The 57,671-nt window shown below is 65.1% G+C and carries 53 protein-coding genes, 5 tRNA genes and 2 pseudogenes (2 of these 60 running past the window's edge); 23 read left to right on the top strand and 37 right to left on the bottom strand.

Translation table 11 applies throughout. The features are described 5' to 3' along the window. Nucleotides 1–244 carry the start of a TetR family transcriptional regulator gene (locus tag ACZI8W_RS04535; RefSeq protein ID WP_463367291.1) on the bottom strand. The gene continues 410 nt to the left of window position 1, outside the view, so 244 of the gene's 654 nt are visible here — the first part of the coding sequence; its start codon is at nt 242–244; the stop codon falls past the left edge of the window. A gap of 141 nt (nt 245–385) precedes the next feature. Here ACZI8W_RS04535 and ACZI8W_RS04530 point away from each other — a divergent pair, with 141 nt between their 5' ends. Continuing rightward, on the top strand, nt 386–1,237 hold the full coding sequence (locus tag ACZI8W_RS04530; RefSeq protein ID WP_463367535.1) for an LLM class F420-dependent oxidoreductase: 852 nt from the start codon (nt 386–388) through the stop codon (nt 1,235–1,237). A 27-nt stretch (nt 1,238–1,264) separates the two neighbouring features. Then, nucleotides 1,265–2,728, top strand: a complete 1,464-nt coding sequence (locus tag ACZI8W_RS04525) for an FAD-dependent oxidoreductase (protein WP_463367290.1) — start codon at nt 1,265–1,267, stop codon at nt 2,726–2,728. A 96-nt stretch (nt 2,729–2,824) separates the two neighbouring features. On the opposite strand, the gene ACZI8W_RS04520 is transcribed toward ACZI8W_RS04525, so the two are convergent. The 8 genes from ACZI8W_RS04520 to ACZI8W_RS04485 all read right to left on the bottom strand — a co-directional run bounded on the left by ACZI8W_RS04520 (nt 2,825) and on the right by ACZI8W_RS04485 (nt 10,082). Beyond that, on the bottom strand, nt 2,825–4,084 hold the full coding sequence (locus ACZI8W_RS04520) for a hypothetical protein (RefSeq protein ID WP_463367289.1): 1,260 nt from the start codon (nt 4,082–4,084) through the stop codon (nt 2,825–2,827). After that, nucleotides 4,078–4,629 (bottom strand): Cif family virulence factor, encoded by a 552-nt coding sequence (locus ACZI8W_RS04515; protein ID WP_463367288.1) that lies wholly within the window; start codon nt 4,627–4,629, stop codon nt 4,078–4,080. The genes ACZI8W_RS04520 and ACZI8W_RS04515 overlap by 7 nt, the downstream gene beginning before the upstream one ends. Nucleotides 4,630–4,643: 14 nt before the next feature. Then, nucleotides 4,644–4,838 (bottom strand): ferredoxin, encoded by a 195-nt coding sequence (locus ACZI8W_RS04510; protein ID WP_463367287.1) that lies wholly within the window; start codon nt 4,836–4,838, stop codon nt 4,644–4,646. Continuing rightward, nucleotides 4,835–6,217, bottom strand: coding sequence for a cytochrome P450 (locus ACZI8W_RS04505; protein WP_463367286.1), 1,383 nt, complete (start codon nt 6,215–6,217; stop codon nt 4,835–4,837). Before ACZI8W_RS04505 ends, ACZI8W_RS04510 begins: the two co-directional genes overlap by 4 nt. Beyond that, entirely contained in the window at nt 6,214–6,999 is a 786-nt protein-coding gene (locus ACZI8W_RS04500; protein WP_463367285.1) for an SDR family oxidoreductase, read from the bottom strand. Before ACZI8W_RS04500 ends, ACZI8W_RS04505 begins: the two co-directional genes overlap by 4 nt. Beyond that, nucleotides 6,992–8,218, bottom strand: a complete 1,227-nt coding sequence (locus ACZI8W_RS04495; RefSeq protein ID WP_463367284.1) for a cytochrome P450 — start codon at nt 8,216–8,218, stop codon at nt 6,992–6,994. Before ACZI8W_RS04495 ends, ACZI8W_RS04500 begins: the two co-directional genes overlap by 8 nt. A gap of 3 nt (nt 8,219–8,221) precedes the next feature. After that, nucleotides 8,222–8,782 (bottom strand): TetR/AcrR family transcriptional regulator, encoded by a 561-nt coding sequence (locus tag ACZI8W_RS04490; protein ID WP_463367534.1) that lies wholly within the window; start codon nt 8,780–8,782, stop codon nt 8,222–8,224. A gap of 76 nt (nt 8,783–8,858) precedes the next feature. Further along, a complete protein-coding gene (locus ACZI8W_RS04485; RefSeq protein WP_463367283.1) occupies nt 8,859–10,082 on the bottom strand; it encodes a cytochrome P450 in 1,224 nt (407 codons plus the stop codon). Between the two features lie 102 nt (nt 10,083–10,184). On the opposite strand from ACZI8W_RS04485, the gene ACZI8W_RS04480 reads away from it, so the two are divergent. From ACZI8W_RS04480 to ACZI8W_RS04455, 6 genes are all read left to right on the top strand, one after another. Further along, nucleotides 10,185–10,799 carry a TetR/AcrR family transcriptional regulator gene (locus ACZI8W_RS04480; protein WP_463367282.1) on the top strand — a complete coding sequence of 205 codons (615 nt, stop codon included), beginning with the start codon at nt 10,185–10,187 and terminating at the stop codon, nt 10,797–10,799. A 175-nt stretch (nt 10,800–10,974) separates the two neighbouring features. Beyond that, the gene (locus ACZI8W_RS04475) at nt 10,975–12,444 is read left to right on the top strand and encodes an aldehyde dehydrogenase (RefSeq protein ID WP_463367281.1); all 1,470 of its coding nucleotides are present in this window, start codon (nt 10,975–10,977) and stop codon (nt 12,442–12,444) included. 38 nt (nt 12,445–12,482) lie between these two features. Then, nucleotides 12,483–13,232: an SDR family oxidoreductase gene (locus ACZI8W_RS04470; RefSeq protein ID WP_463367280.1), complete on the top strand. Its 750-nt coding sequence runs from the start codon at nt 12,483–12,485 to the stop codon at nt 13,230–13,232. Then, nucleotides 13,229–14,116 carry an NAD(P)-dependent oxidoreductase gene (locus tag ACZI8W_RS04465; protein WP_463367279.1) on the top strand — a complete coding sequence of 296 codons (888 nt, stop codon included), beginning with the start codon at nt 13,229–13,231 and terminating at the stop codon, nt 14,114–14,116. Before ACZI8W_RS04470 ends, ACZI8W_RS04465 begins: the two co-directional genes overlap by 4 nt. Further along, complete coding sequence (locus ACZI8W_RS04460; protein ID WP_463367278.1) at nt 14,113–14,478, top strand: carboxymuconolactone decarboxylase family protein; 366 nt, start codon at nt 14,113–14,115, stop codon at nt 14,476–14,478. The genes ACZI8W_RS04465 and ACZI8W_RS04460 overlap by 4 nt, the downstream gene beginning before the upstream one ends. After that, a complete protein-coding gene (locus ACZI8W_RS04455) occupies nt 14,475–15,125 on the top strand; it encodes a class I SAM-dependent methyltransferase (protein ID WP_463367277.1) in 651 nt (216 codons plus the stop codon). The genes ACZI8W_RS04460 and ACZI8W_RS04455 overlap by 4 nt, the downstream gene beginning before the upstream one ends. A 6-nt stretch (nt 15,126–15,131) precedes the next feature. Here ACZI8W_RS04455 and ACZI8W_RS04450 read toward each other — a convergent pair whose 3' ends face one another. From ACZI8W_RS04450 to ACZI8W_RS04410, 9 genes are all read right to left on the bottom strand, one after another. Continuing rightward, nucleotides 15,132–16,718: an FMN-binding glutamate synthase family protein gene (locus ACZI8W_RS04450; RefSeq protein WP_463367276.1), complete on the bottom strand. Its 1,587-nt coding sequence runs from the start codon at nt 16,716–16,718 to the stop codon at nt 15,132–15,134. A 109-nt stretch (nt 16,719–16,827) separates the two neighbouring features. Beyond that, the gene (locus ACZI8W_RS04445) at nt 16,828–17,916 is read right to left on the bottom strand and encodes a prenyltransferase (RefSeq protein WP_463367275.1); all 1,089 of its coding nucleotides are present in this window, start codon (nt 17,914–17,916) and stop codon (nt 16,828–16,830) included. Continuing rightward, a complete protein-coding gene (locus ACZI8W_RS04440) occupies nt 17,903–18,634 on the bottom strand; it encodes a class I SAM-dependent methyltransferase (RefSeq protein WP_463367274.1) in 732 nt (243 codons plus the stop codon). The genes ACZI8W_RS04445 and ACZI8W_RS04440 overlap by 14 nt, the downstream gene beginning before the upstream one ends. Next, a complete protein-coding gene (locus ACZI8W_RS04435) occupies nt 18,634–19,866 on the bottom strand; it encodes a glycosyltransferase family 4 protein (protein WP_463367533.1) in 1,233 nt (410 codons plus the stop codon). The genes ACZI8W_RS04440 and ACZI8W_RS04435 overlap by 1 nt, the downstream gene beginning before the upstream one ends. Before the next feature lie 165 nt (nt 19,867–20,031). After that, nucleotides 20,032–20,105 (bottom strand) — tRNA-Asp (locus ACZI8W_RS04430). A 90-nt stretch (nt 20,106–20,195) separates the two neighbouring features. Next, nucleotides 20,196–20,269 (bottom strand) — tRNA-Phe (locus tag ACZI8W_RS04425). Between the two features lie 38 nt (nt 20,270–20,307). Beyond that, nucleotides 20,308–20,381: transfer RNA gene (locus ACZI8W_RS04420), tRNA-Asp, on the bottom strand. Nucleotides 20,382–20,435: 54 nt separating this feature from the next. After that, nucleotides 20,436–20,508 (bottom strand) — tRNA-Glu (locus ACZI8W_RS04415). A gap of 106 nt (nt 20,509–20,614) precedes the next feature. After that, nucleotides 20,615–21,259: a TetR family transcriptional regulator gene (locus ACZI8W_RS04410; protein ID WP_463367273.1), complete on the bottom strand. Its 645-nt coding sequence runs from the start codon at nt 21,257–21,259 to the stop codon at nt 20,615–20,617. A gap of 235 nt (nt 21,260–21,494) precedes the next feature. Here ACZI8W_RS04410 and ACZI8W_RS04405 point away from each other — a divergent pair. Then, nucleotides 21,495–21,570: transfer RNA gene (locus ACZI8W_RS04405), tRNA-Lys, on the top strand. Between the two features lie 197 nt (nt 21,571–21,767). Here the strand turns inward: ACZI8W_RS04405 and ACZI8W_RS04400 are convergent. The 3 genes and pseudogenes from ACZI8W_RS04400 to ACZI8W_RS04390 form a co-directional block, all read right to left on the bottom strand. Further along, nucleotides 21,768–22,178, bottom strand: a pseudogene (locus ACZI8W_RS04400) (tyrosine-type recombinase/integrase); the annotation flags it as partial. Nucleotides 22,179–22,197: 19 nt separating this feature from the next. After that, nucleotides 22,198–22,521, bottom strand: a pseudogene (locus tag ACZI8W_RS04395) (site-specific integrase); the annotation flags it as partial. 208 nt (nt 22,522–22,729) lie between these two features. After that, nucleotides 22,730–24,055: a Fic family protein gene (locus ACZI8W_RS04390; RefSeq protein ID WP_463367272.1), complete on the bottom strand. Its 1,326-nt coding sequence runs from the start codon at nt 24,053–24,055 to the stop codon at nt 22,730–22,732. A gap of 353 nt (nt 24,056–24,408) precedes the next feature. Here ACZI8W_RS04390 and ACZI8W_RS04385 point away from each other — a divergent pair, with 353 nt between their 5' ends. Then, complete coding sequence (locus ACZI8W_RS04385) at nt 24,409–25,308, top strand: replication protein (protein ID WP_463367271.1); 900 nt, start codon at nt 24,409–24,411, stop codon at nt 25,306–25,308. A gap of 244 nt (nt 25,309–25,552) precedes the next feature. Here ACZI8W_RS04385 and ACZI8W_RS04380 read toward each other — a convergent pair whose 3' ends face one another. Beyond that, complete coding sequence (locus tag ACZI8W_RS04380) at nt 25,553–26,188, bottom strand: hypothetical protein (RefSeq protein WP_463367270.1); 636 nt, start codon at nt 26,186–26,188, stop codon at nt 25,553–25,555. Nucleotides 26,189–26,316: 128 nt separating this feature from the next. Here ACZI8W_RS04380 and ACZI8W_RS04375 point away from each other — a divergent pair, with 128 nt between their 5' ends. From ACZI8W_RS04375 to phoU, 5 genes are all read left to right on the top strand, one after another. Continuing rightward, on the top strand, nt 26,317–26,775 hold the full coding sequence (locus ACZI8W_RS04375) for a hypothetical protein (RefSeq protein WP_463367269.1): 459 nt from the start codon (nt 26,317–26,319) through the stop codon (nt 26,773–26,775). Between the two features lie 267 nt (nt 26,776–27,042). Further along, nucleotides 27,043–27,996, top strand: coding sequence for an acyl-ACP desaturase (locus tag ACZI8W_RS04370; protein ID WP_463367268.1), 954 nt, complete (start codon nt 27,043–27,045; stop codon nt 27,994–27,996). 166 nt (nt 27,997–28,162) lie between these two features. Then, nucleotides 28,163–29,305, top strand: coding sequence for a tRNA dihydrouridine synthase DusB (dusB, locus tag ACZI8W_RS04365; RefSeq protein ID WP_463367267.1), 1,143 nt, complete (start codon nt 28,163–28,165; stop codon nt 29,303–29,305). Nucleotides 29,306–29,696: 391 nt separating this feature from the next. After that, nucleotides 29,697–31,688, top strand: coding sequence for an LCP family protein (locus ACZI8W_RS04360; RefSeq protein WP_463367266.1), 1,992 nt, complete (start codon nt 29,697–29,699; stop codon nt 31,686–31,688). 85 nt (nt 31,689–31,773) lie between these two features. Next, nucleotides 31,774–32,478: a phosphate signaling complex protein PhoU gene (gene phoU / locus ACZI8W_RS04355; protein ID WP_463367265.1), complete on the top strand. Its 705-nt coding sequence runs from the start codon at nt 31,774–31,776 to the stop codon at nt 32,476–32,478. Nucleotides 32,479–32,561: 83 nt separating this feature from the next. Here the strand turns inward: phoU and pstB are convergent, their stop codons facing one another. The 6 genes from pstB to ACZI8W_RS04325 form a co-directional block, all read right to left on the bottom strand. After that, the gene (gene pstB / locus ACZI8W_RS04350) at nt 32,562–33,338 is read right to left on the bottom strand and encodes a phosphate ABC transporter ATP-binding protein PstB (RefSeq protein ID WP_463367264.1); all 777 of its coding nucleotides are present in this window, start codon (nt 33,336–33,338) and stop codon (nt 32,562–32,564) included. Nucleotides 33,339–33,393: 55 nt separating this feature from the next. After that, nucleotides 33,394–34,302 (bottom strand): phosphate ABC transporter permease PstA, encoded by a 909-nt coding sequence (gene pstA / locus ACZI8W_RS04345; protein ID WP_463367263.1) that lies wholly within the window; start codon nt 34,300–34,302, stop codon nt 33,394–33,396. Between the two features lie 4 nt (nt 34,303–34,306). Further along, nucleotides 34,307–35,356 (bottom strand): phosphate ABC transporter permease subunit PstC, encoded by a 1,050-nt coding sequence (gene pstC / locus ACZI8W_RS04340; protein ID WP_463367262.1) that lies wholly within the window; start codon nt 35,354–35,356, stop codon nt 34,307–34,309. A gap of 61 nt (nt 35,357–35,417) precedes the next feature. Then, entirely contained in the window at nt 35,418–36,536 is a 1,119-nt protein-coding gene (gene pstS, locus ACZI8W_RS04335) for a phosphate ABC transporter substrate-binding protein PstS (RefSeq protein ID WP_463367261.1), read from the bottom strand. Between the two features lie 237 nt (nt 36,537–36,773). Next, nucleotides 36,774–37,706 (bottom strand): mycothiol synthase, encoded by a 933-nt coding sequence (gene mshD / locus ACZI8W_RS04330; RefSeq protein ID WP_463367260.1) that lies wholly within the window; start codon nt 37,704–37,706, stop codon nt 36,774–36,776. 16 nt (nt 37,707–37,722) lie between these two features. After that, nucleotides 37,723–38,445, bottom strand: a complete 723-nt coding sequence (locus ACZI8W_RS04325) for a winged helix-turn-helix domain-containing protein (protein WP_463367259.1) — start codon at nt 38,443–38,445, stop codon at nt 37,723–37,725. Nucleotides 38,446–38,654: 209 nt separating this feature from the next. On the opposite strand from ACZI8W_RS04325, the gene ACZI8W_RS04320 reads away from it, so the two are divergent. The 4 genes from ACZI8W_RS04320 (at nt 38,655) to ACZI8W_RS04305 (ending at nt 41,872) form a co-directional block, all read left to right on the top strand. Next, the gene (locus tag ACZI8W_RS04320) at nt 38,655–39,437 is read left to right on the top strand and encodes an LmeA family phospholipid-binding protein (protein WP_463367258.1); all 783 of its coding nucleotides are present in this window, start codon (nt 38,655–38,657) and stop codon (nt 39,435–39,437) included. A gap of 417 nt (nt 39,438–39,854) precedes the next feature. Continuing rightward, nucleotides 39,855–40,688, top strand: coding sequence for a sulfurtransferase (locus ACZI8W_RS04315; protein ID WP_463367257.1), 834 nt, complete (start codon nt 39,855–39,857; stop codon nt 40,686–40,688). A gap of 5 nt (nt 40,689–40,693) precedes the next feature. Then, nucleotides 40,694–40,999 (top strand): DUF1416 domain-containing protein, encoded by a 306-nt coding sequence (locus tag ACZI8W_RS04310; protein WP_463367256.1) that lies wholly within the window; start codon nt 40,694–40,696, stop codon nt 40,997–40,999. Nucleotides 41,000–41,218: 219 nt separating this feature from the next. After that, on the top strand, nt 41,219–41,872 hold the full coding sequence (locus ACZI8W_RS04305) for a heme-binding beta-barrel domain-containing protein (RefSeq protein WP_463367255.1): 654 nt from the start codon (nt 41,219–41,221) through the stop codon (nt 41,870–41,872). Here ACZI8W_RS04305 and ACZI8W_RS04300 read toward each other — a convergent pair. From ACZI8W_RS04300 to ACZI8W_RS04275, 6 genes are all read right to left on the bottom strand, one after another. Further along, the gene (locus ACZI8W_RS04300; RefSeq protein ID WP_463367254.1) at nt 41,860–43,653 is read right to left on the bottom strand and encodes a BCCT family transporter; all 1,794 of its coding nucleotides are present in this window, start codon (nt 43,651–43,653) and stop codon (nt 41,860–41,862) included. The genes ACZI8W_RS04305 and ACZI8W_RS04300 overlap by 13 nt on opposite strands. A 325-nt stretch (nt 43,654–43,978) precedes the next feature. Further along, nucleotides 43,979–45,676, bottom strand: a complete 1,698-nt coding sequence (cydC, locus tag ACZI8W_RS04295; protein ID WP_463367253.1) for a thiol reductant ABC exporter subunit CydC — start codon at nt 45,674–45,676, stop codon at nt 43,979–43,981. Continuing rightward, a complete protein-coding gene (cydD, locus tag ACZI8W_RS04290; RefSeq protein ID WP_463367252.1) occupies nt 45,673–47,403 on the bottom strand; it encodes a thiol reductant ABC exporter subunit CydD in 1,731 nt (576 codons plus the stop codon). The genes cydC and cydD overlap by 4 nt, the downstream gene beginning before the upstream one ends. Beyond that, nucleotides 47,400–48,437: a cytochrome d ubiquinol oxidase subunit II gene (cydB, locus tag ACZI8W_RS04285; protein ID WP_463367251.1), complete on the bottom strand. Its 1,038-nt coding sequence runs from the start codon at nt 48,435–48,437 to the stop codon at nt 47,400–47,402. The genes cydD and cydB overlap by 4 nt, the downstream gene beginning before the upstream one ends. 9 nt (nt 48,438–48,446) lie before the next feature. Continuing rightward, nucleotides 48,447–49,979, bottom strand: coding sequence for a cytochrome ubiquinol oxidase subunit I (locus ACZI8W_RS04280; protein WP_463367250.1), 1,533 nt, complete (start codon nt 49,977–49,979; stop codon nt 48,447–48,449). 227 nt (nt 49,980–50,206) lie between these two features. After that, on the bottom strand, nt 50,207–51,061 hold the full coding sequence (locus tag ACZI8W_RS04275; RefSeq protein ID WP_463367249.1) for an aminodeoxychorismate lyase: 855 nt from the start codon (nt 51,059–51,061) through the stop codon (nt 50,207–50,209). Between the two features lie 55 nt (nt 51,062–51,116). Here ACZI8W_RS04275 and ygfZ point away from each other — a divergent pair, with 55 nt between their 5' ends. From ygfZ to ACZI8W_RS04255, 4 genes are all read left to right on the top strand, one after another. Continuing rightward, a complete protein-coding gene (ygfZ, locus tag ACZI8W_RS04270) occupies nt 51,117–52,247 on the top strand; it encodes a CAF17-like 4Fe-4S cluster assembly/insertion protein YgfZ (protein ID WP_463367248.1) in 1,131 nt (376 codons plus the stop codon). Then, complete coding sequence (locus tag ACZI8W_RS04265; protein ID WP_463367247.1) at nt 52,244–52,915, top strand: MOSC domain-containing protein; 672 nt, start codon at nt 52,244–52,246, stop codon at nt 52,913–52,915. The genes ygfZ and ACZI8W_RS04265 overlap by 4 nt, the downstream gene beginning before the upstream one ends. Further along, nucleotides 52,912–53,868, top strand: coding sequence for an asparaginase (locus ACZI8W_RS04260; RefSeq protein ID WP_463367246.1), 957 nt, complete (start codon nt 52,912–52,914; stop codon nt 53,866–53,868). The genes ACZI8W_RS04265 and ACZI8W_RS04260 overlap by 4 nt, the downstream gene beginning before the upstream one ends. 194 nt (nt 53,869–54,062) lie before the next feature. Then, nucleotides 54,063–54,269: a DUF3073 domain-containing protein gene (locus ACZI8W_RS04255; RefSeq protein WP_054806550.1), complete on the top strand. Its 207-nt coding sequence runs from the start codon at nt 54,063–54,065 to the stop codon at nt 54,267–54,269. 201 nt (nt 54,270–54,470) lie between these two features. On the opposite strand, the gene purM is transcribed toward ACZI8W_RS04255, so the two are convergent. The 3 genes from purM to ACZI8W_RS04240 all read right to left on the bottom strand — a co-directional run. After that, entirely contained in the window at nt 54,471–55,544 is a 1,074-nt protein-coding gene (gene purM / locus ACZI8W_RS04250) for a phosphoribosylformylglycinamidine cyclo-ligase (protein WP_463367245.1), read from the bottom strand. Between the two features lie 155 nt (nt 55,545–55,699). Then, nucleotides 55,700–57,283, bottom strand: coding sequence for an amidophosphoribosyltransferase (gene purF / locus ACZI8W_RS04245; protein WP_463367244.1), 1,584 nt, complete (start codon nt 57,281–57,283; stop codon nt 55,700–55,702). Between the two features lie 94 nt (nt 57,284–57,377). Further along, nucleotides 57,378–57,671, bottom strand: partial view of a sterol carrier family protein gene (locus ACZI8W_RS04240; protein WP_463367243.1) — the 3' portion only. 93 nt of this gene lie beyond the right edge of the window; only the last 294 of its 387 coding nucleotides appear in the window; its start codon lies off the right edge, out of view; its stop codon occupies nt 57,378–57,380.

Raw genomic sequence — 57,671 nt, 5'->3', positions numbered from 1 at the left:
TCGCCACCACGAGCAACTGATTCTTCGACGGGAAGTACCGGTAGACCGTGCCGAGCGCCACACCCGACCGATCGGCAACGGCACGCATCTGCACGGCATCGTAGCCGCCCTCGGATGCGAGCTGTTTCGCCGAGTCGACGATCCTCAGATACCGCGCACGCTGCGCCGGTCTCAGCCCTGACCCTGGCGACTGCGCAGCAGGGCGCGTTCGTGCCTCGACTCCCGCGGTCGACTTTTCCGCCATCACGTCACCTTCCACTAGTGCATGTTCAGGATAGTGGAGTGCTCGCGCGGATCCGGAAATACTAGACACCTGTCCGGAAACCCTTCCATCCTAAGGTAGAACGCGTTACATTTTCTGCGTCATCCGATGAGAGGGGTCGCTGTGCGTCACGGAATCACCCTGTTCACGAGCGATCGGGGAATCCGACCCGACGCCGCCGCGAAAGCCGCCGAAGCAGCCGGCTTCGACAGCTTCTACGTGCCCGAACACACACACATCCCGGTTCGTCGCGAATCCGCCCACCCGGGAACGGGCAACGAGACCCTCCCCGACGATCGATACATGCGCACCCTCGACCCATGGGTCTCACTGAGCCTCGCCGCAGCCGTCACCTCCACCATCAGGCTGGGCACCTCGGTCGCACTCCCTCTCGAACACGACCCCATCACGCTCGCGAAAACCATTGCGACGCTGGACCATCTGTCCGAAGGCCGGGTCGTCCTCGGATCCGGATTCGGCTGGAACGCGGAAGAACTCGCCGATCACGGGATTCCACCGAAGAAGAAGCGCACTGCGCTGCGTGAGTACCTCGAAGCCATGCAGGCGCTGTGGACCGAGGAAGAGGCATCCTACGACGGCACGTTCGTGTCGTTCGGGGCGAGCTGGGCGTGGCCGAAGCCGATCCAACAGCCGGGTCCACCAGTGCTGCTCGGCGCGGGCCCCACCGACCGGAACTTCGAGTGGATCGTCCGCTCGGGCGACGGGTGGATCACCACGCCCCGAGACCGAGACATCGTCGACCACGTGCACCGCCTGCACAAGATGTGGGCCGACGCGGGTCGTGCCGGAACACCCGAGGTATCCGCCCTTGCGGGCCGCCCCGACCCCGAGCAACTGAAACAGTGGAGCGACGCGGGTGTCACCGAGGTGATCTTCGGGCTCCCCGACCGCTCCGCGGACGAGGTCGTCGCTTACATCGAGCGCCTCGCCGGAAAACTCAGCCTCGCTTCCTGACCCACCGCACCAGAAACGGATCACCACATGAGCACCGACGTCCACCCCCTGTTCGCCGACCAGGTCACCACCTGGGATCACGAGGCCGACGTTGTCGTCGCCGGATACGGCATCGCCGGCGTATCCGCATCCATCGAGGCCGCCCGCTCCGGTGCCGAGGTTCTCGTCCTCGAACGCACCGGCGGCTGGGGTGGCGCCGCGTCCCTGTCCGGCGGCATCGTCTACCTGGGTGGTGGCACCGGCCTGCAGAAGGCACTCGGATTCGAGGACACCGCCGAGAACATGAAGGCCTTCATGCGCGCCGCCCTCGGCCCGGGAGTCGACGAAGCGAAGATCTCGGAATACTGCGACGGCAGCGTCGAGCACTACGACTGGCTCGTCGCCAACGGCGTCGTGTTCAAGGAGAGTTTCTGGGGCGAGCCGGGTTGGGAGATCCCCGGCGACGACGGCCTCATGTACTCCGGCGGCGAGAACTCGGCACCCTTCAACAAGATCGCCACACCCGCACCGCGCGGCCACGTACCGCAGATGAGCGACAAGCGCACCGGCGAGAAGGGCGGCGGTTTCAAGCTCATGGAACCCCTGTCGCAGGTGGCAGAAGAACTCGGTGTCCGAGCTGAATTCGACATGCGCGTGCAGAAACTCATCGTCGACGGTGAGGGGCGCGTCGTGGGGATCGCCGCCAAACAGTACGGCAAGGACCTCCACATCCGAGCGCGTCGCGGGGTCGTGCTCGCCACCGGCAGCTTTGCGTACAACAAGGACATGGTCGCCACCTACGCACCGCAACTCGACGGCCGGCCCGGTGCCGCCATCGAGGAACACGATGGCCGTGCCATCCGCATGGCCCAGGCGCTCGGCGCCGACCTCGCGCACATGGACGCGACCGAGGTTGCATTCTTCGGCGACCCCCAGTTGATGGCCCGAGGGATTCTCGTCAACGCACGGGGTCAGCGGTATGTGCCCGAGGACACCTATCCCGGTCGGATCGGACAGCTGACCCTTCTCAAGAACGACAATCAGGCCTATCTGATCATCGACGAGAGCGCATACGAAGAGGGTTGCGCAGCCACCAGTTCCACTCCGTTCTTCCGATTCCAGCCCAAGTGGGTCGCGGAGACGGTGGAGGAACTCGAATCCGACATGGCGCTGCCCACCGGCACCCTGCAGGCAACCGTCGGGGTGTATAACCAGCACGCCGAAGCCGGATCCGACCCCGTACTCGGAAAGAAGAGCGAGTGGGTCAAGCCGATCGGATCACCGATCGCAGCACTGGATCTGCGCAACTGCACCGCCGGATTCACTCTCGGCGGGCTGCGCACCACCGTCGACTCCGAAGTCCTGCATGTCTCAGGTGAACCGATCCCCGGCCTGTACGCAGCGGGTCGCTGCACGTCGGGCGTGTGCGCCTGGGGATACGCGAGCGGCACCTCGCTCGGCGACGGCAGCTTCTTCGGCCGCCGCGCGGGCCTCTCCGCAGCCAAGAACTGACGCCGGAAACACCCCACCCCTCTGAGCGAATGTACCCTTCATTCGATCTGATCGAGTGAAGGGTACATTCGCTCAATTAGGTTGGGGCGGTGTCGGTCAGAGGACGGTGAGGGGAAGCGGGATTCCACGGTCCGTGAACGCGAACGTCGCACCCGAGCTGAATCTGGTGACCTGTACGTCCTTGGACTCAGGTGCCGGCGTGCGCCCCCTGACCACGTCGACGACGAGTTCGTCGGGCGACTCCGACACCGCTCGCGACGTGAAGTGCGGATCGACCCCGCGGACGAGCGCATCGAGTGGCCCGAGGTGGTCGCCGTCGATGAACGTCGTCCACCCGCCGTCGACGTCCACTCCCCTGTCGCGCCCGATGGACAGCCGCAGGTGGTCGTCGTGGACCTCGATAGTGCGCCCGACGTATTGGCGCGGCGCGAGGACGGGATGGATGCCGAGCACCGTCGCCAGGTCGTTGTACCTGGCGGACAGGCCGAGTGCGTTGCGCAGACGCTCCGACGTCAACCCGGCGATACCGGTGAGCTGCTTCCGGAGAAGCGTAGACGCCGAATCGGCGCCGGTACGCTTGCGGACACCGATCAGGAATCCGAGGGTGAGCATGTGCTGCTGGAGACACACCTCCTCGGCAATCCGCACGAGCGCCGAATGGGAGAAGTCGCCGAAGCGCACGTCCGAGAGCAGCGGCCCCGAATAGTCGTCGACGCCGTCACCGCCGGGAACGATCGGGCTCAGTTCCACCGCTCTCGCTGCCGTTCGTCCCAACGCCTCCGTGTGGGGTTCGACGACGGGCGGAATGTGCGCCGGGTCGATCGTCACGGTCCATGCGCAGTGCGGATGCCGATCCTCGGGGCGACGCGGCGGACGATGAATGGGCCTGACCTGCGCGTGCGGATTCGTTGCGAGCGCGGTGGCATCGAAGGTCGGGTCCTCGATGTCGTGGCACATCGCGGTCACGTACTCGTCGCCGAGCGGTTCGACATCCATGAGCGCGCCGCAGTGATCGAGCCAGAACTCACCGTGGTCTCGGTCGTCGACGCGGAACCGGAAGTCCATGAACTGCGGAGGTGCCCCGATGTCGAACTGCATGCCCTTGAAGATCGTTGCGACATCGTCGCCCTCGAACTTCAGCGCTCGTTGCATGCGCCGGGTGTACCACGGTGACGACGCCTGCCATTCCTCGATCGCAATGGCCGCCATGTCCTCCCTACCGAAGGCCGAGATCAGGTGAGCCATGCCGGAGCGGTCGATGAGCTGCCCGCACAACAACAATTCGGGAACGAGAATCGCGAGATCGTCTCGCGACAGCGCCCCGAACGACGCGCCGGTCTGCACCGGGGTCACCACAGGGACACCGGCGCCTGCCCCGCCGGGTACCAGCCGGGCAGGCGCTTGCCGGATGTGGACCGCTCGATACGCTTGTTCATGCCGTCGGACAATGCACCGTCGGTGATCATCTGCAGGAACAGGTGCGACACGTTCCCGAAATCGAAGAAGTCACGCTGCCACGACCACTGGAAGTCACCGCCGTAGCGGAACCAACTGCCACCGATGCCGTGCACCGAATAGGGTTCGCCGTCCGCACGTTTCGCGTCGGCGATCTGCTTCCACATACCGATCACGTCGCCGGTGCGATCGTCGACGATCAGCTGCTGGTAGGGGTACTCCCACCCTTCGAGTCCGCGCATCTCCTGGCCGAGGGCGAGTTCGCGGATCTCGTCACGGCCGACCGCCATGAAATCGTCCTTCGGACCGTAGTTCCATCCGTATGTGGCATCTTCTGTGTACATCTCGGCAAGCGGCTTCCAGTCCTGCTCGGTCTCGGCTCGCTTGTTGGCGTCGATCCAGCGGGAAATCATCTCGTCGAGCTCAGCACGATCGAACGTGGACATGGCGTCTCCTGTCGTCAGTCTTGCACGGGTCGCAACGCTTGAGTGGGGCAATAGCGGACGGCGGCCTCGGCACCGTCGCGCAGGCTTTCGGGGACCTCGTCGACGAGAATCTTCACTGTGCCGCGTTTGGGGACTTCGAACACATCGGGTGCTTCCATTTCGCACATGGCATGCCCCTGGCACAGATCCGAATCCACTTCGATCCTCACGACTGCTCCGTTTCCCGCGTGCGGCGCCGATACCGGACGGTACAAGGCTGTGCGAGCTGCACCACCATCTTCGAGTGATCGTTCCGGTAACTGTCGGCAGGCTGTGCGAGTTCGAACTCGAAGTCGCGCAGCAGGATCGAGAAGATCGCTTTAAGTTGCATCAACGCGAACGCCGCACCGACGCACCGGTGCCGGCCCGCCCCGAAAGGAATCCAGGTCCACCGGTTGACGATGTCCTCCTGGTTCGGGTCGATGTAACGGCCTGGATCGAACGAATCGGGGTCCGGGAAGTCCTCGGGAATGCGATTGGAAATCGCCGGGGTCGCGCCCACGAGATCACCTTCGGCGATGCGGTAGCCGGCCACCTCGAAGTCTCCCCTGGCAACCCGCAGCAGCAGAATCAGCGGCGGATGCATCCGCAGCGTCTCCTTGAGTACTGCCTCCAGGTTCGGGATCTGCCGCAGCGCATGGAAACTCACGTCTGCGCCGTCGGAGTATATCGCGTCGAGTTCGTCGGTCACCCGCCGCATGCTCTGCGGGTTGCGCAGCAATTCGATCAGTGCCCACGCCGCGGTCCCGGAGGTGGTGTGGTGCCCGGCGAACATCATGGAGATGAAGATGCCGGTGATCTCGTCCGCGCTGAACCGCTCGGTGCCGTCCTCGTTCTTGATGGAGACGAGCACATCGAGAAGGTCGCGGTCCTCCTTGCCCTGCGGCGGACGCGCGACCCGACCGTTCATGATGCCCTGCACCAGGTCGACGAGTCCGCGGCGCGCCTGGTCGCGGCGTCGGAAGCTTTCGATGGGCGCGTAGGGATCTACGAAAGCGAGTGCGTCGGTGCCCTTCTCGAGGTCGTGGTAGAGATGGGAGAAGCGGTCGTCGAGCTCGTCGCGGAACTTCTTGCCGATCAGACACGCCGACGACGTATAGATCGTCAGTTCGGCGAAGAATTCGAGGAGGTCGATCTCACCTTCGTCACCCCATCCGGCGACCATGTCGTGGACCTCGCGGTCGATGGTCGCCGCATGCCCCCGCATCTGTTCACCGCGTAATGCAGTGTTGTGCAGCATCTCCTTGCGACGTTCAGGGCTCGCATCGAACACGACGCCTTCCCCGAACACGGGCTTCATGAACGGATAGGCCGCCTGCTGATCCAGGTCGTCGTCGGACGACCGGAAGAAGAACTCGTTGGCCTCGGCGCCCGAGAGCAGCACGACCTTCTTGTCGGCGAGCTGGAAGATGCCGACATCGCCGCATTCGTCGCGGACTCGGTTCATCAGCGCGATGGGGTCGGTGCGCAGTTCTTCGAGGTGTCCGTGCTCATGTTCACCGCCGGAGACTCGGGGCGGTGCGACGGTTGTGTGTGGCGCTCCGGTCACTTGTCTTCCTTCCGCAGGGGCGCTTCGGGCTGTACTTCGACGAGCACGATGTGGGCGCCGCGGGGTACCGACACCACGGTCGCGGCCGCGGCGGCGATATCCGACGCGCGGAGAAAATACGGGTGGCGCGCGAAACCCCAGCGCTCCCAGTCTTCGAGGAGGGGGCCGACGACCTCGGCCGGTGCGGTCATTCCCGCGCCTGTCTGGGTGGGACCGGGCCGGACGGTGGACGCACGCACCCCTGTCCCTTCGAGTTCCATCCGCAGTTGGACGACGAGGGCTTCGAGTCCGGTCTTCGCCGCTACATACGCGCCCATCCGCGGACGAGGAATATCGGCGCAGTCCGATCCGATGACAACGAAGTCGCCGCGCTTGCGTTCGATCATTCCCGGAAGTACACGCCGCGCGAGGCGTTGCGTGCCGTTCAGATGCACGTTCACCTGGAACTCGAACCGTTCCGCGTCCATCTCGTGAACGAGCGAGAAATCCATGTCACCGGCGCCGGAGACGACGATCTCGGTGGCACCGAGCGCGTCCTCCGATGCCTCGACGAACGCATCGACGGAGTCGGTGGACGACACGTCGAGGTGGTGGGCGACGGCCTCACCGCCTTCGGCGCGGATCTTCTCGGCGATCGCCGCGCACTCCTCGACACGCCGGGCTCCGAGCGCAACCGGATGACCGAGCTCGGCGAGGGCGTACGCGGTGGCTGTCCCGATTCCCGACGACGCACCGCTGATGAGCGCAGGACGACGTGCGGGGTGTGGCGCGAATCTAGGCATGTCGCTTCGTCACTTCCATGGGGAGGGCAGCGAAGCCGCGCACATTGGTGGAGTGGACCCGTTCGGTGCGGTCGAAGTCGATCTCGTAGTCGGCGACGCGGCGTGCGAACTGTTCGAGGGCAATGTTCGCTTCGAGGCGTGCAAGGTGGGCGCCGAGGCAGAAGTGCACTCCCGCACCGAAACTCGCGAGTTTTCCTGCACTGTTGCGACCGAGACGAAATTCGTCGGCATCCTCGAACACCTCGGAGTCGCGGTTGGCGGAACCGATGAGCAACAGCACCTTGTCGCCGGAGCGGATGGTGGCGCCGTGCAGGTCGATGTCCGCAGCGGCGGTGCGCGCCACGAGTTGGCTCGACGTGTCGTACCGGAGGGTTTCCTCGACCCACTCGGATGCGCGTTCCGGATCCGAAAGAACCTGCGACACTTCACTCTTGTTTCGCGCACCCCAATACAAGGCATTACCGAGGAGTTTCGTGGTCGTTTCGTTTCCGGCCACCACCATCAAGAACATGAATCCGATGATCTCGTCGTCGGCGAGGCGGTCGCCGTCGATCTCGGCGTCGAGCAGCGCCGACGTGAGGTCGGCGGTCGGCGACGTCCGGCGCTCCGCGATCATGTCGGCGTAGTAGCCCAGGAGGTGCAGCGACGCCTCCATCGCCGAAACCGGGACGTCGAGCACTCCCTCCTCGCGGTGCACGACGAGATCCGCGAGTCGTCGGATCTCGGCGCGATCGGCCTCGGGAACTCCCATGAGCTCGGAGATGACGTCCATCGGCAACCTGGCTGCGAAGTCGGTGATCCAATCGAACTCTCCTCCGGCGAGTGCGGGTTCGAGGTGCTCGAGGGTGAGTTCGAGGATCCGCTCCTGCAGTTCCGCGACGCGCCGCGGGGTGAACCCCTTCGACACGAGCTGCCGCATGCGCATGTGCCGCGGATCGTCCATCGCGAGGAACGACATCACCTTGTGCGCGTTCGGTCCGTACGCAGCCGGATCGAGGGCGACACCATTCGCGCTGGACAGCCGCGCATTGTCGCGGAAGCCGGCGACGACGTCGGCGTGCCGCGACAACGCCCAGAAGTCCAGCTCGGGGTTGTAGTAGAGCGGCGCCTCCTCACGCAGTCGACGATAGGTCGGGTACGGATCCTCGTGGAATGCGTAGTCGTAGGGATCGAACGTGGGCGGGTCGGTCGATACGGACTCCGGGGGAGCCTGGATCATGGATCACTCCAATAACAGTCGGGCCGAGATTTCCAACCTGTCGGCGAGCTTTTCGTATGTTCCGTAGCCCATTCCGGCGCGCACAAGCGCGCCGGCGTAGAGCAGTTCAAGCGCTTCGAGCTCATCGTCATCGGGGTTGTCCCCGAGTGCCGCGGAAAGCCTTTCGCGGATGTCGAGACCGATTCGCGCGCGCAGATGCTCGACGTCGGGGTCGCGGCCGAGCAGCGCACTCGTGACTGCGGCGGCAAGCTCCGGTTCGTCTGCCATGAGCAGCGCCACGCCCCTGAGTACCGCGACCACGCGATCGGCCCGATTCGCTTCACCCGACTCTTCGACGGGCGCGGCGGCGAGCCTGCGCCAGAACACCTCTGCGACAAGGTGCTCCTTCGAGGAGAAATACGTGTAGGCGGTGGCCGGGGCCACGCCGGCGCGCGCGGCGACGATGCGGACGGTGAGGCCTGCGAATCCCTCGTCACCCAATACCTCGACAGCGGACTGGGTGAGTCGCTGCACGGTGTCGGCCTGCCGTTCGGTGAGCCGACGGCGGGTGGATTCGAGATTCACATTTCTGGACACGTGTCTGGACATTACTACGGTCATCATCGTCCGGCAATGGTCATCGCCCTGCACGCACCCCAATTCAACCCCGGTGTGGGTGGATCCGCACCGGCATGGCCTTGATCCCGTTGATGAAGTTCGATCGCAGACGGCGCGCAGGACCGGCCTGTTCGATCCGGTCGACCCGGGTGGCGAGAGTTTCGAACATGATCTTCAGTTCGAGCCGCGCGAGGTGCGCACCGAGACAGAAATGCACGCCGGTACCGCCGAATGCCACATGGGGGTTGTCGTTGCGCGTGATGTCGAAGACGTGCGGGTCGTCGAACACGTCGGCGTCGCGGTTCGCGCTCGGGTAGTAGACCACCACTTTGTCACCTCGTTCGACCTCCTGATCCCCGATCGCGGCCGGGCAGGTAGGAGTGCGGCGAAATCCGATGACGGGGCTCACCCAGCGCAGGATCTCCTCGACCGCACTCGGCAGGAGTTCAGGTTCACGTTGCAGGAGCCGCCACTGGTCGGGGTGGTCCATGAAGGCCTGCATCCCACCGGAGATCGCGTTGCGGGTCGTCTCGTTCCCGGCGATCACGAGGAGGACGAAAAACATGTCGAACTCGATCTCGGAGAGCGTGTCGCCGTGCTCGTCCGGCGTGACGAGCCTGGTGACGATGTCGTCGCGGGGCTCGACACGTCGCTGCGCGGCGATCGCGTTGGCATAGAGGAAGACCTCGGCCGCGGCGAGTTCGCCGTCCTCCCTGGTACTGCCGTATTCTGGGTCGTCCCAGCCGATCATCCTGTTCGACCAATCGTAGAGTTTCCCGACGTCCTCGGTGGGTGCGCCGAGCAGTGCGGCGATCACCTCGAGGGGAAGCGGCGCTGCCGCGCGGGGGACGAAGTCGACGACCCGACCGTTGCGACCCGTCTCGATCAGGTCGTCGACCACGCGGGTACAGATGTCGCGGATATGACCTTCGAGTTGTTTGACCACGCGCGGGGTGAACCCTCGACTGACGAGCTGACGCAGCCGGGTGTGGTCGGGTGGGTCGAGGTTGAGAAGCATGGAGGCCTGTTTGAGCCGGGTCTCCTCGTCGAACTCGTCGATCTGGGTGGACCCCATCGCGGCCGAGAAGGTGGTGTCGCGCGAGACTCCGACGACGTCGGCGTGCCGGGTCACTGCCCAGTATCCGGGCCCGTCGTCTTCAGTCTGCCAATAGACCGGGCACTGGCGGCGGAGGTCGTCAAAGAAATCGTGCGGGACACCCTCGGTGTAGAGGTCGGGATTCTTCAGGTCGATGCGGGAGTTGGACATGCCTGCGCCTAACGATTGGTGGGCTCACGAGTCGGTGACAAATGCCGTTCGCTTACAAACTACATACATTCGTTTGCAATGGATGCCCCTTAGACTGAATTCATGACACGCGACAACTCCCGCCCGACCAGACGACGAACCCTCACGCGCGACAAGGTGATTGACGCCGCGATCGACGCCGTCGACGAGGCCGGATGGGAACAGCTCACAATGAGCACCTTGTCGGGCCGCCTCGGAATCGCCGCCGCCTCCCTGTACAACCACGTACGCGGCCTCGACGACGTGCGGGCCGCAGTGCAGGCGCGCGCCATGACCGAATTGGGTACCCATCTGCGCGAAGTGGCGATGGGGCGCAGCGGCAGGAACGGGCTGCGTGCATTGATCGATGCCCACCGGTCCTGGGCCACGACACACCCGCGCCGCTACCAGGCGTTGACCACCGCACCGGGCGACCGAGACAGCCTGATCACAGCAGGCCTCGATGCGAATGCCGCCCTGGGGTCGATGCTGGCCTCGTGCGGAGTCCCCGAAGAGCGAGCCCTCGAGGTCACGATCGGCATGTTCTCGGCTCTACACGGCTTCGCGATTCTCGAGAACAGCGGGTTCCTCGGCAACGAAATCGATCTCGACCGCATCTACGAATCCGTCGTCGAGGGTGCGCTGTCCCATCTGCCCACACCCTCGCCTACGGGCGTTCTCACGAACCTGAACGCCTGACCACGTTCGAGTGTGCGGTTGTTGGCGGCTTTTTCGAAGATTGGCGACAACAACTGCACACCCAGTCTCGTCGTATCAGATTCCCCCGTAACGACATCCACTCGAACCATTGCGTTCTCACTGCGTGCCGAACTATAGTCCAGACACCTGTCCAGAAATTAAGGGATCCAGTCTGATGACACTTCGCCCGACCGACAGTTCGGCTCTCCTGATCGATGGAAAACTCGTCCCCGGCAGCGGCGGCACGTTCGAGATTGTCGATCCCAGCACCGAGGAGGTCCTCGGCTACGCGGCCGACGCCACCGCCGCCGATCTGGACGCTGCGATCGACGCCGCGCGCCGCGCATTCGACGACACCGAGTGGTCCCGCAACCACGTGTTCCGCGCGCGTTGCCTGCGGCAACTCCGCGATGCACTGCGTGGTCACATCGAGGAACTGCGGGACATCACAATCGCCGAGGTCGGCGCTCCCAGGTTCCTGACCTCCGCCGCACACCTCGAAGGCCCGGTGGACGATCTGCTGTGGTTCGCCGACCTGGCCGAGAACTATTCGTGGAAACAGGATCTCGGGAACGCCACTCCCATGGGAATCCCGACTCACCGGTATCTCCTCAAGGAAGCCATCGGCGTGGTCGGCGCCATCACCCCGTGGAACTTCCCACACCAGATCAACTTCGCGAAGATCGGGCCGGCACTCGCCGCAGGTAATACCGTCGTGCTCAAACCCGCCCCCGACACCCCCTGGTGTGCCGCACTGGTCGGCAAGATCGCCGCCGAGGAAACCGACATCCCCGCGGGTGTCCTCAATATCGTCAGCTCGAGCGATCACCGGATCGGTGCCCTACTCGCCGAAGATCCACGAGTGGACCTGATCTCGTTCACCGGTTCGACCGCAACCGGCAAGTCGGTAATGCGTGCGGCATCGGAATCGCTCAAGAAGGTGTTTCTCGAACTCGGTGGCAAATCCGCATTCCTCGTCCTCGACGACGCCGACCTCCGCGCGGCCTGCTCGATGGCCGCGTTCACGGTATGCACCCACGCCGGTCAGGGCTGCGCGATCACCACACGTCTCGTCGTGCCTCGCGACCGGTACGACGAGGCCGTCGACGCCACAGCGGACACACTGCGCGGTCTGCGCCCCGGCGATCCGAACGACCCCGGCACGATATGCGGCCCATTGATCTCCGGACGACAGCGCGAACGCGTGGAAGGGTATATCCGTCTCGCCGTCGAGGAGGGCGGCACGATCGTCGTCGGCGGTGGCCGCCCCGCCGCACACGACCGCGGCTTCTTCGTCGAACCGACTCTGATCTCGGGGCTCGACAACTCCGCGCGCACCGCGCAGGAGGAAATCTTCGGCCCGGTTCTGGTGATCCTGCCGCACGACGGCGACGACGACGCGATCCGCATCGCCAACGACTCTCCCTACGGGCTCTCCGGTGCGGTCTACGGCACCGACCCCGACCGCATCGCGCGTGTCGTAGCGGGTGTCCGAACCGGCACCCTCGGGGTCAACGGCGGGATCTGGTACGCGGCGGATGCGCCGTTCGGCGGGTACAAGCAGTCCGGCATCGGCCGTGAGATGGGCCTGGCCGGGTTCGAGGAGTACCTGGAATCAAAACTCGTCGCGGAACCTGCACGCTGACGTCCGCAGCGCCCGACATACTCGAAAGGATTGGTCACATGGCCAGATTCACCGATCGCACTGCGATCGTCACGGGGGCAGCCCAAGGAATCGGCGAAGCGTACGCGCGCGCACTCGCCGCCGAGGGCGCGCGTGTGGTGGTCGCCGATATCGATGCCGAACTCGGCGAGCAGGTAGCCAAGCAGATCGTCGTCGACGGCGGTACCGCCACCTTCCTGCCCGTAGATGTCTCCGACCCGGACTCGGCGAAGGAACTCGCCGACACGACCGTCGAGACGTACGGGGGTATCGACCACGTCGTCAACAACGCCGCGATCTACGGGGGTATGAAACTCGACCTCCTACTCACCGTGCCGTGGGACTACTACAAGAAGTTCATGAGCGTCAACCTCGACGGCGCCCTCAACATCACCCGTGCGGTGTGGCCGCACATGACGAGCAATGGCGGTTCTATCGTCAACCAATCGTCCACCGCGGCCTGGCTGTACTCGGGCTTCTACGGCCTCGCCAAGGTCGGCATCAACGGTCTCACCCAGCAACTCGCCGTCGAACTCGGCGGGTCCAATATTCGCATCAACGCGATCGCCCCCGGCCCGATCGACACCGAGGCCACCCGCAACACCACCCCCTCGAACATGGTCGCGGACATGGTGAAGCAGCTACCACTCAAACGGATCGGCACACCCGACGACCTCGTCGGCATGTGTCTGTTCCTGCTCTCCGACGACGCCGGCTGGATCACCGGTCAGATATTCAACGTCGACGGCGGGCAGGTGATCCGGTCATGACCCCCCGCATCGGCTATATCGGCCTCGGCAACATGGGTGCACCGATGGCACACCGACTGCTCGACCACACCGGCAGCCTGTCAGTGCTCGACACCGATCCCGACGCCGTCGCCCCGTTCGTCGACGCGGGCGCCCACTCCGTCTCGAACGCATCAGAACTCGCCGCCATCAGCGACATCGTCTGTGTGACAGTGCTCGACGATGCGCAAGTGCGCGACGTCGTCACCGGCCCTGACGGACTGCTGTCGACGGCGAAGCCCGGCACTGTGGTCGCCGTACACTCGACGATCTCCGACACCACCGCGGTCGACCTCGCGGCACAGTGCGCTTCGCGCGGTGTCGAGTTCGTCGATGCGCCGGTCAGTGGCGGTGCGGCGGGCGCGAAAAAGGCCGCGCTGGCCGTTATGGTCGGAGCATCCGACGAAGCGTACGAGAAGATCAAAGAACCGTTCGGCGCATTCGCCGCACTGGTTGTGCACGCCGGTCCAGTCGGTGCAGGCACCCGGATGAAACTTGCCCGGAACCTCCTTCACTTCGTGTCGTTCACCGCCGCGACCGAAGCGCAGCGTCTCGCCGAAGCCGCCGGAATCGACATCACCGAACTCGGAAAAGTCGTCCGACATACCGATGCCATCACCGGTGGGGCCGGATCGATCATGTGGCGCGACACCACTGCCCCGCTCCAACCCGACGATGCCTGGTTCCCGATCTTCTCCCACGTACGCGCACTCGGCGAAAAAGACCTCGCGCTCGCCATGACGCTCGGCGACCGGCTCGACATCGAACTTCCCCTCGCCACACGCGCCCTCGCGGACCTCGGTACCGGTCTCGGAGTCGGGATCGGCGACATCGCACGCACCCACAGCATGGAGGAACAGTCGTGACCGACGACAAGCGCCAGCGCGGACTCGACATGATGGGGAAGGTCTACGGATTCGAATTCCAGGACGGGCCGGGTGCACATTTCGCCGCCACCGCCGATCATCTGTTCGCCGACATCTGGTCGCGACCGGGGCTGAGTATCCGCGACCGCCGATTGCTGCTGCTCGGAGCCCTGGCCGCACAAGGATTGAGCGACGTCGCCGAGATCCAGATCGGTGCCGCGCTGCAGAACGACGAACTCGACGAAGAACAGCTGCGGGAGATCGCATTGTTCCTGTCACACTATGTGGGTTGGCCACTCGGAACGAAGCTCGACAACGCGGTCGGCAGCGTTCTGCACAAACGAAAGGCAACGGCACGATGACCCACACCACGCTGTCTCGCGAGGCGCTCGCACTCGCAGAATCCACACCGGGTTTCATGCCCCTCGACGAGGGCACGGCGCTGCACGACGCAGCCATCCGCTACCTCGGCGACGGGGTAGGCGTCGAAATCGGCACGTACTGCGGCCGCTCCACGGTCTACCTGGGTGAGGCAGCGAAATCGACGGGGGGCACCATCGTCACAGTCGATCACCACCACGGTTCCGAAGAGCATCAGCCGGGTTGGGAGTACCACGATTCGTCGCTGGTCGACCCGCACACAGGCAAGCTGGATACGACTGCGGCGCTGCGGCACACCCTCTCCGACGGCGACCTCGAGTCGCATGTCGTCGCGATCGTGGGCAGCTCCCCTCAGGTCGCCGCATTCTGGCGAACGCCGCTCGCCTTCGTCTTCATCGACGGTGGGCACAGCAGCGAAGCGGCACAGGCCGACTACTCGGGCTGGGCGCGATGGGTAGAACCCGGCGGCGCCCTGATCATCCACGACGTATTCCCCGATCCCGCCGACGGCGGTCGCCCTCCGTACGAGATCTACTGCCGTGCACTCGACAGCGGCGAGTTCACCGAAGTCTCGGTCACCGGATCATTGCGGGTTCTGGAACGCACCGGGGGTCACGTCGGGGAATAGGCGTGCTCATGCCGATCGAAACGAGTCGGGGGTCGCGGCCGACCAGTCCGCGGCCCACGATTCGGGCGGATCATCGAGCAGCACACCTGGTGAGAGCCATTCGTAGATCTCCGCGTACGACTGCACATGCGTGACATCGACTTTTCGCCTGAGCATGTGCGGAGTCAGCTCCCCGGGGTCGCTCACACCCAGCGACGCCATGATCTGCACCGCCTGCCGCACGGTCGCCTCCTGATAGCGCCACGCCCGGATGCTCTTGTCTGCCACGTTCAATGCCCGGGTTCGCATCGGATCCTGTGTTGTGACACCGACCGGGCAGGTGTTGGTGTGGCACCGTTGCGCCTGGATACAGCCGATGGCCATCATCATTGCTCGCGCCGCGTTGGTGAAATCAGCGCCCTGGATCAACCGCTTGACGATGTCGTTCCCCGCCGCCACCTTCCCGCTCGCACCGATCTTGATCTGATCCCGCAAGCCGCAACCCACGAGAGCATTGTGGACGGTCATCAGCCCGTCGGTCAGCGGCAGCCCGACATGATCCTCGTATTCCAGCGGCGCGGCAGCAGTGCCGCCCTCGGCACCGTCGACGATGATGAGGTCCGGGGCAGCACCGACGTCGATCATCGCCTTACACAACGCCAAGAATTCGGTACGGGAACCGACACACAGTTTGACCCCGACCGGCTTCCCGTCCGCGAGCGTCCTCAGCCGACACACGAACTCCACCAGTTCGCGCGGGGTGCGGAAGGCCGAGTGCGCTGAGGGACTCACGCATTTCACGTGCGCGGGAACCTCACGATACCTGGCGATCTCTTCGCTGACCTTCGCTGCAGGCAGCACACCTCCCAAACCCGGTTTTGCACCCTGGCTCAACTTCACCGAGATGACTTTGACCTGCTCGTAGGCGGCATACTCCGCGAACTGATCCGGATCGAATCGTCCGTCGGGCGTGCGGGTTCCGAAATAGCCAGAGCCGATCTCCCACACGAGGTCGCCGCCACCGAGATGGTACGGCGTCAACCCGCCCTCCCCGGTGTCGTGCGCAAAACCTCCCAGAGCTGCAGCCCTGTTCAGAGCCGTCAACGCATTGCCCGACAATGCGCCGAAGCTCATCGACGACACGTTCAGGAGCGCCATCGAGTACGGGCGAGTGCACTCGGGCCCACCGATCAGTACGCGGGGTGGCTCTTCCGGTTCCGGCACCGGTGCCATCGAATGCACCAGGAAGTCGTATCCGGCGGATTCGATGTCGCGTTCCGTTCCGAACGACAGCTCCCCGTGGATCCCTTTGGCACGCTCGTAGATGATCGTGCGAGTGTCACGGTCGAATGGCCTGCCCTCGACGTTCCGTTCGACGAAGTACTGCTGGATCTCGGGGCGCACACCCTCCAGGAGATATCGGGCGTGCCCCAGAATCGGATAGTTGCGCAGCACCGAATGCCGGGTCTGCAGCATGTCGTAGACCCCGACAGCCGTGAGCACAAGACACACCGACGCAAGGATCCACCAACCCGCTCCGCCGGAGAGCACTGCGAGCGGCACCGCTACCAGCGTCGCTGCCCCCAGGAGCGCCACCAGGACATACCTGATCATCGACGCCTCCTACCTGCGAGACTCACCCTCCCTGCTTACGCGCACAGAGTGCAGAAGCGCAAGAGTCCTACAGAGCTCAGACGAACACCTCGCAGCGCTCCGTGCAGCGTCAGACGAACACCTCGCAGCGCTCCGTGCAGCGATCCGGGCCGACCTGTCCCGGCGGAACTGCTGCGTCGCGAAACAGCCCATTGCCTCCGGTCGTCCGCGACAACGCATCTGCCGCCAGGATCACCGCCGCACTCGTCCACGAGCTGACCTCGACGGGCCATCGTTTACCGTCCTCGTAGACGAGTCCCGTCCAGTACGAACCGTCCGGGTCGCGCAGGTGCTGCATGGACGCGAACAGCTCGTTCGCTCGGACGTTGTCGCCCAGAGCGTCGAGCGCGAGGACGAGTTCGCACGTCTCGGCACCGGTCACCCACGGCTTGTGGTCGACACAACGAATTCCGAGTCCGTCCACGACGAAATCCGGCCAGCGCTCGCGGATGCGTCGCTGCGCGTCGGGCCCGCGCAGCGCGCCACCGAGGATCGGGTAGTACCAGTCCATCGAGTATTCGGGCTTCGGCGTGAACACCTCGGGGTGCCTGCGCAGCGCATGACCCAACCGATACAAGGCCACTTCCCATTCCGGCTGCGAGTCGCCGACGAGTTCTGCGAGCTGAACCCCACACCGCAGGCTCTGGTGAATGCTTGCGCACCCGGTGAGCAACGCCTCGTCGACTAGCCCGCCCGGTCCACGCGCCCACGCGATGTGTCCGCCAGGAAACTGCATATCGACGACATGGTCGACTGCTGCCCGCACGATCGGCCACATCTCGGAGGTGAACCGCCTGTCGCCGACAACGAGATGGTGATGCCACACCCCCACCGCGATGTATGCGGTGAAGTTGCTGTCCGTATCGGTGTTCTCGATGATCCCGTTCCGGAACTTCACGGGCCACGAGCCGTCTGGACGCTGTGTTCGGCACAGGAAGTCGAAGGCTGCCGATGCTTCGTCGAGCAGCCCGGTAACAGTGAGAGCCATCGTGGATTCGATGTGATCCCACGGGTCTGTGTGACCGCCCGGAAACCAGGGAATTGCTCCGGACGGCTCCTGCATGCGCGCAATCGCCCGCCCGGTGGCGAGGCATTCGTCGCGGGACAGGACGCCGGGCACCTCCGGAATCACCCGGCGATGGAACTCACTGCGGCGCACCGGATACACCCGGCTTCTCGAGATAGAACACGACGCTCTTGCCGATGACGGGGTCGAGGAGCTTCTCCGCGGTGCGGGTCAGCCACGGACCTTCCATCAAATCCCACACGAGCATCCGGTGATAAGCCTTCGTCAGCGGATTGCTTTCGTTGTCGACACCGACCGCGCACTTGAGCCACCAGTACGGCGAATGCAACGCGTGAGTGTGGGCTGTCCCGCGCACGGTCAGCCCGGCTGCGGTGAGCTTTGCAGCCAGCTCGTCCGCCTTGTAGATGCGCACGTGCCCTCCCTCGACCTCGTGATATGCATCCGACAGCGCCCAGCAGATCTTCTCGGGGAACCATCGCGGGACAGTCACCGCCGCGACACCGCCGGGCCTGAGGACCCGCACGAACTCTGCGATTGCCCGATCGTCCTCGGGGACATGTTCGAGGACCTCGGAGATCATGACGACATCGAAGGTCTCGTCGGCATACGGCAGCGCCAGAGCGTCGCCCACCTCAGCGCGGGCGAGCGCTCCTTCGGGTACCTGCCCCTCGAGTTCCATCGCCACGAACATGTCGGCCACCGCCTTCATGTCGTCGGCGCTGCGGTCGAAGGCGACGACGTCCGCACCGCGCCGATACAGCTCGAACGAATGTCTGCCTGCACCGGCGCCGATGTCGATCGCACGGCACCCCGGCCGCACCCCCAGTCGGTCGAAGTCGACGGTAAGCATCAGTCGGTCCTTCCTTCGTGTGCAGCGATCGCGCGCTCGTATACGGACGCAGTCTGCGCGGCGACCGCAGCCCAGCTGTACTTCTCCTCGACGCGGGCGCGGGCAGCAGCGCCCAGCCGGGTCCGCCGCGCCGGATCGTCGAGCAACGCCGCGATCGCAGCGGCCAACTGTTCGGCATCGCCGGGGGGTACCAGCTCGCCGGCGTCACCCACCACCTCCGGTATCGCACCCGCACGGCTCGCCACGAGTGGCGTCCCGCAGGCCATGGCTTCGACCGCAGGCAGTGAGAAACCCTCGTACAACGACGGCACCGCAGCGATCTCTGCCGACGCGAGGATCTCCGCGAGCTCGGCGTCGTCGATCCCCGACACAGTGCGCACGACATCGCCGATGGCGAGGTCGTCGATGAGTCGCTCGGTGACACCACCGGGGGCGAGTTTGGAGACGAGCACGAGCTCGACCGCACGCTCCGTGCGCAGCTTTGCCACGGCCTCGAGCAATGTGGGCACTCCTTTGAGAGGAGCATCGGCACTGGCCACGCACACTATGCGACCCGCGACCCGCGACGTGCTCTGCGGCGCGAAGAGATCGGTGTCGACGCCGAGGGGGATCGTGTGGAGGCGGTCCGGCTCGATGTCGAAGGCGGTACGGATGTCGTCGGCGGAGTTCTCCGAGACAGTGAGCAACGTCTGTATCTTCCGCGCCACCCGTCCCTGCATGCGCAGGAATCCGTACCACCGCCGCAAGGTGACCTTGCGACGCAATGTGGGTGCCGACGCGAGATCGAGTTCGCGGTCCCGGGTGATCGGGTGATGGATGGTCGCGACCAGCGGCAGATCCTTCGCGATGCGGAGTAGGCCCGATCCGAGCGACTGATTGTCGTGGACGACGTCGAAATCGGCGACTCGCTCGCGCAGCAGCCTCGCTGCGCGAAGGCCGAAGGTGCGCGGTTCCGGGAAACCCGCCGTCCACATGGTGGCGACCTCGAGGACGTCGATCAGATCGCGGTACTCGCCGGGTCGCGGCGTGCGGAACGGGTCGTCGTCGCGATAGAGATCGAGGCTGGGAACCTTCGTCAAGGTCACGGCCGGATCGAGTTCCGGGTACGGCTGGCCCGAGAACACTTCGACGTCGTGGCCTTGGGCGGCAAGCTCCCGACTGAGGTGGCGAACGTAGACGCCTTGGCCTCCGCAGTGCGGTTTGCTCCGGTACGACAGCAGAGCTATGCGCACATCAACCCCCGGATTGTTCGGACACGTGTCCATGCAGTTACGTAGGGCACACACTAGAACATGTTCACTCGGTCGCGGTAGCGGAGTACCAGTGCCGGCAACGGCGCCGGACCGCAACGACGACGAAGGTCCGGAATCGCATCGATACCGGACCTTCGTGTCGAGCGACCCTGACGGGACTCGAACCCGCGACCTCCGCCGTGACAGGGCGGCGCGCTAACCAACTGCGCCACAGGGCCATAGGAACCCACTGGGCTCTCATAGCTTGGCCCACCGCATGCGGTGGGCCAGGTGTATTCATGTGTCGATGGCTGCATTCACCATCGTTGTGGCCAGGGCCGGGATCGAACCGGCGACCTTCCGCTTTTCAGGCGGACGCTCGTACCAACTGAGCTACCTGGCCGGATGGCACCCGAACCGAATGCCGATCGTATACTTCTGCGACCCTGACGGGACTCGAACCCGCGACCTCCGCCGTGACAGGGCGGCGCGCTAACCAACTGCGCCACAGGGCCTTGCTATTCAGTTCTCTGCCAGCGTACTGCACACATCCGGCCGAGACCGAAGTGTACCCCCTACGGGATTCGAACCCGCGCTACCGCCTTGAAAGGGCGGCGTCCTAGGCCGCTAGACGAAGGGGGCCCGACCGGATTACTCCGACCCGCACCCTCAACGGGATTTTCGGTTCCGCTGGGAGCTTGGACAGCTTATGCCACGGCATTCCTGAATCACAAATCAGCAGGTCATGTCACTGATCCGATGTCCGCGACCAACCGCGCTCCCGCCAGCGGGCAAGCCACTGTTCCGAGGCCATCGCTTCGAGCGGAACCTCGAGGCACGCCTCGAATTTGTGCTTGATGTCGGTGTCCGGCGAGGTGAGATCCGCAAGGTAGCGCTGCCCGGCCAGCGACGACCCGACCGCTTCGACGAACCTACGGATATCCACACCCGGACGGAACAGTCCTTGCTCCTGCGCTTCGGCCGCAAGCTGGTAGCCCGCCCGTCCCCAGACATAGATGCCATGCAGCCGCACTTCGTCGGTGAACTCGGGTTCGGTGACGAGCCGGAACTCGGCCGCGATCACCTCATCGTTGTGGAGCGCCTCCCCGAGGTCCGCGATCATTCCGTGCAGACGCTCGAACGGATCGAGATCTACAGCGTCGACCCAACGGGTCACGATCGTCCGATAGTGCTCGAGCCCCGCTTCGAGAACGGCGCGCGCAAGTTCGTCCTTGGACGCGAAGTGGAAGTACATCGCGCCTTTGGTGGCGTTCGAGTGTTCGAGAATCGAGTTGATCGACGCCGCTCCGTAGCCACGCTTCGCGAACTCGACAGCAGCCGCCCTGATGATGGCAGAACGGGTGCGTCGCGCACGTTCCTGTTGACCTGGCATGAGCGAATCGAGTCCTCCGAGTATCCGACCCCCGCAGGAAAACTCTAGTCGCGGGCCACCCCCCGCGGCCGGGTGACCTGTCTCTCAGGACAACCTGAACCACAGAACACACCGAGTGGTATGCTTTGCGCGGCTCGGGTGCGGAGGCAGGGGGTGTGCACCCGAGCCCCCAGGAGCGTTCGACCGCGTGTCCGATACGATCCGGTAGCGCACTACGGTTACACTGTGCGCCCATGCCCCTATAGCTCAGTTGGTAGAGCTACGGACTTTTAATCCGCAGGTCGTAGGTTCGAGCCCTACTGGGGGCACCAGCAGGACCAGGCGTTTCCTGGTCATCGGCCGGTACGGAGACGTCCGGATCGGTCGAAGTGGTCACCGAGTGGTCACGCGGGGTTCGCGGCACCAACGATGCCGCGGCCTCCGCAGCCTGGGCACCGACTCCACCCAACAAGTGGCTGTAGGTGTCCGACGTGATGCTGATCGAGGAGTGCCCGAGCCGTTTGGACACCACCGCGATCGGCACACCGGCCGCCAGCATCAGCGATGCCTGACCGTGCCTCAGGTCATGCAGGCGGATCGGTCGCAGCCCAGCACCCTCGCAGAGTCGAGCGAACTCGGCGCTGACTGTCTGGGGTGGCAACGGCGTGCCGCCTTCCCGAGCGAACACCAGACTGTGGTCGCTGTACGCCTCGCCCCCCTTGCTCCCGCTCGACCCCCTGTGCGAGCTGCTGCGCGAGCAGGACACCCGCGGTCGCCTGGTCCAGGTCGACGACGCGGTCCTCACCGGACGCGGTCTTCGGCCGGCCGAACCGGTACTGCCGGTGCTCTCCCCCGCAGTACTTGCATTCGACCCCGGTGCCGTCGACCTCGACGAGCTGCTGACGCACGGTGATGATCCCCTTGGCCAGGTCGACGTCATCCCACCGCAGACCCGCGGCCTCACCACGCCGTAGCCCAGTCATCGCCATCACCTCGAACAGCGCACCGAGTCGATCGGTCGCGGCGTGATCGAGGAACCGGCGCAGCTCTTCGGGTTCCCACTGCACGACCTTCGGGCGAGGCGCTCGCGGCAACTCCAAATTCTCGGCTGCGTTGTGGCCGACGAGGTGCTTACGCTTCGCGCTGGTCAGTGCAGACCGGAGGGTGGCGTGCACTCTCCTCACGGTCGCGGGGCTCAGCTGCTTCGGGTTCCGCCGCTTCCCCTTCGCGATCTTCTCGTCTGCCTCTGGCTTCTTCGGTGGCTGTGCAATGTCGCGAAGCATCTTCTCGACGTGCGCCGGCCCTTCGAGTCACGCTCTACCGGGCACTTACACCGCTTGTAGACGCTGCCCTTCATGAGTCTTCCTTGCTGGCCGTTTCGGCCAGACGGGCGGCGATCGCAAGGTCTAGTTGTTTCAGAGCGTGGACACCCCGGGAACCTGATTGACGTAGATCCGCCCGGATGCCGCGACCAAAGCCGTGGGGACCGCATTAGGGCCGCTTTTGGTCCAACTTGGCGAGCATGTCAGGGGCAGGACTCCAGAAGTACTCTCGCCCGCTCTTGTACTGTGACAGTAGTCCGCGCCGCTCCAGGTCCTGGAGGTCGTTTCGTGCCGTCTGGTGCGAGATTCCATGGCTCTTCATGTGTGAGCGCACCGTGTATATTGTGGTGGAGTCTTTGGCAGCCGATTCCAAGACAGCAAGCTGCCGATAGTTGAACTCCCCAGGCACGCTTGCCATTAGTGATCGGGCCTCTTGCAGCTCATTTACTTTCCGTGCGAGGTACAGGTCGAGTTCATCCAGCGCTCTCTTGATCACGCCAAGCTGGTAGATGATGAAGTGCGTTAGATCGCCACCATCCTGTTCTGTCAGGATGAAAGACCGGGTGTACTGCCCTGGAGCGTTCTTCAGAATCTTTGAAATCGTCAGATGCTCAGTCACCCAGTAGCCGTGCTTAAGCATGCTCCAGTAGAACAATGCTCGAGCGGTCCGGCCATTCCCATCTTCGAAATAGTGGTCGTGCCCAACCATGAAGTGCACGGCCATAGCGCGCACGACCGGAGGCACATAGGGCCCGTCATCAGTATGACCATTCGCAAAGTCGCACAGTGCTTGCAGCCGATCCGGCAACTCATCGACAGGCGGCGGCGAATGAAGAACTTTGTTTTCCTCGTCGTAGATCTTCACCCGATCGTCCGGGTCGGGGTTGCTCTGTATCTTCCCAGCAGCCTCAGGGTTGTCGAGTGCCTTATACATCACGATTTCATGAAGCTCGCAAATCGCTTCGGGAGTGAAATCCGCGTCACGATTCTCACTGACATGTCTCATCGCGTTGTAGTTGTTGAGGATCATCCGCTCACTGCGGTCCTTGGGCTGCTTGCCGTACTTGATCATGTTTTTTGCATCACGCCGGCTGGTAGATGCACCCTCTAGCTGACTAGAGGTGATCGCCTCTTCGATTAGCGAGCTGATCACGTACCGATCCCGAGTCGAGGGGTTGGTGATCTCCTCGGGAGTGGCAATCTGTCCGCTGGCCCTCTGCGTCACCTCGTCCAGTAAGCGCAAAACCTCATCCGGCAACGCGAATGAAAATTCGCTTCCATCTGTGGTCCGCAGCGGCAGCTTCCGCAACATAGCCTCACGGGCCATGCGTATGCCTAGCCACCACTCTTCATGGGTAAGTCCATCGGGCGGGGTCTTGTACCGGATTTTGTCCCAGGGCAAGTACCGGTCGCTCGATGATGCCTCACGGGTGCTCAAAATCTCGAACAGACGGTTGGCCCCCTGCTTCGAAACTTGCTCAAGCAGCTCATGCATGTTAGGCGGGGGTGCGGGAGTCTTGATTTCTTACGCCTCTCTGCGCGATCGGTCTCCTGAGCCTAGAAAAGTCTAACTTCGCCAATATTTGACTTTACCCGCTTTAGGGAACCCCCGCTGCGCCTGAGCTGGGACAACCTAAGCAACGCCTAATTTGCGCCTAGTTAGGCGTTCTTTGGGCCAAGAGAGAAGCCCAGCTGGTGACGCCTGGGTCACAGACGATGAGTGGGGCGTGTCGCGGCCGATGGACAACGTGCCACACCTTGTGCCAAGGTTCGACCACAACAAAAAAGAGCCCGCCACGAGCTGTCACTCGCGACGGGCGATTGTCCGACTATCCAAGGAGTCGAACGATGCCCCAGCATACCCATATCTCGAGCACGGGTGGTATCCGCCGCGGCCCACGCCTCGCCGATAACTTCACCGTCCTCTCGAACGCGGTCCTCAACGATCAGCGTCTCAGCTTCCGCGCCCGCGGAGTCCTGATGTGGCTACTCTCCAAGCCCCTCGACTGGAGCATCCGCTCCGAAGCAATCGCGCAGCAGTCCCCTTGCGAAGGACGCACCGCCGTACGCACCGCCATGCGCGAGCTCGCCGAGCACGGCTACCTGGTCCGCGAGAAAGTCCAGAACGAACTCGGCCAATGGGCCACCATCCAAACCGTCTACGAAGAGCCCGTCACCAGCGACACCACGCCTCCCGAACCGAAGACCAGGAAATCGACTTCCGGGCAGCCGCGCGACGGGCAAACGGGCGCCTTCACAAAGGATGGATCACCAAGGACTGAAACCAACAACACCGGCCAGACCGCCACCTCACCTGCGAGCGTGCTCGGGACTGATGTGTCGTTGTCGGATTCCGCCGAGAAGGAACTCGAGAAGTGCGACCGCAACTACGCGGCCCTGATCGAAGCCTGCGCTGACGCTGGCCTCCCCGGATCATTCGAGCACGTCAAGCCCGCCCAGAAGGGCGAGATCCTCGCGATGATCGACCTACACGGCGTCCAGCCTCTCGCCGACCGCGCGAAAGCCATGCACAGGCCCGACAACCCCACCCTCTACGCGCAGGGCTGGATCCGGCTGTGGAACGCCATGCAGATCCCCCGCCCCACCCCGACGCCTCCCCCGATGCATGCGCCGTCGCCGATCGACGACTGCGACCTGTGCGACGAGTACGCCTGGGTCATCGGTCCCGACCTCCGACCCGTCGAGCCCGCGCAGAGGTGCACCCACGGCCGCCAGGCCGCAGCATGATGCGCCGCGCCACCGCCCAGATCCAGATCGACGCCGCGCGCCGCGCGCAGACACCGTGACGCAGCAGACGGCGCCAGTACGACACACCGTCGCACTCGCGACATCGCTGCCCTCGCGGTCGTCCTCTCGGTCAGGAAGAATGTTGATCGGAGCCCGCTCAGGTCAAGCAACAGGCTCATACGAACGACCCGGCGTTCCGCACTCCCGAACCCCGGGTCGTTTCAGTTCGGGTGCAGACAGCTGCCTACCGACCCGGGGAGGGATCCTCCGGAGGCAGCCCTCGGTCGACGTCGGCACCGTCTGCCGGATCGGTATCGCGCACCTCGGCTTCCTCCGCCTTCCGTTCGAGGTCGGCGCGCGCTGCGCGAAGATCCTTCCCACGTTTCCGGTATCGGACCATTGTCCCGACGAGTAGCGCGAACACGATCACCCCGACGACGGCGCCGACTAGCGAGGCGCCGCGAAAGCCGGGCGCGTCGACATCCATGATCCGTTCGCCCGCGTGGGCGGCATTTCCGCCACCGAGTACGACACTGAGCGTCATCAGGTTCGGTATCGCCACTACGAGCGCGAGGATCGTGAGCGCAATCTGGACACCGCGACCGTACTTCCAGCCACGTACCTGCCAGACCCAGGCGAGTAGAACGAGTGGGATCGCAGTGCACAGGATTCCGAACAACAGCCCCCACAGAATCCCACGGGAGAAGCCCCCCTCGGCAAGACCTGCGATGCGTTGCGCCCACCATCGAGGCAGGAACGCGGCAAGGACGAAATAGGTGATGACGAGCACGAGCAGGATGATGAGCACCGTGATGGTCTTCTTGAGCCACGGCTTCATTCCCACTCGCTCGATCTCGGACGATGTCCTGGCGTCAGACATGGGCCCAGCCTACGGTCCCACCCGGATTCAATGGATTCGATTCCATGCCCTCGCGTTTCTCCGGGTGTTCACCGCCCACCTTTGGATAGTGTGGGCACGCACGAATCGGATCCGGTGCGGGGAGGCACATGCGCAGTTTCGTGGATCTGGGCTTGTTCCTGGCCGCCGTCGCATTGGGTATCGGCACCGTCCTGCCCATGGTCGGAGGGGTTCGCTCCACTGAAGTCCCCCTCTCGGGACTCCGCGACGGATTTCCGATCGGTGATCCCTCGAGCCTCGTCGTTGCGGACCTGCCGCTGTACCAGTCACTTGCGGTTCCGCTCGCGGCAGCATCGGTACTGTTGCTGATCGCCGCACTGTTCGACTCCGTGATCACCGGCTGGGTCGGCACCGCCCTCGCCCTGGTGGTGTGTGTGGCCGCCTCGGTGCGCATCTTCCAGTCTCACGGCGACTACCTGACGGAGTACCACAGCACCGCTCTGACCAACCAGAACGGATTCGTCCTCCTCGTCAGCGGCGCTCTCGTCGGCCTGATGTGCTGCCTCGTGTCGCTACGACGATCGTCTCGGCAACCGGCACGACCATGACGCGGTCGATACGCTCACCACATCGACGCCTGGTGGGGCGGTGGTGACGGGTTCGGGACCCACCGGGGCCGCTTCCGGCTCCGGGACTTCCGGCGGTACGTAACGATGACCCGGTACCGTAGTCCCGGACACTTTGTGACAGGAAACATTGTGATTCCGATCCGCTGCCAGGTTCCGGTGCGCAACGACAGACTTCGACCGGCACAAACCTACGGTCCCGTAGGCTGCATCAGCGAAACGACATCACACGAACAGGGGTACGAATTCATGACGCGAGTCCTGACTCAACTGGAGCTGCTGCGCGAGCTGGAGCCCGTGGCCGAGGCGAACGTCAACCGACACCTCTCGATGACAAAGGATTGGCACCCCCACGACTACGTGCCGTGGGACGAGGGTCGCAACTTCGCAGCCATGGGAGGCCACGATTGGGATCCTGAACAGTCGCGACTCGACGAGGTCGCCAAGGCTGCAATGATCACCAACCTGCTCACCGAGGACAACCTCCCCTCCTACCACCGCGAGATCGCCGTCAACTTCTCACGTGATGGCGCATGGGGAACGTGGGTCGGACGGTGGACGGCAGAGGAGAACCGCCACGGCATCGTGATGCGCGACTACCTCGTCGTCACGCGCGGCGTCGATCCTGTGGCACTCGAGAACGCTCGCATGGAGCACATGACGAACGGCTTCGCGTCGCCGAACGACACGGGCATGCTGCGATCAGTGGCGTACGTGACGTTCCAGGAACTCGCGACCCGTGTCTCGCACCGGAACACCGGGCACGCCTGCAACGAGCCGATCGCCGACAAGATGCTCCAGCGCATCGCTGCCGACGAAAACCTGCACATGATCTTCTACCGCAACATCTGCGAGGCCGCCCTCGATGTGGCACCGGCTCAGACACTCGAGGCAATCACCGAGGTTCTGACGAATTTCCAGATGCCCGGCGCAGGTATGCCCAACTTCCGTCGCAACGGCGTCCTGATGGCCAAGCACGGCATCTACGACCTCCGCCAGCACCTCGACGACGTCGTGATGCCAGTCCTGCGCAAGTGGAAGTTGTTCGACCGCGACTTCGGTAGCGCCGGCGCGCAGACCCTCGACGAACTCGGTACCTTCCTCGAAGATCTCGAGAAGCAGGCTGTGAAGTTCGAGGAGATGCGCGACCGTTCACTCGCCCGCGAGGCAGCCAAGCGCGAGCGCGCCGCAGCCGCCTCTTGACCCGACAGGCGGGGCCCGGTCCGTTTTCGACCGATTCGGGCTTCACCGCCACCAGCGGTTATCCTGTGCCCGGCACCGTCTTCGGTGCCGGGCACAGTTGCCCTGCCGGCTTCCGCAGGAAAACTGTTGGTATTCCAATGCACCACAACGCTTTCTCGAGGTTCCCATGTCTGCCCTGAAGATCGGCTCGCTCGAATTGGACAGCCCTGTAGTGCTGGCTCCGATGGCCGGGGTGACGAACGTCGCATTCCGCACTCTGTGCCGCGACCTCGAGCTCGAGCGGGCCGGCAGCACGTCGGGTCTGTACGTGTGCGAGATGGTGACCGCGCGCGCCCTCGTCGAACGTCATCCGGTCACCATGCACATGACCACCTTCGGCCCCACCGAGACACCTCGATCGCTGCAGCTGTACACGGTCGATCCCGACACGACGTACGCCGCGGCGAAGACGATCGTCGACGAGAACCTCGCAGACCACATCGACATGAACTTCGGATGTCCCGTCCCCAAGGTCACCCGCAAAGGCGGGGGGTCGGCGCTGCCCTACAAGCGTCGCCTGTTCGGACAGATCGTCGCAGCGGCGGTGCGCGCCACCGAAGGCACCAACATGCCGGTCACGGTCAAGTTCCGGATCGGCATCGACGATGAGCACCACACCCACCTCGACGCGGGGCGGATCGCAGCCGCCGAGGGTGCTGCTGCTGTGGCGCTGCACGCCCGCACCGCTGCTCAGCGGTACTCGGGCACCGCAGACTGGAACGAGATCGCGCGCCTGAAAGACCACGTCACGGACGTACCCGTCCTGGGCAACGGCGACATCTTCGATGCCGAGGACGCCGAGAAGATGATGGCCAAGACCGGATGCGACGGTGTCGTGGTCGGGCGAGGATGCCTGGGACGCCCCTGGTTGTTCGCCGAGTTGAGTGCGGCACTGAACGGTCGGGAGATCCCCACCCCTCCGACGCTGGGCGAGGTGACGATGATCATGCGCCGCCACGCCACACTGTTGGCCGACCACCACGGTGAAGACAAGGGCATGCGCGAGATTCGCAAGCACATCGCCTGGTACCTGCGAGGCTTCCCCGCAGGTTCGGAGGTGCGGAGCAGCCTGGCACGGGTGTCGTCGCTGAGCGAGTTGGACGATCTTCTCGGCCTGCTCGATCCGACCGTCCCGTTCCCGGCCGATGCCGAAGGTCCTCGTGGTCGTCAAGGCTCCCCCAGCACGGTGGCGCTGCCCGACGGATGGCTCGACGACCCCGATGACACGCTCGTCCCGGCGGGTGCAGACATCATGCACTCCGGTGGATGACCTGCGCTGATTCACCTTTTGGGCGAGACAACACTCGCATCTCTTCGTTGGTCGCCCGGCAATCAGTATCATTGCGTGGTCGCTCGGACCGAGAGCGGCCACGACGACTGCGGGAACACTACGCGGAGAGGCCAGGGCATCTGTGGGTGAGGAGCGCGATCCGGGTTCGCCCGACAGTCGTGCCCCTTGGGAACGACCGATCGCCGATCCCTCCCACCGCGACTCGCAGTCCGGCCGGACCCGTCGGGACCGATCCGACGGCTCGGGAGCCGACAGCGCTCGGTCGGAGAGCGGACGAAGCTCTCGCTCCGACAGTCGGCGCAGCGAGACCGGGCGCAGCAGGCGAAGCGACTCCGCGGACAAGTCGAAACAGCTCACCGTCGCGGAACTGATGAACAAGGTGGATCGCGAGAAGAACTCGCCGCCACCCACCCCGTCATCACCGCCTTCCACAGCATCACCGCCCTCCACAGCATCACCTCCTCCCGCAGCATCACCGCCTTCCACAGCATCACCGCCTCCCGCGTCGTCACGAACGCCGCAGCCTCCGCCCCCGACACAACAGCCGCCACGTCCGTCCGCACCCTCGCGACCTCCGCAACCCCGCACACCGGCAGAAACTCCTCTGCCTCCGCAACAGCCGGGCCCGCCGCCCCCCACCGCGGCCGCGGCGCTCCCCCCGGCGCATCCACCCGCGGGCACGCCTCACGGTCGTGTCCCGGCGCGCGCAAACCCGATCGACCATGCCCGAGCCCGATCGGCCCCGGCTGATGCCGCACGACCGGACGCGGAACCCGACGACTTCGACGACGAGCCGACGGCGACACCGCAAGCGGTGGGCGGCGACGGGCTGAGCCGGCTGGCGCTGAGCAAGAAACGCAAGCATCGGAAACTGCGGCTCGCCGCACGTGTCGCGGTCTCGCTCGTATCGGTACTCGCCCTTGTCGGCACGGGATCGGTCTGGAGTTACCTGCGTGCAACAGAGGCCGGGTTCTCCCAGATCGCCGCACTCGACACTGAGTCTGCGGACATCGTCGATCCCATCGGGCAAACCGGCGACGAGACTTACCTCATCGTCGGTACCGATACCCGCGCGGGTGCCAGCGGCGAGGTGGGCGCCGGCGGCGTCGAGGACGCCGAGGGCGCTCGCGCCGACGTGGCGATCCTCGTCAATATTCCCGCCGATCGCAGTCGGGTGGTCGCGGTGTCGTTCCCCCGCGATCTCGACGTGGAGCGCCCGACGTGTATCGCGTGGGACAGCGAGACCGGCGACTACAGCTCCGAGGTGTATCCCGCGGCCGACGGCGACAAGCTCAACGCGGTATACGCACTGGGCGGACCGAAATGTCTGGTCAAGACAATCCAGAAGATGTCCGGCCTGAAGATCGGGCATTTCGTCGGTATCGACTTCGCCGGCTTCGAGTCGATGGTCGACGAGGTCGGCGGTGTCGAGGTCTGCACCCCCACACCGTTGGTGGACGGCGAGCTCGGCACGATCATCGACGTAGCGGGTACCCACCTTCTCGACGGCCGCAGAGCCCTCGACTACGTTCGTGCACGCAAGGTCGAATCCGAGATCAACAGCGACTATTCGCGGATCAACCGCCAGCAGAAGTTCTTGTCTTCGCTCCTCCGGTCGGCGTTGTCGAACCAGGTGCTACTCGACCCGGGGAAGCTGAACGGGCTCATCAGCGCCTTCACCCGCGCGACCTTCGTCGAGAATGTCAATGCCGATTCGCTGGTGCGGCTCGGGCGGTCGCTGCAGAATGTCGACGCCGGGGCCGTGACGTTCCTGACCGTGCCCACCGCGGGTACCACCGAGTGGGGCAACGAGATTCCCCGGCTCGATGACATCGAAGCGATCTTCACCGCGATCATCGACGACCAGCCGCTTCCCGGCGAGCAGCGCGACGCACCATCCGACGAGGCCGATCCCGCCGCACCTCCCGTGATGACTCCCTCACTGTCTGCGGTCGATCCGTCGTGGGTGTCTGTGCAGGTGTCGAATGCGTCGGGAGAGGCCGGCCTTGCGGCCGGCGTGGCCGACGAGCTCGCCATGCACGGGTTCCCCATCTACAACGTGGGGAACTACACGGGCACCAGCACGCACACCGTCGTGCGGTTCGCACCCGGCTTGGAGGCCGAGGCGATGACGGTGGCCTCGGCGTTTCCCGGCACCGTGCTGCAGCGGGCATCGGATTCGTCACTCGGCAATGTGGTCGAGGTGGTCCTCGGATCCGACTACAGCGGAGTCGTCACGTCTCCGCCCGCACCCGGAACCCCGCTCGAACCGGTCATGATCGAAGAGGCACACGACGAGGGCGCCGTCGAGCTACCCGCCGATCTCGCCGTGACCAACGCGGGCGCCGATCCCTGCAGCTGAGAGCACGGAACACCGCTGTGTCGTTCATGTCCGGTTCACTCTCTGATCGTGATATGTACCGTTGAACGCCGTATGGTGTGACCTTATGCGCGTCGCTTACAACGAACAGATGGACGAACTCACCGGGCTACTCGGCGAAATGGCCGGGCTCGCCGGAACGGCGATGGAACGGGCCACCCAGGCCTTGCTCCAGGCCGACCTCCCCCTCGCGGAGATGGTGATCGAAGAGCACGACAAGATCACCGAACTCGGCGCCGTGTGTGAAGAGAAGGCCTTCGCACTCCTCGCGTTGCAGGGCCCGGTCGCGGGAGATCTGCGTGCCGTGGTGAGCGGTATCCAGATCGTCGCGGACATCGACCGGATGGGTGCGCTGGCCCTGCACATCGCGAAGGCCACGCGTCGGCGTCATCCCAGCCATGTGCTTCCCGACGAAGTTACCGGGTACTTCGCGGAGATGGGCCGGATCGCGGTGTCCCTCGGCGTCGCGACCCGCGAGATCCTCGAAACCCGCGACCCTGAGCGCGCAGCACGTCTCCACGACGAGGACGAGGCGATGGATGATCTTCACCGCCACCTGTTCACGGTGCTCATGGACCGCGAATGGAAGCACGGCGTGGCCGCAGCCGTCGACGTGACTCTCCTGGGACGCTTCTACGAGCGGTTCGCCGACCACGCTGTCGAGGTCGGTCGTCGCGTGATCTTCCTGGTGACGGGCAAACTGCCCACTCTCGAGGATTTCCGCACCATTCAGCAGCGCGTCGACAAGCTCACGGTGTATCCCGAATCCTGAATTCGCCTGCGCCACACGCGCAAGAGCCCCGACCGGAATGATCCGGTCGGGGCTCTCCTATCGGTGTCGTCGGTGTGGAGGACTCAGCCGAAGCGGCCCGAGATGTAGTCTTCGGTGGCCTTCTGTGTCGGGTTCGAGAAGATCTTCTCGGTGTCGTCGATCTCGATCAGCTTGCCCGGCCTACCGGTGGCCTCGAGGTTGAAGAACGCGGTCTGGTCGCTCACACGGGCTGCCTGCTGCATGTTGTGCGTGACGATCACGATCGTGAACTCCTGCTTGAGTTCGGTGATCAAATCCTCGATCGCGAGCGTCGAGATGGGGTCGAGAGCGGAGCACGGCTCGTCCATGAGCAGTACGTCGGGCTGCACCGCGATCGCGCGGGCGATGCACAGGCGCTGCTGCTGACCACCGGACAGACCGCCGCCGGGCTTTTCGAGGCGATCCTTGACCTCCGTCCACAAGTTCGCGCCACGCAGCGACTTCTCAGCGATCTCGTCGAGCTTCTTCTTGTCGCGCATGCCCTGCAGCTTCAGCCCCGCCACGACGTTGTCGCGAATCGACATCGTGGGGAAGGGGTTCGGCCGCTGAAACACCATGCCGATGGTCTTGCGCACACCCACCGGATCGACCGCGGCGTCGTAGATGTCCTCGCCGTCGAGAAGCACCGATCCCTCGACGTAGGCGCCGGGGGTGACCTCGTGCATGCGATTGAGGGAGCGGAGCACGGTGGACTTGCCGCAGCCGGACGGGCCGATGAATGCCGTGACGTTGCGAGGAGGCACCGACAGCGTCACATCGGACACCGCATGGAACTTCCCGTAGTAGATGTTGACGTCCTTGAGGTCCAGACGCTTGGCCATTACCGGCTCCCTAATGGTGTATCGAATTCGAGGTAAGTGGTGATCGCCGACTCGGCTACTTGGACCCGACCTGCGACAGGCGTCCGATCAGCTTGGCGGCGATGTTGAGGATCGCGATGATGAGAATCAGGGTCAGTGCAGCACCCCAGATGCGCATCGAGCCTGCTTCAGTGGGGTTGTTCATCTCGGCGACCATCAGCCCCGGCAGGGTGGCCATCTCGCCACCGAACAGGTTGAAGTTGATGAATGGTGCGTAACCCACGAGGATCAGCAGCGGCGCGGTCTCACCCATCACCCGAGCGAGCGCGAGCATGATTCCGGTGATGATGCCGGCGAGCGAGGTGGGAAGCACGATTCGGGCGATGGTCTTCCACTTCGGGACACCGAGTGCATAAGACGCCTCTCGGAGATCCTGAGGAACGATCCGCAGCATTTCCTCGGTGCTGCGCACCACGACCGGCACCATGAGGAGCACCAGTGCCAGGGACACCGCAAACGCGGATTTCGGCATTCCGAAGGTCGCCACCCACAGCGCGTAGATGAACAGCGCGGCGACGATGGACGGAACGCCACTGAGGATGTCGACCATGAACGTCGTGATGCGGCCGAGCTTCGACTTGCCTGCGTACTCGACGAGATAGATCGCGACGAACACGCCGAGCGGGATCGAGATGACCGCGCACACCAGTCCCTGCAACAGGGTGCCGACGATCGCGTGGTAGACACCGCCGCCCATGGACGAGGCAGTCAGTCCGCTCAGTGAATTGGTGAACCATGTCGAGGAGAGCAGTGCGGGCATGCCGTTGGCGATCACGGTGATGAGCACCCAGGCCAACGGCACGAGAGCGATGAGCACCGAGAGGGTGACGAGCACCGTGGCCGCGACGTCCTTGGCGCGCCGTGCACCACTGACGCGCTGGAATGTGGGTGCCTTGACCGGCGAGTTGAGGGTTGTCGTCGTCATGGCGTCAGTCCTTCTTTCCAGCGACGATCATGCGGGCTCCGGCGTTGACGACGAAGGTCAGGATGAAGAGCACGAGACCCGCGGCGATGTATGCACCGGCCTGGATGTTGTTGTTGAACTCGGCGTAACCGAGGGCGATCTTCGATGCGATCGTGGCGCCACCGTCGAACAGCGACCAGGAGAACGCGTCGGACGTGGTCCGCAGAATCAGGTAGAGGGCCATTGTCTCGCCGAGCGCACGTCCGAGGCCGAGCATGGAACCGCTGACGTAGCCGGACTTACCGAACGGGATGACCGTGGTCTTCACGACCTCCCATCGAGTTGCTCCGAGTGCGAGAGCCGCCTCGATGTGCGCTACAGGGGTCTGTACGAACACCTCGCGACTGACTGCGGCGATGGTCGGCAGGATCATGACTGCGAGCACGATTCCCGCGGTGAAGATGGTGCCACCGCCCATGATCGAACCGCTGCCGGTGGCGAAGAGCGGGAACCAGCCGAGGTTGTCGTTGAGGAACTGCGCCACGGGACGCAGGAACGGCGCGAGGATGAGCATGCCCCACAGGCCGTACACGATCGACGGCACCGCGGCGAGCAGGTCGATGATGTACGCGAGCGTCTTCTTGATCCGGTCAGGGCAGTACGAGGTCAGGAAGATTGCGATACCCAGGGCAACCGGCATGGCCAGTACCAGCGCGAACACCGACACGAGGACCGTGACCTGGAACAGGTCGAGGACGCCGAAGGCCATCGCCTCGATGTCTTGCGTGATCCAATCGCGGCTGGTGAGGAAGTTGACGGTGTTGCGCTGCAGTGCCGGGACGGCACGCCAGACGAGGAACACCGCGATCGCGGCGATGATCACCGAGACCAGGACGGCGGACCCGGAAGCCAACGAACTGAAGATCCGGTCGCCTGGCCGAACGACTGTCTTCTTCTTGGTCTGTGGGGTTGTAATCTTGGCCTCCGGTGTCCTGCCGTGCGGACCGCCCGGTCCTGACCCGGCCGGGTCAGGACCGGCGGCGCGAGTAGCCGAGGTGCTCGGCGCGTCACTCATGTGAACTCGCAATCTATCTCGTGGTGGATTTCAGGAAAGGGCGGTCCGCCGATTCAGACGATCAGGCGATCGCGTCGATCGACTCGGTCAGCTTCGTCTTGAAGGACTCGGGCAGCGGAACGTAGCCGATCTCTTCGAGACCCTCCTGCCCTTCGTTGGCTGCGCTGGTGAGGAAGGACTTGATCGCTGCCGAGGTGTCGGCGTCGTAGCCGCCCGAGCAGACGATCTCGTAGGTGGCGAGCACCAGCGGGTAGGCACCTTCGGCGTCGGTTCCGAAGATCGACGTGAGGTCGAGGGTCAGGTCGCCTCCGCCTGCGCTCGCGAACTCGGCGCCGTCGATGGCCGCGGCAGCGGTCTCCGAGGTCAGCTCGACCGGTCCGTTGCCGGTGTCGATCGACGCGATGCTGAGTCCGTTCTGCTCGGCGAAGGACAGCTCGACGTAGGTGATCGATCCGGGAGCACCCGAAACAGCTTGAGCGACACCGGCAGATCCCTTTGCGCCCTCGCCGATACCGCCGGTGAAATCGGATCCGGCACCGGTGGTCCATGCGCCGTTCGACGCGGCCTCGAGGTACTGTTGGAAGTTGTCGGTGGTGCCCGACGAATCCGAACGGACGATCGCGGAGATCGGCGTATCGGGCAGTTCGACGCCCTCGTTGAGCGCAGCGATCGCCGGATCGTTCCACGTGGTGATCTGGCCGTTGAAGATCTTGGCGGCAGTCTCGCCGTCGAGCACGAGATCATCGACGCCGTCGAGGTTGTAGGCGAGGGCGACCGGGCCGAACACAAGCGGCAGGTTCCATGCCGGGCTGCCGGCGCAACGCTCTGCGGCCTGCGCGGCCTGCTCTTCCTTGATCGCGGAGTCGGAGCCCGCAAAATCGATCTGGCTCGCGATGAACTGTGTGCGACCGTCGCCGGAACCCGACGGGTTGTAGGCGACGTTGACCGTGGAACCCTTCTCGTTGCAGACCGCGATGTAGGTGGATACGAAATTGTCCATCGCATTCTTCTGTGCGGACGATCCCGCACCGGAGAGGTTCGCCTTGCCCTCGCAGGTCGCGCCGGACGCATCCGCGTCGACCTCGACGGACCCGGCATTGTTGTCGCTGCCACAAGCCGCGAGGGTGAGGGCACCGGCCGCAAACAGGCCGAGCAGGGCACGATTGCGCTTCAGGTTCACCTGTACTCCTTCAGGAATATCGCTTCCGCCACACAAGGCTGGGTGGCGACTTCGAGACGCGGGACGGCCCCGACGCCGAGTCGACAGCATCCGACCCGTATGCAGAAGTTAGGCGGACCCGGTGGACGGATACTCTCTCGCCGGTTAACGGGAGATGAACACGCCGGATACGGGCGCTGGTGGTGTTGCGACGATCACCCGAACTTCACTGGACAACCACGTGTCGTCGGCAGCTGTTCACTTCGCGTATGCGACATCTACATGGAACCGCTCGAACCCGAGCTTCCCATAGGTATTGAGCGCGGCCGTGTTGTCGCCCTCGACATAGAGCAGAACTGTCGGCAGTCCGCGGCCTCTCAGGTGATGCAGTCCGGCGAGAGTGAGGAGCCTACCGAGACCCCTGCCCTGCGCCGTCGGATCGACACCGACCACGTAGACCTCACCGAGCGATGGCTCCGTCGGTCCCGACGCATGCACCTTCGTCCAGTGGAACCCCAGGAGTCGATCCGGCTCGGTGGCGTCGAAAGCGAGGAACAGCCCCTCGGGATCGAACCACGGCTCGGCGCGGCGGTCGGCCACATCGCTTACCGTCATCCGCCCCTGCTCGGGGTGCCATTCGAAGGCAGCTGCGTTGACCCGGACGAGTTCGGGATCGTCCGACGGACCTCGATACGTGCGCAACTCGATCGAGTCGGGAACCTCGAGATCGGGGAGCGCGGGCTCGAGCGACCGCCTCAGCTGGAGAAGTTCACGCACGCCCTTCAGCTCGAGTGCGGCGGCGACAGCGCGGGCCGCGGGAAGGTCGCCGTGTGCCCACACCCGTGCCCCGGAGCCCCCTTCGGTCAGTGCCGCACGGACGAGCTCGCTGCCGAGACCGCGTCCTCGATGGGCCGGATCCACGACGACCTCGGACATCGACGGATGCTCGCCGTGCGCAGGCGTGAGGTTCGCATACCCGGCGACAGCACCATCGGCGAGAGCAATAAGGTGCCGCGCATCGGTGTCGCGGGTCAAGGAGTGGACTGCCTGCTCGGACACCGGAGCGGTTCCGTCGTGCGCAGTTGCGCGATCGAGCAGCGACTGCACCTCTGCGGCGTGCTCCGCGGTGGGTCGGTCGACGAACTGCCGATCCGACGTGAGCTCTTCACGCTTGTTGGGCCCGAACTTCATGCCCCGAGGGTAGCCACTATTCTGCGAACTCGTCCTCGGGGTGGCCGACGGTATGACCGCCCTTCGTGCGGCTGCTCGGCCGGACCGCCTTGTATCCGACATTGCGGACGGTGCCGATGAGAGCTTCGTGTTCGGGACCGAGCTTCGCGCGGAGTCGTCGCACGTGCACGTCGACCGTGCGGGTGCCACCGAAGAAGTCGTAGCCCCACACCTCCTGCAACAGCTGTGCGCGGGTGAAGACACGGCCGGCGTGCTGTGCAAGATACTTGAGGAGTTCGAATTCCTTGTACGTCAAGTCGAGCGGCTTTCCGCGCAGCCTCGCCGTGTACGTGTCCTCGTCGATGGTGAGGTCGCCCAGCGTGATCCGCCCGGCAGTCTCGGTACCGACCGCACCACCGGAGCGAGCCAGCAGCAGCCGCAACCGGGCATCGAGTTCTGCCGGTCCGGTGCCGGTGAGCAGGATGTCGTCGAGCGACCACTCCGGGTTGACCGCGACGAGCCCGCCTTCGGTGAGGACAGCAACGACGGGGACAGCCGATCCAGTTCCCCCGAGCAAGCGACACAATCCGCGTGCTGCAGCAAGATCGGTCCGGGCATCGACGATCGCAATATCCGCGGTCGCTGTCTCGAGCAAGGACGACACCTCGGTCGGAACCGGCCGTACCGAATGCGCCAGCAGCGACAGCGACGGCAGGACAGCATCAGGATTCGGATCGGAGGTCAGAAGGAGAAGCTCCACCGGGCCTCCGTTTCTTCGCACTACCTGGGTGGACCGTTCTGGATGAACGACGTGCTACAGATTAACCTCCCGTTTGTTACCGCCGTGTTAGCTGGCGAGTACCCCGCCCGGTACGTTCCGCCACAATGGCCGACGTGACGTTCCGCCACAATGGCCGACGTGACGTTCCGCCACAATGGTCGGCGTGACGTTCCGCCACAATGGTCGGCGTGCGCAAACTCATTTACGGCCTCGTCGTCCTCGTCGGCCTCGCCCTCCTGGCCGACTTCGGCGCGGCAGCCTGGTCCGAGTACCGGCTGTCACGCGCGCTGCGGGAAGGTGGCACCCTCGAGTCCGATCCTGCGGTGACGATCCACGGGTTCCCATTTCTCCTGCAGGCACGCAACGGGCACTACGAGAACGTCGAGATCACGGCGGATCGGGTTCCCACCGACATGCTCGGCGACATCACCGTCGAGGCGAACCTGGTGGGTGCCCACGCGGAGGCAGCCGACCTCCTCGACGGCTCGATCCGGTCGGTACCTGTCGACCTGCTGTTCGGCCGGGTGATGATCGACGCGACCGAACTCGGTCAGGCGCTCGACATCCCCGACCTGCAGATTTCTGCGCCGCCGGCCAGCAAGTCCGACGGCACGGGCGGCTCCGGCGGATCCGGTCCGACCACCGCCGGCGGTGTCGTACTCACCGGCACCGTGCCCGTCGGCCCGCTCTCGGCGCGGGTCAGCGTCCAGGCAGACCTCGTGCTGGACGGCGACCAGGTACAGATTGTTGCGTCCGACCTGTACTTCGGTCCCGAAGGAAATGCCGACTTCACGGTTCCCGAACCATTGAAGCCCCTGGTACTGGGACTGTTCACCGCCACGATCGAGCCGCAGGATCTCCCGTTCGGTGTCTATCCCACGTCCGTGGAGGCACGTGGCTCACGGATCGTCATCGAGGGTGAAGCACACAACGTCACCATCGATCTGGCCGAAGTGCAGCGTCCCTCGTGATCGCGTGTGCCCGCGCCCTCTGGGACGAGCGCCGGCCGCGCTGGGAACCCGGCCCTTCCGTGCGCTGATTTCTCGGCTAGACTACGACGCGTGCTGACCTGCCGAGAGCTGATGCTCACCCGACGCCGCACAGTCGATCTGTGCCGCCTCGGCAGCTCTTGTTGTACCTGCTGATCCACCCGCGGTCCACCACCGCGATTCGACTCGCCCAGCGATATCGATCAAGCAGGAGTACATACATGTCTTTCGCCACTTCCTCTGCTGTCCGGACGGATGTTCGCGGATCGCGGTTCGTGCAGAGAGGACGCACCCGCTGATCACCCGGTTGCGGCCACAGACAATCCGAGTTGCTCCTCGACCAGTACTTCTGCTGTTCCAACCCTCGACTTCTTCAGTATCATCACGAAAGGAACAACCATGGCTCGCTCCGACGTTCTGGTCTCCGCCGACTGGGCTGAGCAGAACCTGCAAGCGCCGAAAACCGTCTTCATCGAGGTCGACGAAGACACCTCCGCCTACGAAGGCGGCCACATCGAAGGCGCGATCCGGCTCGACTGGCGCCAGGATCTGCAGGACGCCGTCCGTCGCGATTTCCTGAATCAGGAGCAGTTCTCCGCTCTGCTGTCGGCCAAGGGCGTCGCGAACGACGACACCGTTGTGCTGTACGGCGGCAACAACAACTGGTTCGCCGCGTACGCATACTGGTACTTCAAGCTGTACGGCCACAACGACGTCAAGCTCATCGACGGCGGCCGTAAGAAGTGGGAACTCGACGGTCGCCCCCTGTCGACGGGCGAGGTGAGCCGTCCGGCAACCGAGTACAAGGCCGCCGCGCCCGACACGTCGATCCGCGCATTCCGCGACGAGGTCATCGACGCCATCGGCAACAAGAACCTCGTCGACGTGCGTTCGCCCGACGAGTTCTCCGGCAAGATCCTCGCGCCCGCGCACCTGCCGCAGGAGCAGGCCCAGCAGCGTGGACACGTCCCCGGTGCGATCAACATCCCGTGGAGCACCACCGCCAACGAGGACGGCACGTTCAAGTCCGACGACGACCTCACCGCCCTCTACGCCGCCAAAGGCTTCGACGACAGCAAGGAAACCATCGCCTACTGCCGTATCGGCGAACGCTCGAGCCACACCTGGTTCGTGCTGCAGGAGATCCTCGGCAAGCAGAATGTCAAGAACTACGACGGCAGCTGGGTCGAGTACGGCTCACTCGTCGGCGCACCGATCGAATTGGGAGCATAAGAGAAATGTGCGGAGCACCTGTCCAGACCCAGACCCTGCCGTCGAACGTCGACACCGAGAAGGAAACGGTCATCACCGGCCGTGTTCTGGCGGCCGACGGACAACCCGTCGGTGGCGCTTTCGTGCGCCTGCTCGACGGCACCGATGAGTTCACCGCCGAGGTCGTCGCGTCTGCAACCGGCGACTTCCGGTTCTTTGCCGCTCCGGGCGAATGGACGATCCGTGCGCTGTCCAGCACGGGCAACGGCACCGCAACGGTGAGCCCGTCGTCCGCTGGCGTACACAACGTCGAGGTGACCGTCTCGAAGTAGGTAAAGCCTGGTAGGTCGCCCTACCGGACGCCTGGGCCCCGCTCCATTCCACAACGGAGCGGGGCCTTTCGCCGTCTCCCCGCCCGAGTCGTACCCGGCGGCACCGAGGGGCTAATATGTGCCCGTGGTCATTTTCTTCGAACTCCTGCTGCTCGCCGCGACCCTGCTCATCGCATGGTTCACCATCTACACGATCTACCGCCTGGTCACCCAAGACTAGTGACGGCCGACGAACCCCGCCGCAGCGGTAACGACGCGATCGCCGAGGCCGAAAAGCGCGCCGAGGCCACGGCCGAGCGCAACATCCCGGCAATCCCCGGCCTTCCCTGCCCCGAGGACACGGCAAACCTGCGGCTCGGACCCGACCTGGACCCGGCGATGCTGGCATTGCTGCCGCTGGTCGGTGTCTGGCGCGGCGAGGGCGAAGGGCATGATCCCGACACGGGCGACTACCGCTTCGGTCAGCAGATCATCGTCTCGCACAGCGGCGCCGATTTCCTCGCGTGGGACGCCCGCTCGTGGCGTCTCGACGACGCCGGCGAGTTCAGCGCACCCGACCGCCGTGAAAGCGGCTTCTGGCGTGTGTCGGGCACCGACGCCGCAGGCAGCGAGGACCCCGAGACCGTCGAACTGCTGCTCACTCACAGCTCCGGCATCGTCGAACTGTACTACGGAACGGCCCTGACCCAGTCGTCGTGGGAGCTCGCGACCGACGTGGTGATCCGCGCGAAGTCCGGGGAGACGGTGGGCGGAGCTAAGCGGCTCTACGGCATCGTCGAAGGCGGCGACCTCGCCTATGTCGAAGAACGTGTCATCGCCGATGGCGAACTGACCCCGCGCATGTCGGCCCGGTTGTCGCGCTACATCGGCTGACCACGCATCGGTCGTTTCGATGCGGCCGGCTGCCCTTCAGTACCGGTGTCAGCAGCATCGGTGTCCGTGTGTGCTGTGGTGCTGGCGTCCGCTTCCGGATCGTCCCCGTCCGCCGCACCTTCACCCGGCTCGCCCTCCGGGATTGCGTGCGTGACCACCACGATTTCTGGGGTGGGCAACTGCTCCGCCGCAGCAAGAGCCTCCGCTGTATGCACCTCGGGCCACTGCCGCGTCACCGGTTCGGGGCGTTCTCCGAGGTCTTCGCGGATCCCCCGCACCAGGCTGTACATCATTACGAAGCCCATCACGAAGAACGGTAGTCCGACCACCGTGATCAGCTGTTGCAGCGCGTCGAGCCCGTCCTTACCCGTCGCGACGAGCATGGTCGACGCAACCACACCCATCAGGATCGCCCAGAAGAGACGCTGATGCATCGGTGCGTTCTCCTCATGGCCGGAGGCCATCATGTCGAGGACCATCGCCGTCGAATCGACCGATGTGACGAAGAAGATCACCACGAGGACGACGGCGATGAACGAAACGAATCCCGTGAGCGGGAAATTGCCGAGGAATTCGAAGAGCGCACCGGGGATGTCGCCGTCGCCGACGACGCGGTCGACGAGCCCACCGTCACCGTTGAGTTCGATGTCGAAGGCACCCATACCGAAGATGCTGAACCAGATCACGGAGAAGAGCACGGGCAGCCCGAGCACACCACCGACGAACTCGCGGACGGTGCGGCCGCGGGAGATCCGGGCGATGAAAATGCCGACGAAGGGCGACCAGGTAATAGTCCACGCCCAGTAGAAGACCGTCCATGTGTTCTGCCAACCGGAGTTCGCGAAGGTGTCGTTCCAGAACGCGAGCCTCGGCAGAGCCTCGGCGTAGATTCCGACCGATTCGATCATGCCTTTGAGCAAGAACAGGCTCGGCCCTGTAACCAGGACGAACACTAGAAGCCCGACCGCCATGCCGATGTTGAGATTCGACAACCGTTTGATGCCCTTGTCGAGTCCGAGCGCCACCGAGACACCGGCCATCACCGTCACGATCGCAATCAATGCGATCTGGGTCACTCCGGATTCCTCGATATCGAACAACTGCGCCAGACCCGCATTGATCTGCAGAGTCCCCAAACCTACGGATGTCGCGACACCGAACACGGTGCCGAGGATCGCGACGGTGTCGATGGTGCGACCGATCGGGCCGTAGATGCGGCCACCGAGGATCGGGGCGAAGATCGAACTCACTCGCGGTGGCAGACGACGCTTGTAGATGAAGTACCCGAAACACAATCCCGGCAGCGCAAAGATCGTCCAGGTGTGTAGACCGAAGTGATAGAGAGCGAAGCCCATCGCCTCCTCAGCGGCCTCGACCGAGCCGGGTTCGACGTCCTGCCTCGGCGGGTTCGCGAAGTGCGAGATCGGTTCTGCAACGCCCCAGAACATCAAGATGGTGCCGATGCCCGCAGCAAACAGCATCGTAAACCAGGTGGTATTCGAATACTCTGGTCGCTCGCCGTCACCGCCGAGCCGGACCCTGCCGTATCGAGTGCAGGCAATGCCGACCAGGAACAGGAGGAACGTCGTGACCCCGAAAATGTAGAACCATCCCAGGTTGGTCATGATCCAGGTCGACCCCGCTCTGAAGACCTCATCGACGGCGTCGGTGAACGCAACGGTCACCACGACGAACACGAGCGACACCGCCGCCGAGGAAAAGAAGATTCCCGGCGAGGTGTGCAGCCGGAGGGCGTCGTGGGCACGTTGCAAGATCGGCATCAGCCATCTGTACCCAACGACACCGGTTGCTACACCCGGTTCACCCGACCTGATGCACGGATCACATTTCTCGGCACCTGTCCGTTCCAAGTGCGTACGCGAACGGCCCCCGAGCCGCCACACGTCACGGAACTCGTCCGTTGACGGTGGATCCGGTCCGGACAGACCGGCGCTCGGGGGCCGGGTGACCACCTGGGATTCGCCTACCGCGTGCGGCGGGTGAATTCCGTCGTCACGCTGCTAGCGGATGGTCACCTCACGCGTCCGAATATCAATCACTTCCAGACCACCTCCTTTCTCGTGTACCTGAGAAAGTACGCGCGGATCACGATGTCGGCAACGCATTTTTCTCGATGCGTACCACCAGGTCGGCGGCGGTGTCCGCAGGCAGGCTGTGCGTGACGACGACGACCGTCCGGGAAGAGTCGACGAGTCCCGAACGCGAATCGAGAAGGTCCCTCTGCAAGTGGGCTGCATCCTGCGCATCGAGGTGTTCGGCCGGTTCGTCGAGCAGCAGGATCTCCGTCTCCGACAGGATCGCTCGGGCCAGGAGCAACCGGCGGCGCTGTCCACCCGAGATCTCGCGCGCGCCGGAAGCGAGCACGGTGTGTACGCCGTCCCGCAATGCCTCGACCCACGGGCCCAGGCCGACCGACGCGAGCGCACCCCGCGCCTCCTCCTCGCCGACGGTACCGCGAGCAACACGCAGGTTCTCGAGGATCGAGGTGTCGAAGATGTGGGCGTCCTCGGCGAAGAACGCGACGCGGCGACGGAGCGCAGCCTGCTCGATCGCGCCGAGGTCCACACCGTCGAGGGTGACCGAACCGCTCACCGGGCCCAGCAGCCCGGCCAGTGTCATCACGGTGGTGGTCTTACCGCTACCGCTGCTCCCGACGATCGCGATCCGCGAACCGGGGGCCGCGTCCAGGTCGACGGGTGCGGTGCGCGAGGCGCCCGGCCATCCGCTGCACAGCCCGACGGCGCGAAGCCGTCCGGGGCCATCAGCAGGTGCGCTGCCGTGGGGCATGGGCCGGTCCGCGCGCTCGAGCAGATCGACGATGCGCCGTGCCGCGAGTCGTGCGCGGGTCAGTGTCTGCGCTGCCGCAGGCAGCACAGCGGTGGCTTCGAACGCCGAGAGCGGCAACAGCACAAGGATGCCGAGCGTCGTGGGGCTCATCGCCGCGACGTCCGAACCGAAGACGGTGATGCCGATCAGAAGTGCCCCGAGCACGCTCGCGCCGACCGCGAGCGGCGCTGCCGCATCCGCGAATGCTGCGGGGACGGCCGAGCGGTCTGTTGCGCCGACCGACTCGGTGTTCGCGACCCGCGCTCGGCCCGTCACGGTGCGCAACCGCCCCGCGACACGGAGTTCCGCGGCGTGGTCGAGTGCGGTCACAGCGTCCTCACCGAAGCGGGTTCGGGCCGCATCTCCGTCGGCTTCGGCACGAGCAGCAGCCGATGCCGACAGCCACGGCGCGGCAACCCCCGCGACCAGTAGGGCAACGGCGAGGACCACGCCGGCGGCCGGTGCGATCACCCCGACCGTAACCACAGCGGCGACGCTCAGAACGACCGCGACGGCGATCGGCACGAGAGCGCGCACCACCACGTCGCCGAGCGCGTCTATGTCGGCGCCGGTGCGAGAGAGCAGGTCGCCGCGTCGCAGTCCCGCGGAGGCTGCCGGATCCCCGGCGGCCAGCCGTTCGTACAGACGTGATCGCGCGGAAGTCATGCCGCGGAGCGCGGTGTCGTGGGTGGCGAGCCGCTCGAAGTAGCGGAAGAGCCCGCGCGAGATACCCAGCGCGCGTACTGCGACCACCGCGACGGTCAGGTCGAGGACCGGTGGCATCTCCCAGGCGCGCACGATGAGCCATGCGGAGATCCCGGCGAGCAGCAATGCGCTCCCGAGGGTCGCGACCCCTGCGAGCACGGCGAGCACCACCCGGCGGGGTTCGAGTTCGAGTAGCTCCATCGCGCGCCGGAGCAGGCGTGTCTCGTCGTGCCGGCGGCTCAGTTCCTTCATCGAGCACCCGCATCCACGGTGACCACCTGATCTGCGATCGCAAGCAGACTCGGCCGATGCGCGACGATCACGACGGTGCGGCCCGCTCGGGCCCGCGCGCGCAGAGTATCCAGGACGGTGGTTTCGGTCTCGTCGTCGAGATGTGCGGTGGGTTCGTCGAGCAGCATGACCTCTCGTGGTGAGGCCAAGGTGCGGGTGAGCGCGAGGCGTTGTCGCTGCCCGAGCGACAGACCGGTGCCGCCTGCGCCGACGACGGTGTTCCATCGCTCCGGAAGTTCTGCGAGGACGGTATCGAATCCCGTTGCCGCGCAGATGTCGTCGAGTCCCGGATCATCCGGCTCTACGCCGGTGAGGCGCAGATTGTCGGCGAGAGTTCCCGGGAGCAGCACAGGCCGCTGGGGTAACCACGCGACCCGATCCCACCACTGATCGGCGCCCGTCGACGGACAGCCGTCGACGGTGACCGTACCTTCCGCGGGTTCGGCCAGGCCGAGGAGCGCGAGCAGTGCGGTGGATTTGCCGCAGCCGTTGGGCCCGGTGAGGGCGGTGATCTCGCTGGCGCGGCACACGGCGTCGAGCCGGTGCGGGGCGTGTCCGTCGCGGCCCGCGATGCTCAACCCGTCGAACACCAACTCCGGTGCGGTGTCCCGGCTCCGCTCGAGGTCCCAGCTCCGTTCGGGACGCTTCGCCACCGCTGCCGAGGCGGGCCGGGGCACGTCGGCGCCTGCGTCGTCGAGGATCGCGAATGCCCTTTCCGCAGCGGCTATCCCGTCCTCTGCCGCGTGAAACTTGCTGCCCACGGTGCGAAGTGGCTGGTACGCCTCCGGCGCGAGGATCAGTGCAATGATCCCGGCTTCGAGGGGCATCCCGCCGGTGACGAGGCGCATCCCGATGGCCACGGCGATGAGCGCGACCGAGAGGGTTGCGAGGAACTCGAGCACGGTACCCGACAGGAACGCGACCCGGAGCGCGGACATCGTGGTGCGGCGGTGATCCTCACCGAGTTCACGGACACGGGCTTCCGGTCCGCGTTCACGCCCCAGCGCGCGCAAGGTCGGCAATCCCGCGACGAGGTCGAGCATCTGTGAGGACAGCGCGGTCATCGCGGACAGTGTGCGGTCGGCTTTCCCCTTGGTGAGGAATCCGATGAGGATCATGAAGATCGGGATCAACGGAAGGGTGATCACGACGATGACCGCGGAGGTGATGTCCTGCGTGGCGATGACGACGATCGTGATCGGCGTGAGTGTGACGGCCAGGAGCAGGGCAGGAATGTAGCCGGTGAGGTAGTCGCCGAGTCCGTCGAGTCCGCGGGTGAGCACGGTGGCGATCTCGTCGCGGCGCGGATCGAGTTCACGGGGTGGCAGGCCCGACGCGGCGTCGAGGACTTCGTGCTCGAGTTCGGCGATCACACGCGTAGCGGAGCGGTGTGCATAACGCGAATGCAGCCAGGTCACTGCGACCCGCACGACGATGGCTGCGGTGAGGACAGCGAGTTCGGTGGTCCAGTCTCCGAGCGACCGCGCGTCGGTGGTGATGACCCCGGCGAGGATCCTGCCGAGCATGAGCGCGGTGACGATCACCATCACCACATCGGCGAGTGATGTGAGGACGGTCAGGACGAGGTAACCCCGCGCCACGGCGGAGTAACGCCACAGCCGCGGATCGACGGGTCCCCGCCGGCGTGCGCGCACGTCGGCGGGGACCGCTGCGGCGTCGGCCGTCACTTGGTTCCGATGGGCAAGCCGATGGACTTGGGGATCTGATCGGTCGAGATGCGTTGGCGGAACACCCAGTACGTCCAGCCCTGGTACATCAGGACGACCGGGGTCATGATCGCCGCAGCCCAGGTCATGACCTTCAGGGTGTACGGGCTCGAGGACGCGTTCTCGATCGTGAGCGACCATGCCGGGTCGAGGGTGGACGGCATGACGTTCGGGAACAGCGACGCGAACAGCAGCACGACGGTGGCCATGATCGCGACGGTCGTGAACGCGAACGCCCAGCCTTCCCGCTCGACGGCGGTGAGTGCGACGACCACCAGCAGGGACAGCGCCGCGACGGCCACGAGGATCCAGGTCCAGTCCTTGCCGTACGCGAGCTGAGTCCACAGCACGAATCCGCCCGCCACCGCGATGGCCGGGATCGCGAGGCGCCGGGCAAGTTTCACTGCGTCCTCACGCACATCACCGGCGGTCTTGAGGGCGATGAACACAGCACCGTGCAGCGCGAACACCAGCGCAGTGGTGGCGCCACCGAGCAAAGCGTACGGATTGAGCAGGTCGAAGAACCCTCCGACGTACTGCTTGTTCTCGTCGATCGCGACGCCGCGGATGATGTTCGCGAATGCCACACCCCACAGGACCGCGGGCACCCACGAACCGAAGATGATGCCCCAGTCGCAGCGGCGACGCCACGTCGGATCGTCGATCTTGCCGCGCCACTCGATGGCACACACACGGACGATGAGCGCGAGCAGGATCAGCAGCAGCGGGAGGTAGAACCCGGAGAACAGAGTCGCGTACCACTCGGGAAACGCGGCGAACAATGCGCCGCCAGCGGTGATCAACCACACTTCGTTTCCGTCCCACACCGGTCCGATGGTGTTGAGCAACACGCGCCTTCGGGTATCAGCGCTCTCACTCCTGCCGCGTCCGAGCACCGGCATGTGCATGCCGACACCGAAGTCGAACCCCTCGAGGACGAAGTATCCGGTGAACAGTACGGCGATCAGGATGAACCAGACTTCTTGCAGTCCCACGGTCGTCTCCTAGTACGCGAAGGACAGCTGCTTGGGCTGCCCGTTGTCGTCGGGCTCGTCGTCGTGCTCGCCGGGTGGCTGCGCGTCGTGCGGCAGGGGGCCTTCCATCGTGTACTTGCGGATGAGCCAGAACCACACGACACCGAGGCCGGCGTAGACCAGGGTGAATGCGACGAGCGAGGTGATCACGGTCGCGGGAGCGTGGTCCGACACGCCCTGCTCGACAGTGAGCCGGATCAGGTCCACACCGGTCGGGTTCGGGTGGACCACCCAGGGTTGGCGGCCCATCTCGGTGAAGATCCAGCCGGCGCTGTTCGCGAGGAACGGCGTGGGGATCGCCGCGATACTGAGCCATCCGAACCATTTCTGATCGGGTACCCGCCCGCGTCGGGTGACCCACAGGCCGGCGAGTGCCAGTGCTGCGGATCCGGCAGCGAGACCGATCATCGCGCGGAACGACCAGTAGGTGACGAACAGGTTGGGCTTGTAGTTGCCCGGACCGAACTGTTCTTCGTACTGGGCCTGCAAGTCTTCGACGCCCTGCAGCGTCACGCCGCTGAACTCGCCCTCGGCGAGATACGGCAGCACGAACGGCACTTCGAGGACGTGGATCACGCCGTCGCAGTTGTTGTGGGTGCCGATGGTGAGGATGGAGAATTTCGGGTCGGTTTCGGTGTGGCACAGGGATTCCGCCGAGGCCATCTTCATGGGTTGCTGCTCGAACATCAGCTTGGCCTGCATATCGCCCGTCACGAACAGCGCGACACCGGAGATGACCATGATGAGCAGGCCCAGCCGGGTCGCGGGACGGAACATCGTCCGGGCGTCCGATTCGAGCCGTTCAGCTTCGAGGGCATCGGTTTCGACCGATTCTCCTACCCCACCGGACTCTCGGACCACCTTGGCGCGACGCATGTTCCGCACCATCCACCAGCCACCGACACCGGCGACGAAGGTCGATGCGGTGAGGAAGCCACCTGCCACGGCGTGCGGGAATGCCGCGAGTGCGGTGTTGTTCGTGAGCAGTTCCCAGATGCTCGACAGTTCGGCGCGACCGGTTTCCGGGTTGTACACGGCACCCACCGGGTGCTGCATGAACGAATTGGCGGCGATGATGAAGTAGGCCGAGGCGTTGACGCCGATGGCGACGATCCAGATGGTTGCCAGGTGCACGAGTTTCGGCAGCCTGCTCCACCCGAAGATCCACAGTCCGAGGAAAGTGGATTCCATGAAGAAGGCGACGAGCCCCTCCAGCGCGAGCGGAGCGCCGAACACATCACCGACGAAGCGCGAATACTCACTCCAGTTCATGCCGAATTGGAATTCCTGCACGATTCCGGTGGCCACACCGAGAGCGAAGTTGATCAGGAAGATCTTCCCGAAGAACTTGGTGAGCCGATACCAGTGGTCTTTCTTGGTGATCACCCACATCGTCTGCATGATCGCGATCATCGGAGCGAGACCGATGGTCAGCGGGACGAGAATGAAGTGATACACCGTAGTGATCCCGAATTGCCATCGGGACAGGTCGAGCACGTCCATTGCCACTCCGATTCGAGCCGGTACATCTGTCGAGCGAGTACGGGTGGAGCCCGGTACGTCGATGACATCCGAGCGCGGGGGCCCACGTCGGATTCTGCACACAAGACCGCCACCGCAGGGGCACAACGGCTTGTTACTACGAACGGTAGTAGAAAATATCGGTGTCGCCCACCCTCGGTGGCCACAACCACATCCCGGCCGCCTTCGCAGCCCAGCTCACTCGACGGTCAGCGCGCGGCGTCGACCGCCTTGTCGACGAGTGTCTCGATCTCCCTGCCGAGCGCCTCGGTGGCCAGCGAGTGACCGTCGAGCGTGTGCACGCGCGCGGCGAGCGCCACACTCGATACCAGCCACACACCGTCTGCAACGATGAGATCAGCGGGCCGCAAAGCCTCGTAGCGCACCGTGAAGTCGCGCTCGCCCGCTGCATCGAACAGCGCCTGCTGGGTGGTACCCGGCAGAATGCCGTGCTCCGGCGGTGTCGTGAGCAGCGTCCGTCCACGCGCGATCACCACCGTCGACCGCGGGCCTTCCAGGACGTAGCCCTCACTGCTCGTGTAGATCACATCGTCGGCGCCCGCCGACTCCGCGTGCCGCAGCGCGGCCATGTTCGTCGCATACGACAAGGTTTTCGCACCGAGAAGCTGCCACGACGCCTTCTGCGCCAGGTCCACCGAGTATCCCCGCTCGAGGGACACCACCGAGATACCGTCGCGGCGAGCTGCCTCCACCCTCTCGGCCACCGGCGTCACCAACAGAAACGCGGTAGGCCCGTCGCCGCCCTCCCGGCCGCGCGTATGCACCAGGCGAAGCGCGCCTTCGCGCTTGTCGCCCCATTGCTCGACGGCGAGGTCGATCGCCAGTCGCCAGTCGTCGAGCTCGGGGGCAGGTAGACCCGCGGAGGACGCCGACGAGGTGAGACGTGCAAGATGCAGCTCGACCGCGCGAGCCCTACCGCCTCGCACCAGCAGCGTCTCGAAGACACCGTCCCCTCGCAGCACTCCGAAATCGTCGGCGTGCAGCAGGGGCGCATCAGCATCCCTCACCTCGCCATCCAGTGTCACCAGCACCCGATCAGCCATGCCGCCTACCCTATCCACTACCACCCTGCGGATCGCTTCCCCATAGACTGGTGTCGTGGCCGAGTTTCCGATCGTGTCCGAGAGCCCGTTGCTCACCTTCCCCGATGCCGTTGCGTCACCACCCGGAAGTCCCGATGAAGGCCTGCCCTGGCATTACGGGGATCCACTGGGCGAACAGCGCGCCGCCGCCGATTCCGTCGCCGTCGTCGACCGCTCCAACCGCTTCGTCATCGCGATCCCCGGCGACGAACGCCTGAGTTGGCTGCACACCATTTCCAGCCAGCACGTGCAGGCACTGCCCGACGGCACCTCCGCCGAGAACCTCAGTCTCGACTTGAACGGGCGCATCGAGCACCACTTCGTGCAGACCGACCTCGACGGCGTCACATGGATCGACACCGAACACGACCGCGGCCCCGACCTCCTCGGGTTCCTCACCAAGATGGTGTTCTGGGCCAAGGCCGAGCCGCGCGACGGTAACGAACTCGCGGTACTGACCCTGCTGGGCCCCGACGCCGGCGGTGCACCGATCCTCACCGCGCTGGGCGTCGACGCCCTGCCCACCGAGGCGTATACGGCCGTCGCGCTCCCCGATGGCGGATTCGTGCGGCGGATGCCGTGGCCCACCGAGCACTCCTACGACCTCCTCGTGCCGCGCGAGAAGCTCGCCGCGACCTTCACCGCGCTCACCGCCGCCGGGGCCCGCGCTGCCGGCATCTGGGCGTTCGAAGCGCTGCGCGTCGCCGACGCGCGGCCACGAGTGGGTATCGACACCGACGATCGCACCATTCCGCACGAGGCGCGGTGGATCGGCAGTCCCGCCGAGGCGGGCGCCGTCCACCTCGACAAGGGTTGCTATCGCGGTCAGGAGACCGTGGCCCGCGTCCACAATCTCGGCAAACCCCCGCGACACCTGGTGCTGCTGCATCTCGATGGCTCTGCCGACGGACGCCCCGAACCCGGTGAGGCGATCACCGCCGGAGGGCGGTCCGTCGGGCGACTCGGCACCGTCGTCGATCACCACGAGCTGGGACCGATCGCGCTGGCCCTCGTGAAGCGGAACATCACCACGGACACCGCGCTCGTCGTCGGTCCGTGTGCGGCAGCGATCGATCCGGATTCGGTGCCTGTCGACGACGCGGTCCAGGCCGGCCGCCTCGCGGTCGAGCGTCTGCGCGGCCGGTGAGCTCCGCGCCGGCTCCCGGACGGGTCGACGCGGTGTGCGTGGTGCACGAGATCCGGGCCAGCGGCATGCGCCGCGTCCCCGTCACCGGGATCGACAAGCGACCTGTCGACGGGCCCGTCCATGTCGGTCCGCTCGGCCTGGACGGCGACCGTCAGTGCGACACCGAGCATCACGGTGGACGTTTCAAGGCCGTCTACGTCTACGGCGACGACGAGGCCCGGCGCTGGTCCGACGACCTCGGACGGGAGCTTCCCCTCGGATGGTTCGGGGAGAACCTGCGAACGAGCGGCGTCACAACCAGCGACGCGGTCATCGGCGAGCGCTGGCGGGTGGGCGACTCCGGTCTCCTGCTCGAAGTGACGGGGCCCCGCACGCCGTGCGGCACGTTCGGCGTGTGGTCGGGCGAATCGGGATGGGTCAAACGGTTCGCAGCCCGTGGCGACACCGGCGTCTATCTGAAGGTGCTTGCCGAAGGCACGGTGCAGGCCGGGGACCGGATCATCGTCGAGGACGTGCCCGACCACGGGGTGACCGTGCGGGACCTGTTCACCGGACGCGCCCCGGAGCGGATCGCAGTGATGCTCGAACAGCAGGCCGATCTGTCACCGAGTGTCGCGGACAAGGCCCGGCGGCGTGTCGCCGGACGAGAGGTACGGGTGGAGTATTGAGCGTCGAACTGGTCGAAGTGGTGCGCTCCGGGTTTCGGGAGTGTGTGCATCGGGGATCCCTGGTTGTCCTGGATCCGCGTGGTGAGGTGGTCGTCTCGCTGGGCGAAGTCCACACCCCGGTGTACCCGCGGTCGTCGAACAAGCCGTTGCAGGCGACCGCGATGCTGCAACTGGGATTCGCACCACGCAACAGCGCCGAACTCGCTATCGCGACGGCCTCGCACGACGGCGAATCGGACCACCTCGAACTTGTCGAAGAACTACTCGCCTATTCAGGCTTCGGGGAGGACGCACTGCAGTGTCCTGCGGATCTGCCCGGCAACGAACTCGCCCGCGCCGAGGTTCTCGCGGCGGGTCGTGCCCCTCGCCCCGCCTACATGAACTGTTCGGGTAAGCACGCCGCGATGCTCGCAACGTGCGCCGCGAACAACTGGCCCACGTCGAACTACCTGGACTCCGGCCACCCCCTGCAACAGGCGGTGGTGGAGACGATCCTCGAGCTCACAGGTGACATCGAGGAGGCGGATCTCGGCATCGACGGGTGTGGACTTCCCCTCGTCCCGGTGCCGTTGATCAACCTGGCCCGCGCGTACTCCCGGCTGGTGACCGCCCAACCCGACACTCCCGAACGCGCCGTCGCCGATGCGATCCGCGAGCACCCGTTCCTCATCTCGGGGTCGGGCAAGGACGACCTACGGCTGATGCAGGCCGTCCCGGGGTTGATGTGCAAGGCCGGAGCCGACGGCATCCATGCGGGCGCACTGCCGGACGGCTCGGCGTTCGCGTTCAAGATCGACGATGGTCACGAGCGCGCCCGGCTCCCCCTCACTGCCGCGGTCCTCACCCGACTCGGAGTGACCGCCGATGAGAAACTCGCGGCCCTCGCGTCACAACCCGTGCTCGGTGGCAGTGCGCGTGTCGGTACCGTCCGAGCCGTACCGGAGGTGTTCTGAGCCGCATCTCCACATAGCTGAAAACCGTATTACCGCAGGTCGAGTGTCAATGAGATGTAACGGACACCGGCCTCGGCGGGTGGGTGGGAGCGGAACTGAGTTTTCCAAGCTAAAGTAGGGCACAGGAAAACACTCAACACACCGGGGCCGCCAAATTCCCCAGGCCGCCCCGTCAAAGCGCGAGGGGGTTGGCCATGGGCCGCGGCCGAGCTAAGGCAAAGCAGACCAAGGTTGCAAGGCAACTGAAGTACAGCTCGCCATCCACCGACTTCGAAAGCCTGCAGCGTGAGTTGTCGGACGGAGAGTTGTCGGGCGGTGCACCCAACTCGCACAGGGACGAGGTCTTCGCCGACCAAGGTTCCGGTTGGGACGACGACCGCGACGACGACTGGCGTCGCTGACCAGACGTATACCACCAGCGGAGGGGGAGTCGGCATCGACTCCCCCTCCGCTGGTGCTCACGTCGTCTGATCGAGTGGTCGACTTGCGTGTGCGACGCAACGACCACTACGAGTTCATACGGAACACTGCAGGGTCGGGAGTTCACCGAGCGTGAACTCCCGACCCTGCTTTCGTGCGACCCTGCTATCGCGTGCAGACCCTCAGAAGCGGGGGTGATCGCCGACGAGCAACGCGCGCTCACCATCGACCTGCGGCGCCTTGTGGACCGTTCCGAGAGTCCAGCTCTCGATGTGTCGAGCCGTGAGCACCGCAAGGGCGCGGTCCACGTCCTCGGGCGCGACGATTGCGACCATGCCGACACCCATGTTGAAGGTTTTCTCCATCTCCGCGCGCTCGACCCGGCCGCGCTGAGCGATGAGCCCGAAGACGGGGGCGGGGCTCCACGTGGTGCGGTCGAGTTCCGCGACCAGGCCCTTCGGCATCACACGAGCCAGGTTCGCGGCGAGACCACCACCGGTGACGTGGCAGAAGGTACGCACCTCGGTCTCGGCGGCGAGCGCCAGGCAGTCCTTCGCGTAGATACGCGTCGGCTCGAGCAGTTCCTCGCCGAGCGTACGGCTGAACTCGTCGACGTGGGCCGTCAGGCTCATCTTGCCGATCTCGAGCAGCACCTTACGCGCGAGGGAGTAACCGTTGGAGTGCAGGCCCGACGAGCGCATCGCGATCACGACGTCGCCCGGGCGGACGCGATCGGGTCCGAGGACCTTCTCGGCTTCCACCACACCGATTCCGGTAGCCGACAGGTCGTAGTCTCCATCGGCCATCACGCCGGGGTGCTCCGCGGTCTCACCGCCGAGGAGGGCACAGCCCGCTTGGACGCACCCCTCGGCTATGCCGGACACGATCTCGGCGACACGCTCGGGCACCACACGTCCGACGGCGATGTAATCCTGCAGGAACAGCGGTTCGGCGCCGCACACGACCAGGTCGTCGACGACCATGGCCACGAGGTCGAGACCGACGGTGTCGTGCTTGTCCAGTGCCTGCGCCACCGCGAGCTTGGTACCGACACCGTCCGTGGACGCGGCGAGAAGCGGCTCCTGGTAGTCGCCCTTGAGCGCGAACAGGCCCGCGAAGCCCCCGAGACCTCCGAGCACCTCCGGTCGTGTGGCCCTCTTCGCGTGCGGAGCGAACAGCTCGACGGCCTTGTCGCCCGCCTCGATGTCCACTCCTGCCGCTGCGTAGGAAGCTCCGGGGGTTGTCTCCTCGGTCATGGGTTGTCGGCTCCAGCTTCGAGTTGTGAATGGGGTTGTCGGTTGCATGACGGCACGTTCGTGACCGAAATGCAGAGGTGGCCGGTGTCCGTCAGAACGCATGCGAAAGCGGGCCCGAGAGAGCCGACCGCGCACTCACGGTACCGGAAGCGGCTCTACGGGCGGCTCAGAACGTCCGCGTTGGCATTGTCCAGGACGGTCGGCGTGACCGATTCCGCGTCGACGACACCTTCGAGGACGTTCTTGCCGATCGCATATTCGGTGGGCAGTGTGATCGGGTACTGCCCGTCGAAGCACGCCGCGCACAGACGCGAGGACGGCTGCTCGGTCGCGCCGATCATCCCGTCGAGCGAGATGTAGCCGAGGGAATCCGCACCGATCGACCGGCGCACCATCTCGACCATCTCGTCGTAGTCGTGCTCGTCGACGTTCGTGTCGCGGTGACCGCCACCGTTGGCGATGAGCTCGGTGGGCGATGCGAAGTCGATGCCGTAGAAGCAGGGCCACTTCACAGGCGACGACGCGATCCGGACGTGAATCTCGAGTGCCCCAGCCTCACGCAGCATGCGGATCAGCGCGCGCTGGGTGTTACCACGCACGATCGAATCGTCGACGACGACGAGACGCTTGCCGCGGATGACCTCGCGCAAGGGGTTCAGCTTGAGCCGGATACCGAGTTGGCGGATCGTCTGACTCGGCTGGATGAAGGTGCGGCCCACGTACGCGTTCTTCATCAAACCTTGCCCATAGGGCAGGCCCGAGCCCTGGGCGTAGCCGACCGCGGCGGGAGTGCCGGATTCGGGGACCGGTATCACGAGGTCGGCGTCGACCGAGTGTTCCTTCGCGAGGCGCCGTCCGATCTCGACGCGAGTCGCGTGCACCGAACGCCCGCTGATCGTCGAGTCGGGACGGGCCAGATACACGTACTCGAAGACGCAGCCCTTCGGCTCGGGCGCCGCGAAACGGGACGACCGGACACCATCGGAATCGATGGCGAGCAGCTCACCGGGCTCGATGTCGCGAACAAAGGACGCACCGACGATGTCGAGCGCCGCGGTTTCGCTGGCCACCACCCACCCGCGGTCGAGACGGCCCAGACACAGCGGCCGGATACCCCAGGGGTCGCGCGCCGCGTAGAGGGTGTGTTCGTCCATGAACGTCAGGCAGAACGCACCGCGAAGGGTCGGCAGCAGTGTCATTGCGGCGCCTTCGATCGTGCTGTCCGCCGCCGCATGGGCGAGCAGTGCACCGACGAGGTCGGAGTCGGAGGACGCCGCACCCGGACGATTCTGGTCGAGCACGCCCAGCTCGCGAGCCTTCTGCGCAAGTTCGGTGGTGTTGACGAGGTTGCCGTTGTGGCCGAGCGCCACGCCGGTGCCGGCCGCGGTCGTGCGGAAGATCGGTTGCGCGTTCTCCCACGTCGTCGACCCGGTCGTCGAGTAGCGGCAGTGGCCGACCGCGATGTGGCCGGGCATCGCGGCGAGGGTCTGCTCGTCGAAGACCTGGCTCACCAGGCCGAGGTCTTTGAAAACGAGCACCTGCGCACCGTCGGAGACCGCGATGCCCGCGGCCTCCTGACCTCGATGCTGAAGGGCATACAATCCGTAGTACGTGAGCTTCGCCACGTCCTCGCCGGGAGCCCATACTCCGAAGACGCCGCACTCTTCGCGCGGTTCGTTCTCGGGTTCGTCCGAGGCGAGAAGATTATTTGTGTGAACCGACAGATCGGCACTGGTCACCGGGGTGCTCCCTGGGGCTGGACAAAATCGGGGCAGACCCATTCTACGTGCCGCCCGCGATGCCCCCGACCACACGCCCCGATCGGCTTTCGGATCAGAGGTGAAGCAGCGGAAGCCAGTGCCCGATTTCGCCCGTCCGAGTACCCGACGCGTCCACGTCGCCGGTGTTCACCGCATCGTCGAACACCTCCAACCCCACGACGAGGCGCAGCCACGTGCGAGGGTCCGTCTCCACGATGTTGGGGGGCGTGCCACGCGTATGCCGGGGGCCTTCGATGCACTGCACCGCCACGAACGGCGGTACTCGTACCTCGACACTCGAACCGGGCGCGATCTGCTCGAGAGTCCGGGCACTGAGCCGCACTGCCGTCGCGAGGTCGGCCCTCGT

This window comes from Rhodococcus ruitaii (assembly GCF_055230935.1).
Note: the sequence above shows the minus strand (reverse complement) of the source record. Positions and strands in the feature narration are given on the sequence as shown.

Bases quoted from the DNA above. Each gene is read 5' to 3' on its own strand.
- ACZI8W_RS04525 (WP_463367290.1), top strand. From the start codon at position 1,265: ATGAGCACCGACGTCCACCCCCTGTTCGCCGACCAGGTCACCACCTGG.
- ACZI8W_RS04515 (WP_463367288.1), bottom strand. From the start codon at position 4,629: ATGTCCACGTTCGATCGTGCTGAGCTCGACGAGATGATTTCCCGCTGG.
- ACZI8W_RS04500 (WP_463367285.1), bottom strand. From the start codon at position 6,999: ATGCCTAGATTCGCGCCACACCCCGCACGTCGTCCTGCGCTCATCAGC.
- ACZI8W_RS04495 (WP_463367284.1), bottom strand. From the start codon at position 8,218: ATGATCCAGGCTCCCCCGGAGTCCGTATCGACCGACCCGCCCACGTTC.
- ACZI8W_RS04485 (WP_463367283.1), bottom strand. From the start codon at position 10,082: ATGTCCAACTCCCGCATCGACCTGAAGAATCCCGACCTCTACACCGAG.
- ACZI8W_RS04480 (WP_463367282.1), top strand. From the start codon at position 10,185: ATGACACGCGACAACTCCCGCCCGACCAGACGACGAACCCTCACGCGC.
- ACZI8W_RS04475 (WP_463367281.1), top strand. From the start codon at position 10,975: ATGACACTTCGCCCGACCGACAGTTCGGCTCTCCTGATCGATGGAAAA.
- ACZI8W_RS04470 (WP_463367280.1), top strand. From the start codon at position 12,483: ATGGCCAGATTCACCGATCGCACTGCGATCGTCACGGGGGCAGCCCAA.
- ACZI8W_RS04465 (WP_463367279.1), top strand. From the start codon at position 13,229: ATGACCCCCCGCATCGGCTATATCGGCCTCGGCAACATGGGTGCACCG.
- ACZI8W_RS04455 (WP_463367277.1), top strand. From the start codon at position 14,475: ATGACCCACACCACGCTGTCTCGCGAGGCGCTCGCACTCGCAGAATCC.
- ACZI8W_RS04450 (WP_463367276.1), bottom strand. From the start codon at position 16,718: ATGATCAGGTATGTCCTGGTGGCGCTCCTGGGGGCAGCGACGCTGGTA.
- ACZI8W_RS04440 (WP_463367274.1), bottom strand. From the start codon at position 18,634: ATGCTTACCGTCGACTTCGACCGACTGGGGGTGCGGCCGGGGTGCCGT.
- ACZI8W_RS04410 (WP_463367273.1), bottom strand. From the start codon at position 21,259: ATGCCAGGTCAACAGGAACGTGCGCGACGCACCCGTTCTGCCATCATC.
- ACZI8W_RS04390 (WP_463367272.1), bottom strand. From the start codon at position 24,055: ATGCATGAGCTGCTTGAGCAAGTTTCGAAGCAGGGGGCCAACCGTCTG.
- ACZI8W_RS04385 (WP_463367271.1), top strand. From the start codon at position 24,409: ATGCCCCAGCATACCCATATCTCGAGCACGGGTGGTATCCGCCGCGGC.
- ACZI8W_RS04380 (WP_463367270.1), bottom strand. From the start codon at position 26,188: ATGTCTGACGCCAGGACATCGTCCGAGATCGAGCGAGTGGGAATGAAG.
- ACZI8W_RS04375 (WP_463367269.1), top strand. From the start codon at position 26,317: ATGCGCAGTTTCGTGGATCTGGGCTTGTTCCTGGCCGCCGTCGCATTG.
- ACZI8W_RS04370 (WP_463367268.1), top strand. From the start codon at position 27,043: ATGACGCGAGTCCTGACTCAACTGGAGCTGCTGCGCGAGCTGGAGCCC.
- dusB (WP_463367267.1), top strand. From the start codon at position 28,163: ATGTCTGCCCTGAAGATCGGCTCGCTCGAATTGGACAGCCCTGTAGTG.
- ACZI8W_RS04360 (WP_463367266.1), top strand. From the start codon at position 29,697: ATGAACAAGGTGGATCGCGAGAAGAACTCGCCGCCACCCACCCCGTCA.
- phoU (WP_463367265.1), top strand. From the start codon at position 31,774: ATGCGCGTCGCTTACAACGAACAGATGGACGAACTCACCGGGCTACTC.
- pstB (WP_463367264.1), bottom strand. From the start codon at position 33,338: ATGGCCAAGCGTCTGGACCTCAAGGACGTCAACATCTACTACGGGAAG.
- pstA (WP_463367263.1), bottom strand. From the start codon at position 34,302: ATGACGACGACAACCCTCAACTCGCCGGTCAAGGCACCCACATTCCAG.
- pstC (WP_463367262.1), bottom strand. From the start codon at position 35,356: ATGAGTGACGCGCCGAGCACCTCGGCTACTCGCGCCGCCGGTCCTGAC.
- mshD (WP_463367260.1), bottom strand. From the start codon at position 37,706: ATGAAGTTCGGGCCCAACAAGCGTGAAGAGCTCACGTCGGATCGGCAG.
- ACZI8W_RS04315 (WP_463367257.1), top strand. From the start codon at position 39,855: ATGGCTCGCTCCGACGTTCTGGTCTCCGCCGACTGGGCTGAGCAGAAC.
- ACZI8W_RS04310 (WP_463367256.1), top strand. From the start codon at position 40,694: ATGTGCGGAGCACCTGTCCAGACCCAGACCCTGCCGTCGAACGTCGAC.
- ACZI8W_RS04300 (WP_463367254.1), bottom strand. From the start codon at position 43,653: ATGCCGATCTTGCAACGTGCCCACGACGCCCTCCGGCTGCACACCTCG.
- cydC (WP_463367253.1), bottom strand. From the start codon at position 45,676: ATGAAGGAACTGAGCCGCCGGCACGACGAGACACGCCTGCTCCGGCGC.
- ACZI8W_RS04280 (WP_463367250.1), bottom strand. From the start codon at position 49,979: ATGGACGTGCTCGACCTGTCCCGATGGCAATTCGGGATCACTACGGTG.
- ACZI8W_RS04275 (WP_463367249.1), bottom strand. From the start codon at position 51,061: ATGGCTGATCGGGTGCTGGTGACACTGGATGGCGAGGTGAGGGATGCT.
- ACZI8W_RS04255 (WP_054806550.1), top strand. From the start codon at position 54,063: ATGGGCCGCGGCCGAGCTAAGGCAAAGCAGACCAAGGTTGCAAGGCAA.
- purM (WP_463367245.1), bottom strand. From the start codon at position 55,544: ATGACCGAGGAGACAACCCCCGGAGCTTCCTACGCAGCGGCAGGAGTG.